The organism is Streptomyces sp. NPDC029139 (assembly GCF_055564335.1).
In genome coordinates, this window is the sequence record NZ_JBVHWN010000017.1 from 1 (window position 1) to 54,825 (window position 54,825).

Sequence of the window (54,825 nt, forward strand, 5' to 3'; positions counted from 1 at the left end):
CGGAGCCTCCCTCCCCCCCCCCCTCCCCCCCTCCCCCCCCCCCCCCTCCCCCCCCCCCCCCCCCCCCCCCCCCCCACCCCCCCCCCTCCCCCCCCCCCCCCCCCCCCCCCCCCCCCCCCCCCCCCCCCCCCCCCCCCCCCCCCCCCCCCGCCCCCTCTCCTCTTCACTCACTCGAACAAGGAGTACGCATCACCATGGCCCGTTTCGACGTCAACGCCGCTCGCGCCCAGCGCCAGGAGGCCCACGGCCGCGCCTGGTCCTTCGAGCTGGACGGCGAGTCCTACACCCTCCCCACCGAGCTCTCCCGCGCGACCGCGAAGGCTCTGCGCAAGCTCGACGACAACGACGTGGACGGGCTGCTCGCGCTCCTGATGGGTGAGGAGCAGTTCGCCCGCTTCGAGCAGCACGACATCACCATGCAGGACATCGCCGCCATCCTGGAGGCCTACGGCAAGGAGACGGGGCTCGGCCTGGGGGAAGACTGAGCCTCGTCGAGTTCGTCGAAGAACACGCCGAGGCCCTTGAGGCGGATCTCCTCCGCTACTACGGCACCGATCTCCTCGACTGGCACCGCGGCGAGCTCTCCAGCCGCCGCGTGCTGGTGATGATCAAGCACCTGCCACGGGACAGCGCGGTCCAGCGCGAGCTCCACGGCGAGGCAGCGGAGTGGTCGATCACCGACCATCTGCTCGCGGCGACGGTGGACCATCTGGCCGTCGCCAACTGGATGTTCCAGTGCGTCAACGCCTCGGAGGACGGCGACCAGCCGGAGCCTCCGGCACCGGTTCCCCGCCCCGGCGGCACGGACGAGGACGGAGAGGAACGGGACGAGAACTCCACGCCGGAGCAGACCGCCGAGGCGGTCTCCCCGGGAGCGCTCGCCCGGTTCTTCGGCTGACGCCCGCGCCCCGCACCCGCCTCGCCCCCTCCCCAGCCCCCGGTGCCCGTTCCCGTTTCAGGGAGCGGGCTCCGGGGGCGGTTCCTGTGCTCGGTCGACCAGTTCCTCCTCCAGAGCTCTGGCCCGCTCCGACAGCCGTCGTCCCCTGCGCCCGCGCGTCTCCGGTTCGCCGGGGTCGGGGGCACGGCGGTCGGCGGGGGGCCCGGACTGGCCGGGGACCTGGCCGAGCGGCGGTACGACGGGGCGCCCGCCCTTGCCGCGTACCACCTTCCGTACCGAATGGGCCGTCCTGCGGGTCCGCAGCTCCTGGGCGGTGAGCAGTACGTCCTGTTCCGGCTCCGGTTCCGGGGCCTCGGTGCGCGGGCGGGGCGGCTCGTCGTCGTCCCGGCCGGCGGTGGCGTGTTCGAGCTGGGCGTCGCGGCCGGACGTGGGCGCGGGATCCGGCGCGGACGCGCTGTCAGGCGTCCGGTCGGGCATCCGCTCGGACGACCGGTCAGGCGTCCGGTCGGGCGTCCGGTCGGGCTCGGGGTGCCGGCCTCGCTGGTCGAACTGTTCGCGTTCCCGACGGAGGCGCTCCTCGGCCTCGATCACGGCGGCGGGCGGTTCCAGGAGCCGGGCGAAGGGCAGCGGGATGACCCGCGCGCCGTCCTCGGCCTCGCCCGTGCGGCGCTGGGGGCGGCGGACTCCACGCGCGTCACGCTGGCCCTGCGCGTAGGCGTCGGCGACGCGCCTCTCGTACTCGCGGCGTATGCGGGGAAGTTCCTCCGAGACGGCCTCGGCCCAGCCGGCGGTGAAGGTGGCCGTCTCGCGGCGGTCCAGTTCGGCTCTGGCGATCACGACGAGGTCCTCGGGCGCGTACCCGTGGACGTGGACCAGTTCGGAGATCCATGCGAACAGATGGGGTAGGTCGGAGTTCGTCTCGAACCAGTCGACGACCCGTCCGCGGTGGCCATCGCCCCGCTCCCTGTCCATACGCCTGTATGCCTTCCGCCCCCTGGGGTCCCCTCGCGCCGCTCGCGCCCCTGACGCTCCGAGGTGGTCCGGTCTGGAACGCGTATCCAGCGTACCCGGTCGGTCTCAGCGAACGTTGCATCATCAACCGGTCATGTTCCGCCGGAAGCAGACACGCCGTCAGAGCATTCGGCTCGACAAATACCGAACAGGTGTTCCACACTCTGTTCGTACAGTAGTTCGAACATGTGGTGCCCCCGCCTCACTCCGCGGCGCCGCCACGCACGCACGGGCAAGCAACCGGAAGGCAGGCGTCCATGACTCAGCAGGCCGAGGCATCGCGACCGCACATCCCGCTCCAGGACCGCCTCCGCCAGCTCCTCGAAGGACCCGTCGCCCTCGACAAGAGAGCGCTGCTCGGCACGCTGTACGCCGAGGTCTCCCGCTACGAGACCCTCGCGTACGCGGCCGGCTGGAACGACGCCCTCGCGACGACCCGCCGCGGCTCCCGCCGGGACGAGGACGCCTAGCCGCAGCGCGCTGCCCCTACGAACGAGCCCCTGCCGGGATGCGGCAGGGGCTTTTCGGCGCTTGGCCCTCACCGGCCGGAAGCGGAGCAACCCATGCCAGAAGTAACGAACGCAGAGCTCAGTAAGCAGCTCAACGATCTCCACGAACGTCTCAGCAAGGGTGACGTCGAGGTCAAGGTCACGTATGCCAAAGACCCCATGGATCAGTTCGATGACGTCAAGGATCCGGAGGGGACGAAGAAGGAGAAGGAGGAGACCTTCAAGGTCTCCGAGTTCAAGGCCGCCCTCATCACCGGCCAGCCCAGAATCGTCCACGACGCGATGCTGCCGTACGACTTCGTCAAGCGGTTCGCGGAGATGTACGAGGAGCTCCAAAAGGAGCCGATGACAGAGTACCTGGAGTCCATGGGGCTGGAAGGTTTCGCCGCCTCGTACGAAAAGTTTCACGAGAGGAACGCGGACTGGAAGGAATGGCTCTACTCGGCCATCGTCGGCCTGGTAGTTCCCGCGATCCTCGCCGGCATCGGCCTCGTACTGCTGGCCAGGTTCACCGTCATACAGCGGGCCATCCAGGGCGTCCTTCTCAACGTGGCGTCGATAGTCAGCCGCGGCCTTATCCCGCGCAATCTCATCCTTGCCAAGAACGACAACGGTGACGGCTGGGGGTTCCAGCCCAAGGCCCATGTCGAGGCGCGCGAGAGGCTGGCCGCTGCCGGTGTCCCCATCGCCGATCTCCCGGACGAGCAGAAGCTGAAGAAGCTCCGGGACGCGATCGGCAGCGTCAACAGCAAGATCACGACCTTCAACACCGAGGTCCGCAAGCTCCCGAGCGCCCGCTCGCTCGAGAAGACCGCGAAAGCGGTCACGAAGGTCAACACGGCCATCACAGCCGCCGTCCCCACCAAGATGGCCTCCGTCGCCGACAAGCTCGTGAAGATCGCCGAGGGCGTGGAGAAGTACAACCAACACCAGTTGGACACCAAGGCGCTCGACAAGGCCAACAAGGCCGTAGGTAAGTCCAACCCCACCAAGATCGCGGAACTGGCCAAAGCCACCGGCAAACTCGCCGGCGCCCAGCGGCACTTCAATCCGGAGAACCTTCCGAACGCCAGCAACCTCTCGGCGGCCGCCCGGGCCGCCAACGACCTCGCGACGGCGGGCGGGAACCTGGCCCAGGCCTTCAACAACTTCAGGGCCTCGGTCCAGCGCGCCGACCAGACGCTCTGATCCCCACCCGCGAAAGGAGGTACACCCATGTCTCTCACCAACTCCCTGAAGAGGGCGTCCGACTCCCTGCGCACCATGAAGACGCAGGCATCCGGCGCCGGCACCTCGGTCAAGAAGGTCGGTGATGCCGGCCGGGCGGCCAACGGGCAGCTCAAGAACCTGAAGAGCAGCGCCCAGAGCTCCAGCACTCAGCTCAAGAACCTCAAGACCGCCTCGGACCAGGCCGAGCGCTCCATGAAGAAGGCCGGACAGACCGCCGAGTCCGCCGGCAAGAAGCTCGGCAAGTACGAGTCCGGCGCCGGCAAGGCGGCCAAGGGCCAGGACAAGCTCAACAAGTCCATGAAGGGCAACATCCTCGCCCGTCTGATCGAGCTGTTCATGCCGCTCATCGAGAAGATCGTCGACATGGCGGCCCGCTCGAAGACCATGCAGACGATCATGAAGAAGGCCTTCAGCGCGATCAAGACCGTCATCAGCTCGGTCATGAAGGCCATCGGCCCGATCATGAAGAAGGCCGGCCAGCTGATCAAGACGGTCTGGAACGGCATCAAGAAGGCCATCTCCACCGTCGTCAAGGCCGTCGCCACCGTCATCAAGACCTACGTGAAGATCTGGAAGACGGTCATCACCACGGTCATGAACGCGATCCGGACGGTCATCCGGACCGTCTGGAACGGCATCAAGGCCGTCATCACCCCGGTGGTGAACTGGATCAAGACCGCGATCCCGAAGGCCTTCAGCGCCGTCAAAGAGAAGATGTCCTCCATCTGGAACGGCCTCAAGGACATCGCGTCCCGGGCGTTCGAGGGCATCAAGAACGGCGTGAAGGGCCCAATCAACGCGGTCATCGGCCTGATCAACGGCATGATCGGCAGTCTGAACCGGGTCAAGGTCAGCGTCCCGGGCTGGGTCCCGCTCGTCGGCGGCAAGACCTTCGGGGTCAACATCCCCACCATTCCCATGCTCGCCACCGGTGGTGTCGTCATGCCCCGCCACGGCGGTGTCCCGGCGATCCTCGCCGAGGCCGGTGAGGCCGAGGCCGTCCTCCCGCTCTCCAAGCTGGACCGGCTGCTCGCCCAGACCGCCCGCCGCGCCCGTATGTCGGCCCAGGCGCAGGCCGGCGGCGGCGCGGGAGCCTCGCTGCACATCGAGCACTACCACGCGGCCCGCGGCACCGACCCGCAGTCGACGGCGAACGCGCTGATGTACCTGGCGAAGGCACGCGGATGAGTGCCGCCGCAGTCGCCATGCCGCGGTTCGCCATGCCACGGTTCGGCGCGGTCACTCCGGTGATGAACTCCCTGCGGCAGGGCGTCGGCCAGGCGGGCGACTCGCTCAAGCGGCTCAAGCAGGGTGTCCAGCAGGCGGCCGGCGGCATGTCCACGTTCGCCGCCGGCCTTCGCACCGCCGGCTCCTCCGTACGCACCCTGGGCACCAGCGCCTCCGGCGCGGTGACCGCCGTCCGCAAGATCCAGCAGTCCAAGGCGGCCACCGGGATCCGGAGGACGGGCACCGCCGCGGGCAAGGCGAGGACCGCCGCCGCCAAGATCGGCACCGGCATCGGTGGTCTGGTCGCGATCCTCGCTCCCCTGCTGCCCGTCACCGACGTCATCAGCAAGCTGATGGACACCTACGGCACCGTCATGACCGTCGCCTCCATCGCGATGACCGGCATCAACCTCGCCATGCGCGCCAACCCCATCGGCTTCCTCGTCGGCATCCTCGTGCCCGTCGCCGCCTACCTCATCGAGCTCGCGGTCAACTCCAAGACCGGCCAGAAGTTCCTCAAGCAAGCCTTCGACGCCGCCCTCAAGGTCTTCCGGGCGATCTGGACCTTCCTCTCACCGATCATGAAGGTGCTCGGCAAGGCCGTCGGGACCTACTTCAAGGCGTACCTGACCCTCTTCAAGGCCGCCCTGAAGGTCGTCGGGGCCGCGATCAACGGCATCTCCAAGATCCGTGGCGCCGTCACCTCCGCCTCCAACGCGCTGCGCGGGATCGCCTCGCGCACCCTCGGCGGGATCAAGAGCGCGGTCAAGCCGGTCGTGTCCTTCATCACGGACAAGATCCCCGGCTTCTTCCGTACCGCCAAGGACGCGGTCAGCAAGGCCCTGCGCGGCATCGGGGACCTCATCAAGGGCGCCCTGAGCGCCGTCGTCGGCGTCGTCAAGGGGCCGATCAACGGCCTCATCGCCTTCGCCAACTGGATCATCGACGGCCTGAACAAGCTGACCGTCTCGATCCCGCTCACGGACAAGAAGTTCGGCGTCGACCTCGACAAGATCCCGATGCTGGCCGACGGCGGTGTCGTCTTCCCCGGCGCCGCCGACGCCCCGCGCATCGACTCGCTCACCGTGCTCGAGAACCGCCGCGTCCCGGCCCTCGTCGAGCCGGCCCGACCGGCTCGCCGCATACGGGACTTCCACGAGCAGCCCGGCGCCGGACCCCGGTCGACCGCCGAGGACCTGCTGTTCCTCGCGACCGCCCGCCCCTGACACCCCATCAGAAGTGAGGTGACGGCCCCCATGGCCGAGACCACAACCGCATACGCCACCGGAAACGGTTACACCGCCGACGTCGCGCCCGGCTCGCTGATCACCCAGGACGGGCAGATGCAGTGGGCCGGGCTTCTCATCGGCCCCGGCACCCCCTTCGCCATCGACCGCTCCGGCCTCACCGGCTGGGAGGACCTGCCCGAGTACGACTCCTCCGACGCCGACCGGCCCACCTCGCACGGCGCCTGGTCCGGCTCCCGCTACGCCAAGCCGCGCAAGGTCGGCGGGACGATCGTCCTGATACCGGAGTACGGATCGGCCCCCGAGGCCATCCGCGCGCTGCGCCAGGCCCTCGCGCTGCTCGACGAGGAGCGCTGGCTCACCGTCCGGCTGCACGGCGAGATGCTCACCGTCCGTGCCCGGATCGCCCAGCGGGTGGTCCCGGCCGACCAGGGCTTCGCCACCCAGGGCAGCTCCAAGATGTCCGTCCAGTGGCTGGCCTCCGACCCGCGCCGCTACGCGGTCGGCGAGCAGACCGTCTCCACCGTCGCGCCGCAGCCCGAGGCCGGTCTCGACTGGCCGCTGACCTGGCCGCTCGACTGGGGCCAGGCCACGTCCACCGGCGACGTCGTCGCCGAGAACACCGGCTCGGCCGCCACCCACCCGGTCATCACCTTCCGCGGCCCGTGCTCGATGCCGACCGTCACCGAGCGGGTCAGCAAGCGCCGGCTGCGGTACGCGATCGACCTGGCCACCGGCGACGAGCTGGTCGTCGACACCGCCAACGGCACGGTGACCCTCAACGGCACCGCCTCCCGCCGGCACACCGCCATGGCGGACTCCAGCCCGGAAGAGCTCTTCCTGCTCGAACCGGGCCGCGCGGAGCTCTCCTTCCGGCCGGACGACAGCCCGGAGGCGCTGATGACGGTCCGCTGGCGCAACGCCGAGTGGTGACACCCGGCATCCCGCAACCGACGGAAAGGTGAACCATGACCGTTCGCGCCGCTTGGCTCCAGTCCACCGGACAGACCCGTGAGGACACCCGCCTCACCCTGGCCGCCCTGCTCACCCCCTCCGGCCAGACCTCGGAGGAGACCCCTCTGCGCTCTCGGCCGGGCATCCTGCCCGGCGGCTTCGTCCTGACCGGCGGAGCCCCCATGCAGTGCACGATCGGCACCGGCCGCGCGATCATCCAGGGCAAGGACACCCGTCAGGGCGCCTACCTGGTGAGCGCGATCTCGCCGGAGACGATCACCATCGAGGACGGCGACGCACAGTACGACCGGATCGATCTCATCGAACTGGCCGTCGTCGACAACGACTACGACAAAACCGGCGTCACCGAGGCCGTCGTCCGGCTGGTCAAGGGCACGCCCGCGGCCGCTCCGGTCGCCCCGGCGAGCGGCCCCGGCAGCACCCAGCCGCTCTACACCGTCAAGGTCCCCAAGGGCGTCTCGGCCGGTACCGGCGGCATCGCCTGGACCGGTGGCGCGGTGACGACCCAGCACTGGCCCGTGGTGGCCCTCGGCGGCATCAGCCCGACGAGCGGCTTCAAGGGCGCGTACGCCGGCCAGTACCGCGACGCCGGCGGCCTTCTCCAGCGCTGGGACGGCGCGACGTGGGTCTCGTACCCGAAGGCGATCGGCGGCATCGCGCCCGCCGGCGCGGTGGGGTCGTCCGGCAGCTACACCGGCCAGTACCGGGACAGCTCCGGGGTCCTGCAGCGCTGGGACGGCTCGGCCTGGCAGTACGCCCAGGGCACCGCGACCGTGCTGCTCAGCGTCTCCCAGCTGCTCTCGGCCAACCAGCAGACCATCTCCCCGGCGACGTGGACCCCGGTCAACATGCCGACGGTCGACGTCGACGACGCCGCCGGCTGGAACGGCACCACGACCTACGTCGTGCCCCGCACCGGCTGGTGGCGCGTCTCCGGCCACGTCGCCTGGGCCAACGACGCCCAGACCGGCATGCGCGGCGCCCGCCTCCTGGTCAACGGTGGCGGCGTGAGCCGTACCACCTGGCTCACCCCGGCCGGCAACGGCGCCATCACCGTCGGCGGCACCGGCCTGATCAAGCTCACCGCGGGCAACACCCTCCAGCTCGCCGCCTACCAGTCCCACACGGCGGCGGTGAAGACGCTCGGCGGATCGGGCTACTCCTGCAACCTCGCCGCCGAGTGGATCAAGTCCTGACCCCCGCACCCGCTCTCCTTCCTGATCGGAGAATTCCATGAACCTGCGCAGCAGCTGGGTCCTCGAGACCGGCCAGACCCGTGAGGACACCCGCCTCACCCAGATCGGCGCCACCAACGCGCTCAACCCCGTCCAGGTCCGCTCCGGCATCCTGCCCGGCTCCTACGACGGCAAGTACCGGCTGTCCGGCTTCTGGATGACGGGCGCCTCCGCCATGGCGGCCACCGTGTCCGAGGGCCGCGCCGTGATCCAGGGCGACATCTCCCAGGGCGTCTACCCGGTCGCCCTGCCGTTGTCCCAGCAGGTCGCCTTCGTCGAGGGCGACGCCCAGTACGGCCGGATCGACCTCGTCGTCCTGCGGATCCACGACAGCCTGTACGAGGGCACCCGCAACGAAGCCGCCGTCGAGGTCATCCAGGGCCAGGCCGGCCCGACTCCCAAGGCCCCGCTCGTCCCGCCGCGCAGCCTCCCGCTGTACGAGGTGACGGTCCCGGCCGGCGCCAGCGCCGGCAACGGCGGCATCCCGTGGAACACCGCCCTCAAGGACCTGCGGACCTCCGTCGTCTCCGCCGGCGGCATCCTGCCGGTCGAGGGTGCGGTCGCCCCGGGCGCCTACCCGGGCCAGTACCAGGACGTGGACCTGCCGAGCAGCCAGCTTCAGCGCTGGGACGGCGGCAAGTGGGTGGCGTACCCGCACGCCCTCGGCGGCATCGTCCCCACCTCCGTCAGCACCTCCACGCCGGGCACCTACAACGGCCAGTACCGCGCCACCCCTGCCGGCCCGCTCCAGCGCTGGACCGGTACGGCGTGGGTGTCCGCCTACCCCGGCCCGTACTTCAACGACTCGCTCGACGCGGGCTACACCGCCTCGACGACCTACGTGAACGCGCTGACCGAGCGCACCCCGAACCCGCTGTCGGTGACCTTCGTCGCGCCGGAGACCCGCCAGGTGATCCTCACCTTCGGCTCTCGCATCGAGCTGGTCCTGGCCACGGGCACCAACACCTCCTGCACGGGCTTCATGGGAGTCCGGGTCATGCAGGGCACCAACGTGCACCGCGAGGTGGAGGACGAGCTGAGCGTGGTGAACGCCCGTACCGCCACTCCGACGGACGGCGTCGCCGTCTCGACCACGCAGCGCCTGCACAGCCTGACGCCGGGCGCGGTCTACACCGTCACGGCGTACTACCGGACCTCGCACGCCAACATCCGGGCCTGGTTCGACAACACCTTCATCCTGGTCACGCCGCAGTACTGAGCCCGCGAGGCCGCCGCCCGACCGCCCCTTCCCTCAGGAGAGACCCATGCCCGTACGCTCCGGCTGGCTGTCGCCCACCGGGCAGACACGCCAGCACACCCGCATCACCAACATCGGCGCCACCACCCCCGTCAACCCGCTCGGCGTGCGGTCCGGCATCCTGCCGGGGACGTACGACGGCAAGTTCCGGGTCGGCGGCCTCTGGCTCAGCGGCACAGGCCCCATGACGGCCGCCGTCTACCACGGCAAGGCCGTCGTCCAGGGCGGCAACAACGACGGCGCCTACCCGGTCGCCCTCGACCAGGACCTGACCATCACCTTCGGTGACGGCGACCCGCTCAATCCGCGGCTCGACCTCGTCGTGCTGCGGGTGTACGACAACGACGCCGACTCCCTGGGCAAGTACGAGGCCGGCGTCGAGATCGTCCAGGGTCAGGCGAAGGCCACGCCGGTGGCGCCGCCCGCGCCCGAGCGTTCGCTGACGCTGTTCACCGTGCGGGTGCCGGCCGGCGCCTCCGCGGGCAACGGCGGCATCCCGTGGACCACCACGGGCACCCTCACCGACCTGCGCACCACGACCGTCGCGACCGGCGGCATCCTGCCGGTCTACAACAACGCCGGTGTGCCCGGGGCCTATCCGGGTCAGTACCAGGACAACGACAACTCCCACTTCCTGCAGCGCTGGGACGGCACCAACTGGGTCCCGTACCCCAAGGAGATCGGCGGCATCGCCCCCAGCGCGGCCCTGTCCACGGGAAGTTACGTGGGGCAGTTCCGCGAGGCCAACGGCGTCCTGCAGCGCTGGAGCGGCAGTGCATGGGTGAACTACCAACCGCCGGTGGAGGTGGAGAACCTGACGACCGGCGTGACCGCCCTGGCCAACTGGTCCGTGACGTACACATACGCCCGCCGGACCCGCGGCGTGGTCACGTTCAACGTCAACGTCACCCGTACCGGCGCCGACGTCACCGCCGGCAGCACGGGCAACGTCACCGACGAGCCGCTGTGCACCCTGCCCGTCGGATGGCGCCCGCCGATCAACCTCGAGGCGGTGGCCTCCGACGGCGTCGGCCACGGCGCCGCCGTCGTCCACAGCACCGGCGATATCACCCTGCGCACCTGGTCGCCCGGTGGGCTCCTGACCGCCAGCCGACCCATCCGCATCACCGCGACCTTCGTCCAGTGAGGGGCACCCGATGACACTTGACACGCCCTACCGGGCGATCTTCTGTGATCTGATCACCGACCAGACCCTCGACATCCTGCCGCTGCGCGACGTCTCCTTCGACGACTACATCGGCAAGGCCGGCTCCCTCTCCGGCACCATCCCCATCCCCAACAAGGACCTCGCCGACCGCGTCAAGAAGGTCCGGGAAGGCCGCACCGCGGTCTACCTGGAGCGCGGCGGCGACCTGTGGTGGGGCGGCATCGTCTGGACCACCACCCTGCAGTCCAGCGGCCGCGGTGTGCTGACCCTCGGCATCCAGGCCGCCACCTTCGACTCGTACGCGGGCCGCCGCCGCATCCGCACCGAGATCACGTACACGACGCCGACCGACCAGCTGGAGATCGCGCGCCGGCTGTGGAAGGAGCTCGACCTCCAGGAGGATCCCGCCGTCCCCCTGCCGGAGGGGAAGGAGCCCCGCCGTCTCGGGATCACCTTCGGCAAGGAGAAGTCCGAGGTCCTGCGGACGGCCTCCTGGCGCAAGGGTGACGAGACCGTCTATCTGGAGGCGCTCGACCAGCTGGCCGCCCTGGAGGGCGGCTTCGAGCACCAGATCCTGGTCTATCGCGACCCGACCGACGGCAAGCGGGTCCGGCAGCTCCGGCTCGGCTCGCCCAAGATCGTCAACGGTGCGACCGACCTGCTCTTCGACCGGCCCGGCGTCATCCTGTCGTACTCCTTCCCGTACGACGCGACCCGCGGCGGCACCACCTCCCTGGCGCGCGGCGCCTCCGTCAACGCCAACGCGGGCACCGAGTCCCGCCCGATCTACTCCACCCAGCAGATCGCGAGCGACCTGCTCGCGGACGGCTGGCCACTGATCGACCTGTCCTCGGACCACAACGAGGTCACCGACCAGACCACGCTCGACTCGCTCGCCAAGCGGGAACTCGACGAGGCCCGCGGCGCCGTCGTGATCCCGGCGATCAGCATCCACCTCGGCGGGATCGTTCCGCCCGCGCTCATCGGCCGCGTCGCCCGGGTCCGCATCACGGACGAGTGGCACCCCCAGGGCCTCGACGCCCGCTACCGCATCATCGGCGTCAAGGTCACTCCCCCGGAGCGCGGCCGTCCCGACACCGCCGAGCTCTACCTTGAGGAGGCCTGATGCCCCAGCTGCCCGAGGACATCATCGACCGGCTCAACCGGATGGAACGCCGGATCAAGGCCCTGTCCACGGCCGTCAACACCCGGCCGGCGGTCAGCGAGATCCGCCCGCCCGCCCAGACCGGAAGCGTCACCATCAACCGGCCGCTGTTCCGGATCTTCGACGGCTACGGCCACGAGATCTTCGCCGACGACATCATGACCGGCGGCCTCGCCCGGCCCTGGCTGCCGCTGCTGCCGCCGCTGCCGAGCGACGTGGCCAAGTGGCCGTCCACCACCAGCACCGTCTTCACCACCATCGCCCGCTGCTCCAACCCGATCTGGCAGCCCAAGATGCGGATCGTCCTCAGCACGGCGGCGTCGTCGGGCGCCACCGGCCAGGTCCGCGTCCTCGTCGACGGCACCCAGTTCGGGCCCACGGTCACCGCGGGCAGCACGTACGAGCACCTCGGGCTGCTGCCCGGCGACATGAAGACACGGTTCGGCCAGACCATGAACATCGAGGTCCAGGCTTTGGCCAGCGGCGGCACCGTCTACGCCCAGACCGTCCTCATCCACGGCGCCCAGACCTGATCCGTCCACCGAGACGTACGAGGAGTACGCCATGAACATCGACCCCAACGAGCCCTGGGGCGTGGCCATCGACTACGCGGGCCGCGCCACCGTCACCGACAGCGGCCACACCCTCAACGTCCGCGTCTACGACAACACGCTCGGCTACACCCTGGAACGCGACCCGGTCACCGGGCAGTACCCGTCGGTGTACGTCACCGCCGACCTGAACGAGCCGGGCCAGGGTGACTCCGTCCTGCGCGGCTCGGGAACGGTCGTCGTCCCCTCGCAGAACGGCGTCCCGGTCACGCCCGACCCGACCGCCGTCCAGCAGGCCGTGACCGCCGCCCTCGCCGACTTCGAGTCCCGCCGGTCGGCCTACGCCGCGCTCTGCACCGCCTGGGCCCCCGCTCCCCCGCCGGTCCCGGAACACCAGCCGGAACAGCCCGACCCCGTCGCCTGACCCCTGCGCCGGCCCCAGGCCGCCCCTACGCCGCTCCACTCGCCCCGTCCGAACCGGCCGGGGTTTTCTCATGCCCGGAGGACCCAGATGGCAGCCCCCCTCTCAGCGGACCGGCTCGTCGCCGCGCTCCGCGCCGAAGGCGTCACCGTCGTCGAACACGACGGCTGGCGCAGCCACCACCGCAACCAGGCCGGTGCCTGGGGCCCGGTGAACGGCGTGATGATCCACCACACCGTCTCCAGCGGCACCGCCTCGTCCGTCGAGCTCTGCTTCAACGGCTACGAGGGTCTGCCCGGCCCGCTGTGCCACGGCGTGATCGCCAAGGACGGCACGGTCCACCTCGTCGGCAACGGCCGCGCCAACCACGCGGGCGGCGGCGACCCGTCCGTCCTCCAGGCCGTGATCACCGAGGCGTACGGCGACCGGCCGCCGGCCCCGCGCGTCCACCAGGGCAGCCCCGGCGCCGTCGACGGCAACGCCCGCTTCTACGGCTTCGAGTGCGTCAACCTCGGCAACGGCACCGACCCCTGGCCGGCCGCCCAGCTCGACGCGATCGAGCGGGCGTCCGCCGCGCTCTGCCGCGCCCACGGCTGGGGCGCCAAGTCGGTCATCGGACACCTCGAATGGTCCGACTGGAAGAGCGACCCCAAGGGCTTCGCCATGCCGGGGATGCGGGACCGGGTCCAGAAGCGGCTCGCCGGGGCCCCCGCGGCCAGGCCCACCGCCCCCGCCAAGCCCGCCAAGCCCGCCGCGCCGCGCTACCAGCCGTTCCCCGGCACCTCGTTCTTCAAGGCCGACCCCAGCTCGCCCATCGTGACCGCGATGGGCCGCCGCCTGGTCGCCGAGGGCTGCTCCGCGTACAGCGTCGGCCCGTCCCCCCGCTGGGGCGAGGCGGACCGGCGCAGTTACGCCAAGTGGCAGCGCAAGCTCGGCTTCAGCGGCTCCGACGCCGACGGCTGGCCGGGCGCCATGTCCTGGAACGCACTCAAGGTCCCGTACACCGGATAAGGAACCACCCTCATGACCGAAGCCGCCAAGCGCACGGCCCGTACCGTCCTGCAGTCCGCCGTCGGCATCGCCGTCGTCCTCCCCGCGATCGTCGACGCCTCCGGCATCCCCGCGACCCTCCCCTGGGTCGCCGGCGCCCTGGCCGTGGCGGGCGGACTGACCCGCGTCATGGCCGTCACGGCCGTCCAGCAGCTGCTGCCGTCCTGGCTCCGCAGCTCCCCGGAAGGGGGCGCCGATGACCGAGTCTGATCAGCACGATCCGGTCACCGTCGCGCTGGAACTGGAACGGCTCCGCGGCACGCTGGAGGCCGGGTTCGCCCGGGCCGACGGCTCGCTCGCGCTGCTCGTGCAGCGCAGTGACCAGACCGACAAGCAGCTCGCCGACATGGAGTCCCGGCTGGACGCCCTGGAACGCGGCCGGTGGCCGCTCACCAGCATCGCCGCGCTGACGGCGAGTGCCGGCCTGATGCTCGCCGTCTGGGAGCTCGCGGGCCGGTAGACCGGCTGTTGCGAACATGCCGAAGGGCGGCCACCCCACGGGGTGACCGCCCTTCGGTTTCGATCTACTTACTGGTTGTACGGACCGTAGTCGTAGTCCTCCAGCGGAACGGCCTGGCCGGAGCCGGTGCCGAACGGCGAGTAGTCGATGTCGTCATAGCCGACGGCCGAGTACATCGCGGCCTTGGCCTCCTCGGTCGGCTCGACCCGGATGTTGCGGTAGCGGGACAGACCCGTACCGGCCGGGATGAGCTTACCGATGATGACGTTCTCCTTGAGGCCGATGAGGCTGTCGGACTTGGCGTTGATCGCCGCGTCCGTCAGAACTCGGGTCGTCTCCTGGAAGGAGGCGGCCGACAGCCAGGATTCCGTCGCCAGCGAGGCCTTGGTGATACCCATCAGCTGCGGACGGCCGGAGGCGGGGTGACCGCCCTCGGTGACCACACGACGGTTCTCGGTCTCGAACTTCGAGCGCTCGACGAGCTCGCCCGGCAGCAGCTCCGCGTCGCCGGACTCGATGATCGTCACACGGCGCAGCATCTGCCGGATGATGATCTCGATGTGCTTGTCGTGGATCGACACGCCCTGCGAGTTGTAGACCTTCTGGACTTCGCCGACCAGGTGGACCTGGACCGCGCGCTGACCGAGGATCCGCAGCACGTCGTGCGGGTTGGTGGCACCCACGGTGAGCTTCTGGCCCACCTCGACGTGGTCGCCCTCGCTCACGAGCAGACGGGCACGCTTCGAGATCGGGAACGCCGTCTCGTCGCTGCCGTCGTCCGGGGTGACGACGATCTTCTTGGTCTTCTCGGTCTCCTCGATACGGACGCGGCCGGCCGCCTCCGAGATCGGGGCGACACCCTTGGGCTGACGAGCCTCGAAGAGCTCGACGACACGGGGCAGACCCTGGGTGATGTCGTCACCGGCCACACCACCGGTGTGGAAGGTACGCATCGTCAGCTGGGTACCGGGCTCACCGATGGACTGGGCGGCGATGATGCCGACCGCCTCACCGATGTCGACCAGCTTGCCGGTGGCCAGCGAGCGTCCGTAGCAGAAGGCACAGGTGCCGACCGCGGACTCACAGGTCAGGACCGAACGGGTCTTGACCTCCTCGACACCCGCGTTGACCAGGGCGTCGATGAGCACGTCACCCAGGTCGACGTTGGCCGGCGCGATGACCTTGCCGTCCACGACGACGTCCTCGGCGAGCATCCGCGCGTACACGGAGGTCTCGACGTCGTCCGTCTTCCGCAGGATGCCGTCGGCACCCTTCTCCGCGATCTTCAGCTTCAGACCGCGCTCGGTGCCGCAGTCCTCCTCGCGGATGATCACGTCCTGCGAGACGTCCACCAGACGACGGGTCAGGTAACCCGAGTCGGCGGTACGCAGGGCGGTGTCGGCCAGACCCTTACGGGCACCGTGCGTCGAGATGAAGTACTCGAGGACGGAGAGACCCTCACGGAAGGACGCCTTGATGGGACGCGGAATCGTCTCGTTCTTGGCGTTCGACACCAGACCACGCATACCGGCGATCTGCCGCATCTGCATCATGTTTCCTCGGGCACCCGAGTCAACCATCATGAAGATGGGGTTCGTCTTGGGGAAGTTGGCGTTCATGGCCTCGGCGACCTCGTTGGTCGCGCGGGTCCAGATGCCGATGAGCTCGTGAGTGCGCTCTTCCTTGGTGATGAGACCGCGCTCGTACTGCTTCTGGACCTTCTCGTCCTGCTCCTCGTAGCCCTTGACGATGGCCTTCTTGGCCTCGGGCACGACGACGTCCGAGATGGCGACGGTGACGCCGGAGCGCGTCGCCCAGTAGAAGCCCGACGCCTTCAGGTTGTCGAGCGTCGCCGCCACGATGACCTTGGGGTACCGCTCGGCGAGGTCGTTGACGATCTCGGAGAGCTGCTTCTTGCCGACGGAGTAGTCGACGAACGGGTAGTCCTCGGGCAGCAGCTCGTTGAAGAGCGCGCGGCCCAGGGTCGTCCGCAGACGGAACGAGTCACCCTGCTGCCACTGCGGCTCGCCCTCCTCGGCGACCGGGGGGACCCAGCCGCGCGGGGGAACGGTGCCGATCGGGAAGCGGATGTCGATCGGGGACTGCAGCGCCAGCTCGCCGGCGTCGAACGCCATGATCGCCTCGGCCGTGGAGCCGAACGCGCGGCCCTCGCCCTTGGTGTCACGCAGCTCACCGTCGGTGGTCAGGAAGAACAGACCGAGGACCATGTCCTGGGTCGGCATCGTGACCGGACGGCCGTCGGCCGGCTTGAGGATGTTGTTCGAGGACAGCATCAGGATGCGGGCCTCGGCCTGCGCCTCCGCGGAGAGCGGCAGGTGCACGGCCATCTGGTCACCGTCGAAGTCCGCGTTGAACGCGGTGCAGACGAGCGGGTGGATCTGGATGGCCTTGCCCTCGACCAGCTGGGGCTCGAAGGCCTGGATGCCGAGGCGGTGCAGCGTGGGCGCACGGTTCAGCAGAACCGGGTGCTCGGCGATGACCTCTTCGAGGACGTCGTACACGACCGTGCGGCCGCGCTCGACCATCCGCTTGGCGCTCTTGATGTTCTGCGCGTGGTTCAGGTCGACAAGGCGCTTCATCACGAACGGCTTGAAGAGCTCCAGCGCCATGGCCTTCGGCAGACCGCACTGGTGCAGCTTCAGCTGCGGACCGACGACGATGACGGAACGCGCGGAGTAGTCCACACGCTTACCGAGCAGGTTCTGACGGAATCGACCCTGCTTGCCCTTCAGCATGTCGCTGAGGGACTTCAGCGGACGGTTGCCGGGGCCCGTGACCGGGCGACCACGACGGCCGTTGTCGAAGAGGGCGTCGACCGCCTCCTGGAGCATCCGCTTCTCGTTGTTCACGATGATCTCGGGGGCACCGAGGTCGAGCAGACGCTTCAGACGGTTGTTGCGGTTGATCACGCGGCGGTACAGGTCGTTCAGGTCGGAGGTCGCGAAGCGGCCACCGTCCAGCTGCACCATCGGACGCAGGTCCGGCGGGATCACCGGCACGCAGTCGAGAACCATGCCCTTGGGGCTGTTCGCGGTCTGCAGGAACGCGGAGACGACCTTGAGGCGCTTGAGCGCACGGGTCTTCTTCTGGCCCTTGCCGGTACGGATGATCTCGCGGAGGCGCTCGGCCTCCTCCTCGAGGTCGAAGGACTCCAGGCGCTTCTGCAGCGCCGCGGCACCCATCGAACCGTCGAAGTACGTGCCGAAGCGGTCACGCAGCTCGCGGTAGAGGAGCTCGTCGCCCTCCAGGTCCTGGACCTTGAGGTTCTTGAAGCGGTTCCAGACCTCGTCGAGACGGTCGATCTCGCGCTGCGCACGGTCGCGCAGCTGCTTCATCTCACGCTCGGCACCCTCGCGCACCTTGCGGCGCACGTCGGCCTTGGCACCCTCGGCCTCGAGCTCGGCCAGGTCGGTCTCGAGCTTCTTGGCGCGGGCCTCCAGGTCGGAGTCGCGACGGTTCTCGATCTGCTGACGCTCGACGGAGACGTGAGCCTCCAGCGACGGCAGGTCACGCGTGCGGCGCTCGTCGTCGACGAACGTGATCATGTACGCGGCGAAGTAGATGACCTTCTCGAGGTCCTTCGGCGCGAGGTCGAGCAGGTAGCCAAGGCGCGACGGGACGCCCTTGAAGTACCAGATGTGGGTGACGGGAGCGGCGAGCTCGATGTGGCCCATCCGCTCACGGCGCACCTTGGCGCGGGTGACTTCGACGCCACACCGCTCACAGATGATGCCCTTGAAGCGGACACGCTTGTACTTGCCGCAGTAGCACTCCCAGTCCCGGGTCGGACCGAAGATCTTCTCGCAGAAGAGTCCGTCCTTCTCGGGCTTGAGCGTGCGGTAGTTGATGGTCTCAGGCTTCTTGACCTCGCCGTGGCTCCACTGACGGATGTCGTCAGCGGTGGCCAGACCGATCCGGAGCTCATCGAAGAAGTTGACGTCGAGCACTATGCGTCAATCCCTCTCAGGGTTGTAAGTCTTAGGGGTCTGATACGGGGGTCCTGGGGCCGGCCGGGGGACCATTGCTGGTACCCCGGCCGGACTCCCGTCAGACCTCTTCGACGCTGCTCGGCTCGCGCCGGGACAGGTCGATACCGAGCTCCTCCGCTGCGCGGAAGACGTCCTCGTCGGTGTCGCGCATCTCGATGGACATGCCGTCCGAGGACAGCACCTCCACGTTGAGGCACAGGGACTGCATCTCCTTGATGAGCACCTTGAAGGACTCGGGGATGCCGGGCTCAGGGATGTTCTCGCCCTTGACGATGGCCTCGTAGACCTTCACGCGGCCGGTCACGTCGTCGGACTTGATCGTCAGCAGCTCCTGGAGGGCGTAAGCGGCGCCGTACGCCTCCAGCGCCCACACCTCCATCTCACCGAAGCGCTGGCCACCGAACTGGGCCTTACCACCCAGCGGCTGCTGGGTGATCATCGAGTACGGACCGGTCGACCGGGCGTGCAGCTTGTCGTCGACCAGGTGGTGGAGCTTGAGGATGTACATGTACCCGACCGAGATCGGGTCCGGGAACGGCTCGCCGGAGCGGCCGTCGAACAGACGCGCCTTGCCGGAGGGCAGCACCATGCGCTCGCCGTCGCGGTTCGGGATCGTGTGCTGGAGCAGACCCGCGAGCTCGTCCTCACGCGCACCGTCGAAGACGGGGGTGGCGACGTTGGTGCCCGGAGCGACCTGGTCGGCGCCGATCGCCTGGAGGCGCTCGGCCCACTCGTCCGCGAGGCCGGAGACGTCCCAGCCGCGGCTGGCGAGCCAGCCGAGGTGGATCTCCAGGACCTGTCCCGGGTTCATTCGGGACGGGACACCCAGCGGGTTGAGGATGATGTCGACCGGAGTTCCGTCCTCGAGGAACGGCATGTCCTCGATGGGCAGGATCTTGGAGATGACACCCTTGTTGCCGTGACGGCCGGCGAGCTTGTCACCGTCGGTGATCTTGCGCTTCTGGGCGACGTAGACGCGGACCAGCTGGTTCACGCCCGGGGGAAGCTCGTCGCCCTCCTCGCGGTCGAAGACGCGGACGCCGATGACCTTGCCGGTCTCGCCGTGCGGCACCTTCAGCGAGGTGTCACGGACCTCACGGGCCTTCTCGCCGAAGATCGCGCGGAGCAGGCGCTCCTCCGGGGTCAGCTCGGTCTCACCCTTGGGCGTGACCTTGCCGACGAGGATGTCGCCGGCGACGACCTCGGCACCGATACGGATGATGCCGCGCTCGTCGAGGTCGGCGAGGACCTCCTCGGAGACGTTCGGGATGTCCCGGGTGATCTCCTCCGGGCCGAGCTTGGTGTCACGGGCGTCGACCTCGTGCTCCTCGATGTGGATCGAGGAGAGGACGTCGTCCTGCACGAGGCGCTGCGACAGGATGATCGCGTCCTCGTAGTTGTGACCCTCCCACGGCATGAACGCGACCAGCAGGTTCTTGCCGAGCGCCATCTCACCGTTCTCGGTGGCCGGACCGTCGGCGAGGACCTGGCCCTCGATGACCCGGTCGCCCTCGGAGACGACGACCTTCTGGTTGACCGAGGTGCCCTGGTTCGAGCGGGAGAACTTGGCGATGCGGTACGTGGTGTACGTGCCGTCGTCGTTGGTGACGGTGACGTAGTCGGCCGAGACCTCCTGGATCACACCGTCCTTCTCCGCCTTGATGACGTCACCGGCGTCGGTGGCACAGCGGTACTCCATGCCCGTGCCGACGAGCGGGGCCTCCGACTTAATCAGCGGCACCGCCTGACGCATCATGTTCGCGCCCATGAGGGCACGGTTGGCGTCGTCGTGCTCGAGGAAGGGGATCATGGCCGTCGCGACCGACACCATCTGGCGCGGCGAGACGTCCATGTAGTCGACCTCGGTCGGCGGGACGTAGTCGACCTCGCCACCACGGCGGCGGACCAGAACGCGCGGCTCGGTGAAGCGGAGCTCGTCGTTCAGGGTCGCGTTCGCCTGGGCGATGACGAAGCGGTCCTCCTCGTCGGCCGTGATGTAGTCGACCTCGTCGGTGACCTGGCCGTCGACGACCTTGCGGTACGGCGTCTCGATGAAGCCGAACGCGTTGACGCGGCCGTACGAGGCGAGCGAACCGATCAGACCGATGTTCGGGCCTTCGGGGGTCTCGATCGGGCACATGCGTCCGTAGTGGGACGGGTGCACGTCGCGGACCTCGAAGCCGGCCCGCTCACGGGACAGACCACCGGGACCCAGCGCCGAGAGACGACGCTTGTGCGTCAGACCCGACAGCGGGTTGTTCTGGTCCATGAACTGCGACAGCTGGCTGGTGCCGAAGAACTCCTTGATGGAGGCGACGACCGGCCGGATGTTGATCAGGGTCTGCGGCGTGATCGCCTCGACGTCCTGGGTCGTCATGCGCTCACGCACGACGCGCTCCATACGAGCCAGACCCGTGCGGACCTGGTTCTGGATGAGCTCGCCGACGTTGCGCAGACGACGGTTGCCGAAGTGGTCGATGTCGTCGGTCTCGACGACGATCTCCCGGCCCGACTCGCCGATCGTCTCGGTCTCGCCCGCGTGGAGCTTCACGAGGTACTTGATCGTGGCGATGATGTCGTCGGTGGTCAGGACACCGGCGTCCAGCGGCTCATCGGCGCCGAGCTTCTTGTTCACCTTGTAGCGGCCGACCTTGGCGAGGTCGTAGCGCTTGGGGTTGAAGTAGAGGTTCTCGAGCAGCGTCTGAGCGGCCTCACGGGTCGGCGGCTCGCCCGGGCGCAGCTTGCGGTAGATGTCGAGCAGCGCGTCGTCCTGGCCCTGGGTGTGGTCCTTCTCCAGGGTGGCGCGCATGGACTCGTACTCGCCGAACTCCTGCAGGATCTGCTCGGTGGTCCAGCCGAGCGCCTTCAGGAGGACGGTCACGGACTGCTTGCGCTTGCGGTCGATGCGGACACCGACCATGTCGCGCTTGTCGATCTCCATCTCCAGCCAGGCACCCCGGGACGGGATGATCTTGGCCGAGAAGATGTCCTTGTCGGACGTCTTGTCGATCGAGGAGTCGAAGTAGACGCCCGGCGAACGGACGAGCTGCGAGACCACGACACGCTCGGTGCCGTTGATGACGAAGGTGCCCTTGTTCGTCATGAGCGGGAAGTCGCCCATGAAGACCGTCTGGGACTTGATCTCGCCGGTCTCGTTGTTGGTGAACTCGGCGGTGACGAAGAGCGGGGCGCCGTACGTGAAGTCACGGTCCTTGCACTCGTCGATCGAGTTCTTCGGGGGCTCGAAGCGGTGGTCGCGGAAGGTCAGCGACATCGACCCGGAGAAGTCCTCGATCGGAGAGATCTCCTCGAAGATCTCTTCCAGACCCGACTTCCTGGGGACGTCCTGTCCCGACTCGAGAGCTGCCTCGACGCGAGCCTTCCAGGCGGCGTTCCCGAGCAGCCAGTCAAAGCTCTCGGTCTGCAGCGCGAGGAGGTTCGGAACCTCGAGGGGCTCCTTGATCTTTGCAAAGGAGATGCGCAGCGGGGCGGTGCTGGCGCCGTTGTTCGTATTGGTCGAGGCGTTGCGCGAGGCGGCCAAGAGGGGGTCCTTCCGAGGGCTCGGACTCACTACGCGCGTACCGGTCCCCAGCGACGCAGAGGGACAGACGATTCCCGATATGGCCAAAAGTCCAGGTCAGGTCAGGTCTGCCGACAATGCTCTCGCGAGGGTATGCCCCAGGTGACGGGCAGGGGGCAGCTAACAGGCAGCGCAAAGGGTCAGTGTAGCCACTTGGCCCACTGATGTCCAGGGCGAGTAATTCGCAACCCTCGTTGTTCTCAACTCCGCGGTACCTCGCGCCGTGCGGCGCACCTCGATACTGCCCGTTCCGCCGTCGATCCATGCCTCGGATACGGATCGTTGTGACGACGCGTCCTGAGAATTGCGCGCTGCGTGCGGTTCGTCAAGGCCCCCCGGCCAGCGGGGCGCACGGCGAAGATCACCATACTCCGCTCCCAAGGGCCCGCACGACCCTCGCCACGCCCGGTCGGGGGTACGCCGAAGGGCGACCACCCGGATGGGTGATCGCCCTCGGAGAGGCGCCTGAGCGGCGCCTGAGCGAGTCAGGAGACTCGCAGGGACTTACTTGACCGTGACGGAGGCGCCGGCGGCCTTGAGGGACTCGGCAGCCTTCTCCGCGGCCTCCTTGGCGACCTTCTCGAGGACCGGCTTCGGGGTGCCGTCGACGAGGTCCTTGGCCTCCTTCAGGCCCAGGGAGGTCAGCTCACGCACGACCTTGATGACCTGGATCTTCTTCTCGCCGGCACCCTCGAGGATGACGTCGAACTCGTCCTGCTCGGCCTCGGGCTCGGCAGCGGCGCCACCCTGAGCCGGGCCGGCGACGGCGACGGCCGCGGCGGCGGTGACGTCGAACTTCTCCTCGAAGGCCTTCACGAACTCGGAGAGCTCGATGAGGGTCATCTCCTCGAACTGCGCGAGCAGGTCGTCCTGGGACAGCTTCGCCATGATGGCGTCCTTCCACTAATTCGGCAGGTGCCGGATGTACATGTAGGCGGGCGTACGTTCGGCCCGCTGCGACCGTCGCCCTAACGGGCGGCGATCATTGCGCGAGCCGAATTACTCGGCACCGCCCTGCTCGGCGAGCTTGACGCGAAGCGCCTCCGCGGTGCGGACGAACTTCGACGGCAGCGCCTGGAAGAGCGAGGCAGTCTGCGACTGCTTGCCCTTGAACGCGCCGGCCAGCTTGCTGAGCAGAACCTCGCGGGACTCGAGGTCCGCAAGCTTCTTGAACTCGTCGGCGGTCAGCGCCTTGCCGTCAAGGACACCGCCCTTGATGACGAGGTTCGGGTTCTCCTTGGCGAAGTCACGCAGAGCCTTCGCCGACTCCACCGGGTCACCGGTGACGAAGGCGGCCGCGGTCGAACCAGAAAGCTGGTCGTCCAGCGCGGCGATCCCGGCCTGGTTGGCCGCAATCTTGGTCAGCGTGTTCTTCACCACGGCGTACTGGGCGTTCTCACCGAGCGAACGACGCAGCGTCTTGAGCTGCGCCACGGTGAGCCCCGTGTACGAGGTCAGCACGACGGCGTTCGAGCTGCGGAACTTGTCCTCCAGCTCGGCTACCGCGGCAGCCTTGTCGGGCCTTGCCATAGAGCGTCGGCCTCCTTCCGGGTGATGAGGACCGCTCAGAAGGGGCTGAACAAAGAGAAACGCCCCGGCGCAAGCGCACGGGGCTCAGCTCGACCGCATCAAAAAGATCCGGGAACTCATCCACGAACACCTGCGCGGGTCGTTCGCATTTCAGCGAATCCTTCGGCCACCGCCCCCTCTCACGAGAGCACGGCAACGACCAGCGGTCTTTGGCTTCCTCGGAAGAGTACGCGACGGTGACGGCCAGGAGCAAATCCGCCCGTACGGCTCAGCCGGCCTCGCCCGCGGTGAACCCCTTCAGCATCTCCCCGAGGTCGTAGGTGTCCTTGGCCGGCGGGGCCTGGACGGTGGCCGCGGCGCCGTATCCGGTGTAGTCGGCCTTCAGGTGGACCGTGCCCATGTCCATGGTCATGCCGACGACCATGCGTACCGGGTAGCCGTCTCCGTCGACCCAGACCTCGGTGTCGTAGCCCTTCATGCCCATCTTCTCGACGTTGTCGACGAGGGCCTTGCGCTCCTTCGCGGAGAGCGGCCCGGACTGGGCCTTGTTGGCGTCCAGCATCTGCTCGAAGGTGAGCGTGCCCTTGTAGTGCTCGGTCGCGACGCCGTTGACCTTCTGGGCGCCCACGTGCTTGAGGTTCGGGGACTCCAGGAGCAGGGCGAGCTGCTGGGCCGGGTCCTGGTTCAGCTGCCCGAGGGCGCCGTCCGCCGACTGCGGGATCTTCACCCAGCGCTTGCCGTTCCTCTCGGCGGCCTGGGCGGCACCCATGTCCATGTACATGACGCCGTCGCGCACGATCATGCGGCTCTGCTCGGGGGCATCCGGGTCACCGGCCGTGAGCAGGGAGCCCTTCATGGTGATGTCCATGACCGCGGGGTTCCATCCCTGGACGCCGGTCATCTCCATGGTGCCGCCGCCGTCCATGGCGGCCGGCATCGTGATGCTCATCCGGACCTTCGCGGACTTGGCGTCCGACGTCTTCCGGTACGCGGCCTGGATGACCTTCGTGACGGCTTCCTGGGTCTGCGGCCGCGGCTTCGCGGGCGCCTCGGCGGCCTTCTTCGCCCCCTCGCCGTCCTGGCAGCCCGCCACGCCGCCGATAACGGCCACGGCCGTCAGCGAGACGGCCGCGCGCTTCCATGCGGTCATGCCCATGAGTCCCCACCCCTTGATCTTCAGTTCGTCGGTCAACTGAACGGTAACCGAGAGCACCGACGTCGTCGTACGAAAAAAACCGGCCCCCTGCCCCTCCGAGGAGGGGCAGGGGGCCGGTGACCACTCAGTGAGCCGATGAGGCTCAGACCGCGGCCGGGTCCTCCTCGACGAGGAGGTTCCTGGTGCGGTTGGAGTCCAGCGGGATGCCGGGGCCCATGGTCGTCGTCAGGGTCGCCTTCTTGATGTAGCGGCCCTTGGCGGCGGACGGCTTCAGACGGAGGATCTCCTCCAGAGCCGCGGCGTAGTTCTCGACCAGCTTCGTCTCGTCGAAGGAGACCTTGCCGATGATGAAGTGCAGGTTCGAGTGCTTGTCGACGCGGAACTCGATCTTGCCGCCCTTGATGTCGTTGACAGCCTTGGCGACATCGGGGGTGACGGTGCCGGTCTTCGGGTTCGGCATGAGACCACGCGGGCCGAGGACGCGGCCGAGGCGGCCGACCTTGCCCATGAGGTCCGGGGTGGCCACAACGGCGTCGAACTCGTTCAGGCGCTGGCCCTTGGAGATCTCGTCGATGAGCTCGTCGGAGCCGACGATGTCGGCGCCCGCGGCGATCGCGGCCTCGGCACGGTCACCGGTCGCGAAGACCAGGACCCGGGCGGTCTTACCGGTGCCGTGCGGAAGGTTCACGGTGCCACGGACCATCTGGTCGGCCTTGCGCGGGTCGACACCCAGGCGGAAGGCGACCTCGACGGTTCCGTCGAACTTGGTGGCGGCGGTGTCCTTGGCGAGACGGACGGCCTCGAGGGGGGCGTAGTTCCGCTCCCGGTCGATCTTGGCGTCCGCGGCGCGGAGTGCCTTGCTGCGCTTCACTGCTTCTCCTGTTTGTTCAGGTGTGGAGTCGTGGTGCGGACCAGCGCTGGTCCTACCACAGAGGTCACAAGGGGGCTGATCAGCCCTCGACCGTGATGCCCATGGAGCGGGCGGTGCCGGCGATGATCTTCGACGCGGCGTCCAGGTCGTTGGCGTTCAGGTCGGGCAGCTTGACCGTGGCGATCTCGCGGACCTGGGCAGCCGTGAGCTTGGCGACCTTGGTCTTGTGCGGCTCGCCGGAGCCCTTGTCCACACCTGCGGCCTTGAGGATCAGCTTGGCGGCCGGCGGAGTCTTGGTGATGAAGGTGAAGGAACGGTCCTCGTAGACCGTGATCTCCACCGGCACGACCATGCCACGCTGCGACTCCGTCGCGGCGTTGTAGGCCTTGCAGAACTCCATGATGTTGACGCCGTGCTGACCGAGCGCGGGGCCGACCGGCGGGGCCGGGTTGGCCGCACCGGCGTTGATCTGGAGCTTGATAAGCCCCGTGACCTTCTTCTTCTTGGGAGGCATTGCTCTCTCCGGGTCCTAGTGAGAGTGTTCAGCCCGCCATCCGGTCATCCGGATGGAGGCATACCGCACCACGATAACGGGTATAGACGTGCGGCTAAAAACCGAGCAGGTCAGAGCGGCTGTGAGAGCCACTCTGACCTGGTCGGAAACCTGTGAGGGTCGAGGTCAGTTCTTCTGGATCTGGTCGAAGCTGAGCTCGACCGGGGTCTCGCGACCGAAGATCTCGACGAGGCCCTTGACCTTCTTCGAGTCGGCGTTGATCTCGTTGATCGTCGCCTGCAGCGTCGCGAACGGGCCGTCGGTGACGGTGACCGAGTCGCCCACCTCGAAGTCCAGGACCTCGACGGTGACCTTGCGGGCCGGAGCCGGCTTGCCCTCGGCCTCGGCGGCCTCGCGGGCGGCCTTCTCCTCGGCCTCCGGGGCGAGCATCTTGACGATCTCGTCCAGGGTCAGCGGGTACGGGTCGTAGGCGTTGCCCACGAAGCCGGTGACGCCCGGGGTGTTGCGGACGACGCCCCAGGACTCGTTCGTCAGATCCATGCGGACGAGAACGTAACCGGGCAGCTTGTTCTGCCGGACGTTCTTGCGCTCGCCGTTCTTGATCTGGACGATCTCTTCCTCGGGCACCTCGGCCTGGTAGATGAACTCCTCGACGTTCAGCGAGACGGCACGCTGTTCGAGGTTGGCCTTCACGCGCTTCTCGTAGCCCGCGTAGGTGTGGATCACGTACCACTCGCCGGGCAGGCCGCGGAGCTCGTCACGGAGGGCCTGGATCGGGTCGACCGGAGCGGCGGGCTCCTCGTCGGCCTCCTCGGCCTCGTCCTCGACGCCGGCCTCAGCCTCGGCCTCGGTGTCCTCGTCGGACTCGTCCTCGGCCTCGGTGTCCTCGACGTCGGCGTCGGAGTCGTCCTCGACGTCGTCCTCGATCTGCAGGGCGGCCTCTTCGGCCGCCTCGCCCGCAGCGGCGTCAGCAGCCTCAGCCTGGTCCTCGTCGGCCGCCTCGAGGATGTCGAGCTCGTCCTCGGAAACGGACTCGTTCAGGTTCGGGTCAGACACGGTGGCTGCTTCTTCCTGGATACAGATGGGGTGGAACAAGAAATCAGCCGAAGACGTACTTGACTGCTTCCTGGAAGCCATAGTCAATCACGGTCACCAGACCGATCATGATGACAACGAAGACAATCACTACCGTGGTGTACGTCGTCAGCTGGCTGCGAGTGGGCCAGACGACCTTGCGAAGCTCCGCGACGATCTGGCGGTAGAAGAGCGCGAGACGGCCCAGAGGGCCCTTCTTTCCGCGCTTGCCGCCCTTACGGGCCTTCTTCTTCGAGTCCGGCGCCTCGTCCTCGGCATCAGGCATGTCGATGGAGCCCACGGCGTCCGTCACGCTTCTCACCTGATCCCGGGTCATGGCAGTGCCGTGCCGGGTGGATCCGCACGGCGGTGCATTGAAGTACGTACATGCGCACACATCCTGGCGGTGTGTGTAGCAGGGCCGGAGGGACTTGAACCCCCAACCGCTGGTTTTGGAGACCAGTGCTCTACCAATTGAGCTACGACCCTTTGTGGCTCCCCCAACCTACCGCATCGTGAGACGTGGTCGGTGAGGGCCAACGAGCAGTGAGTGTACGTGTTCATGAGCCCGACGTCGAACAGAAAGCACGTGGGAGCCCCGGCGGGCCGTCGTACGACCAGGAATGACCGTTCCTGTCCGCTCCCTGAAACCTGTGTGCCGGGCGCGAAGCGGGTCTGGGAGCATGGGCCGCATGAGCGCTGCTACCCCTCCGACCGAGCGCCGGGTCTCCGCCCGCGTCGGTGCGATCTCCGAGTCCGCGACCCTCGCCGTCGACGCCAAGGCCAAGGCCCTCAAGGCCGCCGGGCGCCCGGTGATCGGTTTCGGCGCGGGTGAGCCCGACTTCCCGACCCCGGACTACATCGTCGACGCCGCCGTGGAGGCGTGCAAGAACCCGAAGTACCACCGCTACACCCCGGCCGGCGGTCTGCCCGAGCTGAAGGCCGCGATCGCCGCCAAGACGCTGCGCGACTCCGGCTACGAGGTCGACGCCTCCCAGGTCCTGGTGACCAACGGCGGCAAGCAGGCGATCTACGAGGCGTTCGCGGCGATCCTCGACCCGGGCGACGAGGTCATCGTCCCGGCCCCGTACTGGACGACGTACCCCGAGTCGATCCGCCTCGCGGGCGGTGTCCCGGTCGATGTCGTCGCCGACGAGACCACCGGCTACCGCGTCTCGGTGGAGCAGCTGGAGGCGGCGCGCACGGAGCGGACCAAGGTCGTCCTCTTCGTCTCCCCCTCGAACCCGACCGGCGCCGTGTACAGCGAGGCCGAGACCGAGGCGATCGGCCGCTGGGCCGTCGAGCACGGTCTGTGGGTGCTGACGGACGAGATCTACGAGCACCTGGTCTACGGCGGCGCGTCCTCGGCCTCCCTGCCGGCGGTGCTGCCGGAGCTGCGGGACAAGTGCATCGTGGTCAACGGTGTCGCCAAGACGTACGCGATGACCGGCTGGCGCGTGGGCTGGATCATCGGCCCGAAGGACGTGGTCAAGGCCGCGACGAACCTGCAGTCGCACGCCACGTCCAACGTGAGCAACGTGGCGCAGGTGGCCGCGCTGGCCGCCGTCTCGGGGAACCTGGACGCGGTGGCGGAGATGGGGCGCGCCTTCGACCGGCGTCGCCAGACGATCGTCCGGATGCTCAACGAGATCGAGGGCGTCCTCTGCCCGACCCCGGAGGGCGCGTTCTACGTGTACCCGTCGGTGAAGGCGCTGCTCGGCAAGGAGATCCGCGGCAGGCGTCCGCAGACCTCGGTCGAGCTGGCCGCGCTGATCCTGGACGAGGCCGAGGTCGCGGTCGTCCCGGGCGAGGCCTTCGGCACGCCGGGCTACCTGCGGCTTTCGTACGCGCTGGGTGACGAGGACCTGATCGAGGGCGTCTCCCGGATGCAGAAGCTGCTCGCGGAGGCGCGCGACTGACCTCACCCACGGATCTCCGTAGGTGGTGCGGGCCCCCGGTTCCTCGGAACCGGGGGCCCGTTCTTGCGTTCTAGCAAGGTCCCGATCGGGGAAAGGGGCTGTATTCGTCCATTCGAGTGCGGCAAGATCCTTCAATGGAGCACGTTTCCGAGCACGTTTTCCGCGACATCCGCCTGCTGCCCAAAGCCCATCTGCATCTGCACTTCACGGGGTCGATGCGGCCCACGACGCTCATCGAGCTGGCCGACAAGTACGGCGTCCATCTCCCGGAGGCGCTGAGCGGTGGCACCCCGCCCAAGCTGCGGGCGACCGACGAGCGCGGCTGGTTCCGGTTCCAGCGGCTGTACGACATCGCCCGGTCCTGTCTGCGGGAGCCCGAGGACATCCAGCGTCTGGTCCGCGAGGCGGCCCAGGAGGACGTGCGGGACGGCTCGGGCTGGCTGGAGATCCAGGTCGATCCCACCTCGTACGCTCCGCTGCTCGGGGGTCTGATCCCGGCCATGGAGGTCATCCTCGACGCGGTGGACGCGGCCTCGCGCGAGACCGGGCTCGGGATGCGGGTCCTGGTGGCCGCGAACCGGATGAAGCACCCGCTGGAGGCCCGCACCCTGGCGCGGCTCGCGGTGCGGTACGCGGACCGGGGCGTCGTCGGGTTCGGGCTCTCCAACGACGAGCGCCGCGGTATGGCCCGTGACTTCGACCGGGCTTTCGCGATCGCCCGTGACGGCGGTCTGCTGGCGGCCCCGCACGGCGGGGAGCTGACCGGTCCGGCGTCCGTACGCGACTGCCTGGACGATCTCCGGGCGGCGCGGGTGGGCCACGGGGTACGGGCGGCGGAGGACCCGCGGGTGCTGCGCAAGCTCGCCGAGAGGGGCGTGACCTGCGAGGTCTGCCCGGCCTCCAATGTGGCGCTGGGGGTCTACGAGAAGCACGAGGACGTTCCGCTGCGCACGCTCTTCGAGGCGGGGGTGCCGATGGCGCTGGGCGCGGACGACCCGCTGCTCTTCGGCTCGCGTCTCGCCGCCCAGTACGAGATCGCCCGTCGCCACCACGGCTTCACGGACGTGGAGCTGGCGGAGCTGGCCCGTCAGTCGGTGCGCGGCTCGGCCGCCCCGGAGGACGTCAGGCGGAAGCTGCTGTCGGGGATCGACGACTGGCTGGCGAGCCCGGCCGTCTGAAGTGCGCGTAGGGCGGATACGCCTGGAAGCCGACGTCGAGTTCGGTCGCGCGCCATGCCCGCTCGGGCTCCAGATGGTGGGTGAGCGAGGTCATCAGGGCGTCGTGGCCCTGCGTCACCCGCTTGTGGCGCGGGCCGTTGCCGGCGGCGTACGCGAGTTCCGTCGAGGCGGCGGCGAAGACGTCGCGGCTGCCGAAGAGGAAGAGCGTGCCGGCGTGGGCGGCCGGGCGCAGCCGGTCGCGGGTGTCCCGGTGGTCGCGGCGCTCCGTCCAGCGGGTGGCGTGCGCGGTGGTTCTGGCTTCGTCGGTCCGGACGGTCCGTGGAGTCGCCCGGGTCAGCCTGCGGCGCAGTGCGGGCCAGGCGGAGGGGCGCAGGCCGAGGGAGTGGTGGACCAGGAGGAGGTCGACCGGTTCACCGGGCGCGTAGGCCCGGGGAAGGCTCTGGCGCAGCGGGAGGTGCACGATCGTGCGCCGGGAGAACGCGGCGAAGGAGAGGAACCCGGCGAGGCGCGAGAGGCCGTCGTGGTCGCCGACGAGATAGCCCCGGTCCGCGAGCGGATCGCTGAGGGTGGTGTGCCGCAGGGGGGACCAGGGCTGGACGACCCGGTGTTCGTACGGACCGGTGCGGGGCCTGAACTCGCGGACCTTGAGACGCATGGCGTCAGCGTGGCCGGGTGCCGGGCCGGGCCGCAACGTCATTTCGCCGGGCGATCCCGGCCACCAGGGTGCGGGCGATCGAGGCGGCGAAGGTGTCGAGGTCCTGGGGCGGTTCCTTGCCGACCTTCGCGTCGTAGGCGAAGGCGCGCTGGGAGCAGGCGCCGAGCAGCAGGGACGCCGCGGCGAAGGTGTCGGCGCCGGGGTCGACGCGGCCCGCCGCCTGTTCGGCGCGCAGGTAGGCGTCGAGGCTCTCCAGGGGGCGGTGGGGACCGGCGTCGAGCCGTCGCATCGACGCGTCGTGGCGGGCCTTGAGCCGGGTCTCGGCGTAGAGGGAGGCGGCGATCGGGAAGCTCTGGGCGTAGAAGAGGGCGGCTCGGCGGGCGATCTCGGTGAGGTTCTCCTCCACGGTGCGCCGCCCCGGTTCGGCGGTCAGCGACTCCAGGAGAGGCGCCAGTTCGGGGAGACGCTCGGTGAGGACGGCGACGAAGAGCTCCTCCTTGCCCGCGAAGTACTTGTAGAGCGCCGCCTCCGAGCAGCCGGCGCCCCGCGCGATCTCCTTGGTGGTCGTACGGGCGAGGCCCACGGTGGTCCACAGCTCGTGCGCCGCGTCGAGGATCCGTTCCCGCGTGCGCTTCGTCTCCATGGCGTCTCCAACCGGGTTGACGGAGGGGTGAGTACGCACTCACCATACGGGTGAGTGAACACTTACCCACCCCAGGAGGGTGCGACATGAAGCTCACCGTCTTCGGTGCCACCGGTGGCATCGGCCAGGAGATCGTCCGCCAGGGTCTGGCCGGGGGCCACGAGGTCACGGCGGTGGTGCGCGACCCGGCACGGTTCGCGCTCACCGGCGAGCGGCTCGAGGTCCGCCGGGCGGACCTCACCGACCCCGGGACCCTGCGCGGTGCCGTCGCCGGCAGGGACGCGGTGCTGTCCGGCCTGGGCGCGCGCAGCCGCGCGGACGCCGGCGTCGCCGCGAAGCTCACCCGCTCGGTCCTCGCCGCCATGGAGGCGGAGCGGGTCCGGCGGCTGCTGGTCGTGAGCGCCGCCCCGCTCGGGCCCGTCCCCGACGGGCAGACCGTCCTCGACCGGACGGTGCTCGCGGTCGTCAACTCCGTCCTGAAGGACATCTACGACGACCTGCGCGTGATGGAGAGCGACCTGGCGGCCAGCGCCACCGACTGGACGTCCGTACGCCCGCCCAAGCTGACGAACAGGCCGGTCACCGGCCGCTACCGCTCGGTCGTCGGCGGCAATCCGCCACGGGGGCGCTCCCTCGCCCGCGCGGATGTCGCCCACGCCATGCTGGCGATGATCGACGACCCGGCCACGGTCAGGCAGGGCGTGGGCGTGGCGTACTGAGACGTGCCGAGGGCGTACGAGGCGGTCGGCGGTCGTCTCCTCACGGAGATGTCAGAGGCTGACGCCGACCGTCACCGGCTCGTTGACGAGGGTGACCCCGAAGGCGTCCCGCACACCGGCGACGACCTCGCGGGCGAGCGCGAGGAGGTCCTCGGTGGTGGCCTCGCCGCGGTTGGTGAGGGCGAGGGTGTGCTTGGTGGAGATCCGGGCGGGCCCGGAGCCGTACCCCTTGGTGAAGCCCGCCTTGTCGATCAGCCAGGCGGCCGAGGTCTTGACCTGCCCGTCCTCGCCCGCCGGGTAGGCCGGCGGGGTCACGTCCGCGCCGAGCCGCTCGGCGGCCCGTGCGAGGAAGGTCTCGTACTCTCCCGGCGTCAGGATCGGGTTGGTGAAGAAGGAGCCGGCTGACCAGGTGTCGTGGTCGGCCGGGTCGAGGACCATGCCCTTCCCGGAGCGCAGCGTCAGGACGGTCTCGCGGGCCTGCGCGAGCGGGACGCGCTCGCCGACCTCGACGCCGAGGGCACGGGCGGTCTCGGCGTACCTGACCGGCGCGGAGAGGCCCGCCGCGTCCTCCAGCCCGAAGCGGACGCGCAGCACGACGTAGCGGTCGGGTTCGGCCTTGAAGCGGCTGTGGCGGTACGAGAAGGAGCAGTCGGCGTTGGGAAGGGTGACCGTCTCCTCGGCGCGGCGGTCGTAGGCGACGACCTCCGTGATGGTGGCGGAGACCTCCTGGCCGTACGCGCCGACGTTCTGGATCGGGGTCGCGCCGGCTGATCCCGGGATCCCGGCCAGGCACTCGATGCCCGCGAGCCCCGCGTCGACCGTCCGCGAGACGGCGTCGGTCCACACCTCACCGGCCGCCAGCTCCAGCGTCGTGCCGTCGAGGGCGTAGCTCTGGGTGGCGATGCGCAGGGCGGTGCCGTCGAAGCCCTTGTCCCCGATGACGAGGTTGGAGCCGCCACCGATGATCAGCAGCGGGGTGCCGGACGCGTCCGCCTCGCGGACCGCGGCGATCACCTCGTCGTCGGTGGTGGCCGTGACGAGCCGGTTCGCGGGGCCGCCGAGCCGGAAGGTGGTCAGGGGGGCGAGGGGGGCGTCGTGGAGTACCTGCACGGGCTCAAGAGTACGGGGGCGGCCCGGCCCGTCCGGGCAGGGCCGCCCCCGGCGCGACGGTGAGAGTGCCGTCACACGGCGGCCGGCTCGTTGGCCCCGGCCGGGTGCCCGGCCGCGCGCTCGGGCTCGTACTCGCCCGTGTGCCCGTGTCTGTGCTCGTCATTGTGCTTGGGGTCGTGCTGGGCGTCGTGCTTGTCATCGTGCTTGTCATCGGCGGACGGCCCCGCGGAACGGTGTCCGGGCACGAACAGCGCCGCCAGCGCTCCCAGGACGACGAACCCGGCTCCGACCCACAGAGCGGGCCGCAGCCCGTCCACGAACTCCTGACCGGAGCCGTAGCCTCCCTGGGCGGCGAAGATCGAGGCCATCACGGCGACGCCGAGGGCGCCGCCGACCTCGCGCAGGGCGTTGTTGGCGCCGGAGGCGATGCCCTGCTCGGAGGGGCGGACGCTCGACATGACCAGGCTGGCGGCGGGCGCGAAGAAGAGCGCCATGCCGATCCCGCTCACGATCAGGGCCGGCAGCTGGGCGGTGTACGCCATGTCGGGCGCCACGACGAGCGCGGACCAGCCGAGCCCGAGGGCCTGGAGCGCGAGACCGGCCGCGACGACCGGGCGGCCGCCGATCCGGTCCGAGAGGTAGCCGGCCAGCGGCGCCACGATCATGGGCATGCCCGTCCAGGGCAGCATCCGCAGTCCCGCCTCGGTCGGCGAGTAGCCGAGCACGCCCTGCATGTACTGGCTGAGCAGGAAGATCGAGCCGAACATGCCGAGGAACATCAGCAGGCTCGCCGCGTTGATCCCGCTGAAGGCACGGCTGCGGAAGAGACGCATGGGCAGCATCGGCGCCCTGCCGCGGATGCCGTGGCGGACGAAGCCGCCCAGGAGCGCGCCGCCCGCGATCAGGGCGGTGAGGACGATGCCGCTGGTCCAGCCGTCGATCGGGCCGCGGATCAGCCCGTACACGATCCCGAAGAGGCCGCCGCTGGCGAGGAGGGTGCCGACGATGTCGAGGCGGGCCCGGGAGCCGTACGACTCGGACAGCCGCAGCCGGGCGAGCGGCAGCAGGGCGACGCCGAGCGGGACGTTCAGCCAGAAGATCCACTGCCAGGAGACGTGCTCGGTGAGCGCGCCGCCGATGAGCGGCCCGGAGGCGACCGCGAGACCGTTGACGGCTCCCCATATGCCGTACGCCATGCCGCGCTTGGCGGCGGGTACGGCGGCGGTGAGCAGGGTGAGGGTGAGCGGCATCATGATGGCGGCGCCCGCGCCCTGGACGGCGCGGGCGGCGATCAGGGTGTCGATCCCAGGGGCGAGGGCAGCGCCCGCGGACGCCACGGTGAAGATCGCGAGCCCGACGGTGAAGAGCCGCCGGCGGCCGAAGCGGTCACCGAGGGCGGCGCCGAACATCAGCAGGACGGCGAAGGTGAGGGTGTACGCGCTCACCGTCCATTCGAGGTCGTGCAGCGCTCCCCCGAGGTCCTCGCGGATCGAGGGCAGTGCGGTGGTGACGACGAGGTTGTCGAGGGCCGCCATGAAGCCGGCGACGCTGGTGATGACGAGGGCCCAGGCGGCCCCGCTTCGCCGGTCGGTCACGTGCTCGTTCATCGTTGTCCCCTTCCGAGAACAAGGTTAGTTATCAATGACTAACTTTCCCGGCAGAAAAGAGCCCGGACCTTTGCCACAGAGAGGGCCGCACGCACCTGTCGGTCCTGCGCTTCGCGCCCTACGCCTCGAGCTTGCCCTTGACGCGGGCAGAGGGGTACAGCCCCTGCCAGACCCGGTGGTCAGGCGGAAAGCCCATGGCCACCATCGCGTTGATCAGCATGCCGTACGCCATGAACGTCGTCGTCTCGTCGACATCGGCACCGAGCGCCAGATGGACCCCGTCCCACAGCTCCATCCAGCCGGCCCGCACGACCTCGCCGAAGCCGTGCTCACCGGCCGCCTCGGCGGCGGCCACCGTCAGATAGACCTGCATCTGCATGAGCAGCCGCTCCGGCTCCTCGGCGATGGCCTGCGTGTAGGCGTTGGCCATCGCGTGAAGGGCCTCCTCGCCCTCCAGCCCTTCGGCCGCCTCCATGAACACGCGCCTGGAGTCCGCGAGGCAGCGCTCGGACGCCGCCAGGAAGATCGCCTTCTTGCTCGGGAAGAGGCGGAACAGGTACGGCTGCGAGACACCGACGCGCTTGGCGATCGCCTCGGTGGACGTTCCGTAGTACCCGCTGCGGCTGAACTCGCTCATCGCCGCGCGAATGACGCTCTCGCGCCGCTCCTCCGCGCTCATCCTGACCATGCGACTAAGTTAGTACTCAATCACTAACTTGGTCAAGAGGGGGGCCGGGCGGCCGCTTTTCCGCAGCCGCCCCCTCCGGGGCTCCGGGGCTCCGGGGCTCCGGGGCTCCCTGGGAGCCCGTTGGAGCCCTCCGGGACTCCCTACGCGAGCGTGACCACGGCCCGGGACATGCCCAGGACCTTCTGGCCCGCCGACGTCGCCGTCAGGTCCACCCGGACCTGGTTGCCGTCCAGCTTGGCCGCGACCTTGGCGCTGACCTCGATCAGGGCGCCCTTGTCGTCGTTCGGCACGATCACCGGCTTGGTGAAGCGCACGCCGTACTCGACGACGGCCGCCGGGTCGCCGGCCCAGTCGGTCACGACGCGGATCGCCTCGGCCATGGTGAACATGCCGTGCGCGATGACGTCCGGCAGGCCGACCTCCACCGCGAACTTCTCGTTCCAGTGGATCGGGTTGAAGTCCCCGGAGGCACCGGCGTACCGCACCAGGGTGGCGCGGGTCACGGGGAAGGACTGCGCCGGCAGCTCCGTGCCGACCTCGACCTCGTCGTAAGCGATCTTCGCGGTCATCCTCAGACCTCCTCGGGGGCGCGCGAGACGAGCTTGGTCCAGGCGGTCACGACGTGCTCACCGGTCTCGTCGTGGACCTCACCGCGGATGTCCAGGATGTCGTTGCCCGCCAGCGACTTGATCGCCTCGATGGTGGACGTGACCGACAGTCGGTCCCCCGCCCGCACCGGCCGGGTGTACGCGAATTTCTGGTCACCGTGCACGACGCGGCTGTAGTCCAGGCCTAGCTGCGGGTCCTCGACGACCTGCCCCGCGGCCTTGAACGTGATGGCGAACACAAAAGTCGGCGGAGCGATCACATCGGGGTGACCGAGCGCCTTCGCCGCTTCCTGGTCGAGATAGGCGGGATTCGCGTCGCCGACCGCCTCGGCGAACTCGCGGATCTTCTCGCGGCCGACCTCGTACGGCGGGGTGGGCGGATAGGTCCGGCCCACGAAGGACTGGTCGAGCGCCATGAACTCGATACCTCCTGGATTTGTTGCCGACAAACGACACGAGGCCGCCCCCTGGTGGGGACGGCCTCGTGTACGAGCCTGATTAACGCGTCTCGCGGTGCGCAGTGTGCGAGTTGCAGCGGGGGCAGTGCTTCTTCATCTCAAGACGGTCCGGGTTGTTACGCCGGTTCTTCTTGGTGATGTAGTTCCGCTCCTTGCACTCCACGCAGGCCAGCGTGATCTTCGGGCGGACGTCGGTGGCAGCCACGTGAGTGCTCCTTGACGGACGGATGGACGGATGAACGCATAGAAGAGTAGCCGATCGAAGGACCGACCCCACAATCGGCTACTGTGTGTAGCGGTGACCGGACTTGAACCGGTGACACAGCGATTATGAGCCGCTTGCTCTACCGACTGAGCTACACCGCTTTGATGATCTGGATCCCGCCCGAGGGCGGGCTCCTTCTCACCAGAGCCCCAATACGGAATCGAACCGTAGACCTTCTCCTTACCATGGAGACGCTCTACCGACTGAGCTATTGGGGCGAGCGATGAAGACATTACACGGTCCTCCGCCGATCGCCCAAATCCGTTTCCCGGTCCTCGCCCGCCTCTCCTGCTCGCGCGCCCCGTAGGCCACACGTGGCCTCATCAGTACGACTATTGCGCTCCTCCTCGAAGGGCGGCCGGAGCCCCCCTAGGCTCGGCCCCACGCTGCCCGAACTTGATCTTGAGCTGGACCTTTGAGCTGGACCTTTGAGCTGGAACTTGAGGAGCCGTGAGGAGCCCGATGTCAGCCGACAGCAAGCAGCCCCAGCCGCCCGACGACCGGGCAGCCGCCACCGCCGACTCCACCGCGCTCCTGCTCTCCAACGCCCGGCTCACGGACGGCCGGACGGTCGACGTCCGCCTCGGCGGCGGCCGGATCGAGGCCGTCGGCACGGCCGGCAGCCTCACCGCCGTCGGTGCCCGTGTCGACCTCGCCGGCTATCTGCTGCTCCCCGCCCCCGCGGAGCCGCACGCCCACGCCGACACCGCGCTCAGCGCCGACTCCCCCGGTCCGGTCTCGTACGCCCCCGAGGAGGTGCAGCGGCGGGCCACCGAGGCCGCGCTGCTGCAGCTCGGGCACGGCGCCACCGCGCTGCGGGCGCACGTGCGGATCGGCGACGTCCAGGGTCTCGGCCCGCTCGAAGCCGTGCTCCAGGCGCGGCGCTCGCTGCGCGGGCTGGCGGACCTCACGGCGGTCGCGGTGCCCCGCCTGCTGACGGGTGTGGCGGGCGCGGATGGGCTCGCGATGCTGCGGGACGCCGTGAAGATGGGCGCGGGCGTGGTGGGCGGCTGCCCGGACCTCGACCCCGACCCGGCCGGCTACGTGGAGGCGCTCCTGGAGGTGGCCGGGGAGCAGGGCTGCCCGGTCGACCTGCACACGGACGGTGACGATCCGGCGCGGCTCTCCCGGCTGGCGGCGATGGCGGGCGGGCTGCGGCCCGGGGTGACGATCGGTCCGTGCGCGGGCCTGGCCCGGCTGCCGGTGGATCAGGCGCGCCGGGCCGCCGACCAGCTGGCGGCGGCCGGGGTGACGGTGGTCTGCCTCCCCCAGGGCGGCTGCGGCGCGACCGAGCTGCGCGGCGCGGCGCCGGTCCGGCTGCTGCGGGCGGCGGGGGTACGGCTCGCGGCGGGCAGCGGGGCGCTGCGGGACGTCGCCAACCCGGTCGGGCGCGGGGACCCGTTGGAGTCCGCGTACCTGCTGGCCTCGCTGGGCGGGCTGCCGGCCGAGGACGCGTACGGGGCGGTGAGCACGGCGGCTCGTACGGCGATGGGGCTCGCCGAGGTACGGGTGGAGGCCGGGTTCCCGGCGGAGCTGCTCGCGGTGCGCGGGGAGCGCCTGTCGGGCGTGCTGTCCCTCGCGTACAGCCGGATCGTGGTGCACAGGGGCCGGGTGGTGGCACGCACCAGCGCGGTGCGGGAGTACTGCGACTCGGCGGCGGCGCTCGACCTGCCGCGCCAGGCACGCCCGGAACGTCCGGAGCCGGGAAGCCCTCCGGCCGGTCCCGTCGTACGGTCGTGAGTATGCGCATTGTCATCGCTGGAGGACACGGTCAGATCGCCCTGCGTCTGGAGCGGCTGCTCTCGGCGTCGGGGCACGAGGCGGCGGGGATCATCCGCGATCCGAAGCAGGCCGACGACCTGCGCGCGGCGGGGGCCGAACCCGTCGTGCTGGACCTGGAGTCGGCGTCGGTGGAGATGGTCGCGGCGGTCCTGCAGGGCGCCGACGCGGCGGTCTTCGCGGCCGGCGCGGGCCCGGGCAGCGGCACCGCCCGCAAGGACACGGTGGACCGCGCGGCGGCGGTCCTCTTCGCCGACGCGGCGGAACGGGCGGGCGTACGCCGCTACCTCGTCGTCTCGTCCATGGGCGCCGACGCCACCCGCCAGGGCGACGAGGTCTTCGACGCCTACCAGCGCGCCAAGGGCGCGGCGGACGACGACATCCGCGCCCGGGAGCGCCTGGACTGGACGATCCTGCGCCCCGGCATGCTGACGAACGACGCCGGCACGGCCCTGGTCCGCCTGGGGGCCTCGACGGGCCGCGGCCCGATCCCCCGCGACGACGTGGCGGCGGTCCTGGCGGAACTCCTGGAGACCCCGGCGACGGCCGGCCTGACCCTGGAGCTGATCAGCGGCTCGATCCCGGTCTCGGTGGCGGTGAAGGACGTGGCGGGCAACTGACCCGAGAGGGGCAGGCAAAGAAGAAGGTCCCCGGTGCGAGCACCGGGGACCTTCTCTATCGCGTGGCGGCGCCAGGATTCGAACCTGGGTAGGCTAAGCCGACGGATTTACAGTCCGCTCCCATTGGCCACTCGGGCACACCGCCATGGGATGTCGCTGCTCGGAGCCGCTTTTCGGCGGTGCTCCGTGGCAACGACGTAAACGATACCTGATCCCCAGGGGTGCTTCGCCACCGGATTGATCAGCGGTTCCGGGGTGATCGGATGACTAGGCTTGCCCCGTACGCCAACGCAACCGCAACGCATTCGACGCAAGGAGCCACACGTCATGGCCGACTCCAGTTTCGACATCGTCTCCAAGGTCGAGCGGCAGGAGGTCGACAACGCCCTCAACCAGGCCGCGAAGGAGATCTCGCAGCGCTACGACTTCAAGGGCACCGACGCCTCGATCTCCTGGTCGGGCGAGAAGATCCTGATGCAGGCCAACGGCGAGGAGCGCGTGAAGGCGATCCTCGACATCTTCCAGACCAAGCTGGTCAAGCGCGGGATCTCGCTGAAGTCGCTGGACGCCGGTGAGCCGCAGCTGTCCGGCAAGGAGTACAAGATCTTCGCGACGATCGAGGAGGGCATCTCCCAGGAGAACGCCAAGAAGGTCTCCAAGGTCATCCGCGACGAGGGCCCCAAGGGCGTCAAGGCGCAGGTCCAGGGTGACGAGCTGCGGGTCAGCTCGAAGAGCCGGGACGACCTGCAGGCCGTGCAGGCGCTGCTCAAGGGCAAGGACTTCGACTTCGCGATCCAGTTCGTGAACTACCGCTAGCCACGAGCTGCGTGTCCGAAAGCCGCCAGCCTCCGGGTGGCGGGCCTCGCACACTGGACGCGGAGTGAGCGCGAGGAGAGGAACCGCCATGACGGTGTACGCGTACGTCGAAGGGCCCCTGGGCGAGATGCTGCTCGTCGGGCGGGGAGCCGGCGAAGGCGGGCGGACCGCACTGGTGTCGCTGTCGCTGCCCGGGCAGAAGGGTGCCGCCGCCGTCGAGGACGGCTGGCGGCACGCGCCCGAGGCGTTCGAGGAGATCGCCGGGCAGCTGAGGGAGTACTTCGCGGGGCGGCGAGAACGCTTCGACGTCGTGTGCGCCGACAGCGGGACGGAGTTCCAGCGGCAGGTGTGGCGGGCCCTGGAGGAGATTCCGTACGGCTCCACCGTCTCGTACGGGGACATCGCCCGGCAGGTCGGTTCCGCCGGGGTCGGGGTGCGGGCCGTCGGCACCGCCATCGGGCGCAATCCGCTGCTGGTGGTGCGGCCCTGCCACCGGGTGATCGGCGCGGACGGGAGTCTGCGGGGGTACGCGGCGGGCCTGGAGCGCAAGGAGCGGCTGCTCGGCCTCGAAGGGGCCCTGGTGGCGTGATGGACGGGCTGTTCCCGCGCGAGCGGGCGGAGGTCGCTCCGGGCGCGGTGCACGTGCCCGGGTGGCTCTCCCCCGACCGGCAGCGGGAGGTGGTGGCCGCCTGCCGGGAGTGGGGGCGCGGGCCTGTGACGTACCGTCACACGGTGCTCCCCGGCGGCGGGGTGATGTCCGTGCGGTCGCTCTGCCTGGGGCGGCGCTGGGTTCCGTACCGTTATCTCGACACGGTCGATCTGGAACTGCCGGAGTGGTTGCGTGTGTCGGGGCAGGACGCCGTCCGCGAGGCGTACGGGGAGGAGCTCCCCTTCTCCCCCGACACCGCTCTGGTGAACTTCTACGACGCCGGCGCGACGATGGGCCTGCACCAGGACAAGGACGAGCGGTCCGGGGCGCCGGTGGTGTCGTTGAGCCTCGGGGATCGTTGCGTCTTCCGGTTCGGGAACACCGAAACCCGCGGGAGGCCGTACACGGACGTGGAGTTGGCGTCCGGGGATCTCTTCGTCTTCGGCGGGCCGTCACGCTTCGCGTACCACGGGGTGCCCAAGGTCCATGCCGGCACGGCCGCCCCCGCGCTGGGGCTTGTCGGGCGGCTGAACATCACGCTGCGCGAGACCGGGCTCTAGAGGGCGTCTTGGCCATCCGGCCTGAGCTGCACGGCACTCCTAGCGCGAGCGTGAGTGGCCGAAGAGGATCCGGTAGGCGATCAGCAGCACCAGCGAGCCGCCGATGGCCGAGAGCCAGGTGGCCGTGTCGTAGAAGCCGGTGGCGATCGGGCGGTCCAGGAACGTGGACGAGATCCAGCCGCCGATGAAGGCGCCGGCTATGCCGATGAGGGTCGTGCCGATGAGCCCGCCCGGGTCGCGGCCGGGGAGCAGGACCTTGGCGACGACGCCCGCGAGCAGGCCCAGGACGATCCAGCTGATGACGTTCATGCAGGAGAGGACGCGGGGGTGCCGGGCACGGTTGCGGAGCATCGTAATGTGCGGGGCATGACACAAGGACTCCGCCGCTCGCTCGGCGTCTTCGACGCCGTCGTCATCGGGCTCGGCTCCATGGTGGGCGCCGGAATTTTCGTCGCGCTCGGCCCGGCGGCCGGAGCGGCCGGTTCCGCGCTGCTCCCGGCGCTCGGGCTCGCCGCGCTCGTCGCGTACTGCAACGCGATGGCCTCCGCCCGGCTCGCCGCCCTGTACCCGGCCTCGGGCGGCACGTATGTGTACGGTCGCGAACGCCTCGGGCCCTTCTTCGGCTACCTGGCCGGCTGGGCGTTCGTCGTCGGCAAGACCGCGTCCTGCGCGGCGATGGCGCTGACCGTCGGGGCGTACGTCTGGCCGGATCAGGCGCACGCGGTGGCGGTCGCGGCCGTGGTGGCGCTGACGGCGGTGAACTACACCGGCGTCCAGAAGTCCGCGCTCCTCACCCGGGTCGTCGTGGCGCTGGTCCTCGCGGTCCTCGCCGCCCTGATCGTCACCGTCGCGACCTCGGGAGAGGGTGACTTCGGGCGGCTCGCCCTGGGCGGGGACGCGACGGCCGGTGGCGTGCTCCAGGCGGCGGGGCTGCTGTTCTTCGCGTTCGCGGGGTACGCGCGGATCGCCACGCTCGGCGAGGAGGTGCGCGATCCGGCCCGGACCATTCCCCGGGCCGTCCCCATGGCGCTCGGCATCGCGCTCGCGGTCTACGCGGCGGTGGCGGTGTGCGTGCTGGCCGTCCTCGGGCCGCAGGCCCTGGCGGCCTCCCCCGCGCCGCTCGTGGACGCGGCGCGGGCGGCCGGCGCCGGATGGCTGGTGCCCGTCGTCACGGTCGGCGCGGCCGTCGCCGCGCTGGGCTCGCTGCTCTCGCTGATCCTCGGGGTCTCCCGTACGACCCTGGCGATGGCCCGGGACGGTCATCTGCCGACCGGGCTCGCCGCCGTGCACCCCCGCTTCCAGGTGCCGCACCGGGCCGAGCTCGCGGTGGGCGCGGTGGTGGCCGTGGTGGCGGCCACGGTGGACGTACGGGGCGCGATCGGCTTCTCGTCCTTCGGCGTGCTGGTCTACTACGGCATCGCCAACGCCTCGGCGTGGACGCTGGGCCGCTCGCACCGGCCGCTCGCCGCGCTGGGACTTGCCGGGTGCGGGGCGCTGGCGTTCGCGCTGCCGCCGGCCTCCGTCCTGGCCGGGCTCGGGGTGCTGGCGGCGGGCACCGTCGCGTACGCCGTCAGCCGGGGACGGCGCGAACACCCACCGCGTCCCTGAGCCGGTCGGTCGCCGACCGGTCGTCGCCGTGAGCCGGTCGGTTCGGATCGGGTCCATGCCGTGAGCCGGTCGGTCCGGCGCCGGTCCATGCGATGAGCCGGTCGGTCCGGCGCCGGTCCATGCCGTGAGCCGGTCGGTCCCCGACCGGTCCTCGCCGTCGGCTCCTGTCCGCTCCCGCGTCAGTGGGTCGTGTACGGGTACGGCTGGTCCGTGGGGACGATCTCCTTGCCCAGCGGCAGCAGCGACACCGGGACGAGCTTGAAGTTCGCGAGGCCCAGCGGGATGCCGATGATCGTGACGCAGAGCACGATGCCCGTGGTGATGTGGCCGAGCGCCAGCCACCAGCCCGCGAGGATCAGCCACAGCACGTTGCCCACGACGGAGGGAGCGCCCGCGTCGCGCCGGTCCACGACCATGTGGCCGAAGGGCCACAGGGCGTAGACGCCGATGCGGAAGGCGGCCAGGCCGAAGGGGATCCCGATGATCGTGATGCACAGCAGGACACCGGCCAGCAGGTAGCCGAGGAACATCCAGAAGCCGCACAGGACGAGCCAAATGACATTGAGGATTGTCTTCATGGGCGGCGACCTGCCATCTGCTCGAGTCGGGCGATGCGCTCCGCCATCGGCGGGTGCGTCGAGAACATCTTCGAGAGCCCTCTGCCCGCTCCGAAGGGGTTCGCAATCATCATGTGGCTCGCGGTCTCGATCTTGGGCTCGGGCGGCAGGGGCAGCTGCTTCGTTCCCGCCTCGAGCTTGCGCAGGGCGCTCGCGAGGGCCAATGGGTCGCCCGTGAGCTGGGCGCCGGAGGCATCGGCCTCGTACTCCCGCGAGCGGGAGATGGCGAGCTGGATGACCGACGCGGCGACCGGACCGAGGATCATGATCATCAGCATGCCGAGCAGGCCGGGGCCGTCGTCGTCGCTGGAGCGGCCGACCGGGATCAGCCAGGCGAAGTTGACCAGGAACAGGATCACGGAGGCGAGCGCTCCGGCGACCGAGGAGATCAGGATGTCCCGGTTGTAGACGTGGCTGAGCTCGTGGCCGATGACGCCGCGCAGCTCGCGCTCGTCGAGGATCCGCAGGATGCCCTCGGTGCAGCACACGGCGGCGTTGCGGGGATTGCGGCCGGTGGCGAAGGCGTTGGGTGCCTGGGTCGGCGAGATGTAGAGCCGGGGCATCGGCTGGCGGGCCTGCGTGGAGAGCTCGCGCACCATCCGGTACAGCTCGGGTGCCTCGAATTCGCTGACGGGCCGGGCCCGCATGGCCCGCAGGGCCAGCTTGTCGCTGTTCCAGTAGGCGTACGCGTTGGTGCCGAGCGCCACGACGAGCGCGACGATCAGCCCCGTACGCCCGAAGAAGCTGCCGATGAGAATGATGAGGGCCGAGAGCCCTCCGAGGAGTACGGCGGTCCTCAGCCCGTTGTGCCGGCGGTGCACGGTACGCCCTCCAGGTGGTGCGGCAGGGGAACCCTTTGCTCGGTGGCGGTGTCCACTCGTCCAGTGGACCCTCCCGTACTGGTCAACGCCAGGCGGGAGGTACGGGTTCCCCGGGCCGTACCAGGGGCGGCGGGCGGGCGGTTGGGCCGAAGGGGTGAGCCGGGGGCAGCCGGTTGAGCCCTGGAGGCTGGGTCAGAAGAGGCTGGTCGCCGCGAAGCGCAACGCGAACTGCGGGTAACCCGACAGTACGACGCCGACGACGGCGGCCACCGCGATCGCCAGGGTCACCGCCGCGGGCACGCGCGCGAGGGCGGTCTTCTCCCCGGTCGGCGCCCGGAACAGCAGCGCCGTCCACCGCAGGTAGTAGTAGAGACCGATCACGACGTTGACACCCATGATCACGGCCAGCCAGCCGAGCCCCGCGTCGACCGCCGACGAGAAGACGGTGACCTTGGCGAAGAGGCCGATGATGCCGGGCGGCAGACCGGCCAGGTTCAGCAGGAAGAACCCCATGGTGAGGGCGACGACCGGCCGTTCGGCGTACAGGCCGCGGTAGTCGGCGATCCGGTTCTCGGGGTGCGTCCGGGCTACCAGCACGACCACCGCGAAGGCGCCGAGGTTCACGACGGCGTACATCAGGGCGTACGCGACGGTGGCGCCGATCTGGTCGTCGCTGGAGTACGCGGCGGCGGCGATCGGCACCAGGAGGTAGCCGGCCTGGGCGACGGAGGACCAGGCGAGCAGCCGGACCGCGCTCCACGCGCGCGTGGAGACCTGCCGCAGGGCGGCCACGTTGCCGACGGTCATGGTGAGCGCGGCGAGGACGGCGAGCGCCGGACCCCAGACGTCCGCGTACGAGGGGAACGCGACGACCGTGACCAGGATGAGGCCGGTGAAGCCGACGGCCTTGCCGACCACGGAGAGGTAGCCGGCGACGGGCAGGGGGGCGCCGACATAGGTGTCGGGGACCCAGAAGTGGAAGGGGACGGCCGCCGTCTTGAAGGCGAAGCCGACCAGGGTGAGGGCGACACCGGCCTGGGCGAGGGTCTCCAACTGCCCAGGGACGTCGTCGAGGCGCTGGGCGAGCTCGGTGAGGTGGAGGGTGCCGGTCACGCCGTACACGAAGCTGACGCCGAGCAGGGTCACGGCGGTCGCGGTGACGGAGGAGAGGAAGAACTTGAGCGCGGCCTCGCTGGACTGCCGGTCGCCCCGGCGCAGGCCGACGAGCGCGAAGGCGGGCAGCGAGGCCACCTCCAGGGCGACGACGAGGGTCGCGAGGTCGCGGGACGCGGGCAGCAGTGCCGCGCCGGCGGCCGAGGAGAGCAGCAGGAACCAGTACTCCCCCGCCGGCAGCTTCTCCTTGGTGTCGGAGAGCGACAGGAGGGCCGTGAGCAGCGCCCCGCCCAGCACCAGGAACTGCAGGACGAGGGTGAAGCGGTCGGCGGTGTAGCTGCACGCGGCGGTCGCCGCCGGTTCGGTGGTGAGGCAGAAGGTGGAGCGGTCGCCGGCGCGCAGCGGGATCAGCAGGGCGATCGAGGCGACGAGCCCGGCGATCACGGTCCAGCCGAGGAGCTGCTTGTGGCGTGCGGGGACGAAGAGGTCGGCCACGAGCACGGCCAGCGCGACCACGGCGGTGAGCGTGGGGGGCGCGATCGCGAGCCAGTCGACGGACTGGACGAGGTTCGTGGTCGTCACGAGTTCCCTCCCGCGAGGAGCTTCTGGACGGCCGGATCGGTGAGGCCGAGGAGGACCGCGGGCCACAGGCCGGCGAGGACGGTGAGGGCGACGAGCGGGGTCCAGGCGGCGAACTCGTATCCCTGGACGTCGGCGATCGCCGTCTCCCCGCTCGGGCGGGGGCCGCCCATGCAGACCCGGCGGACGACCACGAGCAGGTACGCGGCGGTGAGCAGGGTGCCGAAGGCGCCGATCGCCATGAAGGTGAGGAAGGCGGGGCGGCTGAGGCCCGCGGCCGGTTCGAAGGCGCCGAACAGGGCCAGCATCTCGCCCCAGAAGCCGGCGAGGCCGGGCAGTCCGAGGGAGGCGACGGCGGCGAAGGCGAGCAGTCCGCCCAGGCGGGGCGCGCGGCCGTAGAGCGCGGCGCCGGTGGCGCCGGCGAGGGTGTCGAGATCGGCGCTGCCGTACCGGTCCTTCACCGCGCCGACCAGGAAGAAGAGCAGGCCGGTGATGAGGCCGTGGGCGATGTTGGCGAAGAGCGCGCCGTTGACTCCGGTGGGGGTCATGGTCGCGATGCCGAGGAGCACGAAGCCCATGTGGCCGACGGACGAGTAGGCGATCAGGCGCTTGAGGTCGCCCTTGCTGCCGCGCCGCGCGAGGGCGAGGCAGGCGAGCGATCCGTAGATGATGCCGGCGACCGCGAAGGCGGCGAGGTACGGGGCGAAGATCCGCATGCCGTCGGGGGCGACGGGGAGGACGATCCGGACGAAACCGTACGTTCCCATCTTCAGCAGGACGCCCGCGAGGAGGACCGAGCCGACGGTCGGGGCGGCGGTGTGGGCGTCCGGGAGCCAGCTGTGCAGCGGCCACATCGGGGTCTTGACGGCGAGCCCGATCCCGATCGCGAGAACGGCGGTGACCTGCACGGATGTGGTCAGCCCACGGCCGTTGTCGGTGGCCAGTGCCACCATGTCGAACGTGCCCGCCTTCACGCCGATGAGGAGCAGGCCGAGCAGCATGACGACCGAGCCGAGCAGCGTGAAGAGGATGAACTTCCAGGCGGCGGCCTGCCTGCCCTCGCCGCCCCAGCGGGCGATGAGGAAGTACATCGGGATGAGGACCATCTCGAAGGCCAGGAAGAAGAGCACGAGGTCGAGGACGGCGAAGGTCGCGAGGGTGCCGGACTCGAGGACGAGGAGAAGTGCCACGAAGCCCTTGGGGGAAGGGTCGGCGGCCCGCGGCGTCTGCCGCTGATGTTGCTGCTTGAAGTAGCTGTGGAGCGCGCAGAGGAAGGTCAGCAGCGCGGTCATGACCAGGAGGGGGAGGGAAATGCCGTCGACACCGAGGTGGATCCGCACGTCGAGCGCGGGGATCCAGGTGATGTCCGTGCTCGCCTGCATCCTCGACGGCCGGTCGTGGTCGAAGCCGAGGGTGAGGACGATCGTGGCGACGAGGATCACGCCGGTGACGATCACGCCGTGGCGGAGCACGGCCTGGTCGGGTGACGTCCCCTTCAGCCCCGGCGGGGCCGGGAGGAGAGCGGCGGCGGCGCCGACGAGCGGGCCGGCGACGATCAACGCGAGAAGGAACTGCATCACGGATTCGCTGATATCGATCACGTCTCACGCTCCGGCGGCGACGAGTACGGCGGCGAGCGCCAGGACGACGGAGCCGGCGAGCAGGGCGCTGAGGTAAGTCTGCACGTTGCCGGTCTGGGCGCGGCGGACGAGCCAGCCGAGCCATCGGGTGCCGGTGCCCGCGCCGCTCACGTACGTGTCGACGACCTCGCGGTCCAGGAAGCGGACCAGGGAGGCCGCGGCCAGGACGGGGCGGACGAACGCGGCGGTGTAGAGGGCGTCCAGGTGGAAGCCGGTGGCGGCGTGGCGGTGCAGCGGCCCCAGCAGGACGCGGCCGGGGTCGGCCGGATCCTCCGCCGGGTGCGGCAGACGCAGCGCCTCGGCCTCCACCTCGCCCGCTTCGGCGTCGGGGTGGGCGACGGTCGCCGGCAGCGGGGTACGGGCGAGGGCCTTGGTCGCGAGCGCGCGCCAGACGGCGTACGTGACCACGGCGCCGGCGAGGGCCAGGCCCGTGCCCAGGACCGCGGTGGTCGCGGTCGGGAGGAGGGCGTGGCCGTCGAACCAGTCGTCGAGATACGTGGCGCTCAGACCGAAGCCGAGGGAGGGGATCGCCAGCACCCACAGGACGGTGGTCATGGCGAGCGGCTGACGGCCGTGGTCGGGGGCCTCGGCGCCCCGGCCCCGGAAGGCGAGCAGCCACAGCCGGGCCGCGTAGGCGGCGGTGAGGAGGGCGGTGAGCAGGCCGGCGACGAGGACGGTCCAGCCGGCTCCGGCGGGGGCGACGGCGCGGTCGCCGAGGGCGGTGTGCTCGGCGGCCACGAGCACGGCTTCCTTGGAGAAGAACCCGGCGAACGGCGGGATCGCGGCGAGGGCGAGAAGGGCGACGGTCATCGTCCAGTACGCGTCCGGGATCCGCTTGGTCAGGCCGCCCATGCGGGACATGGCCGAGAGCGAGTTCGTACCGGCGGCGTGGATCACCGCGCCGGCGGCGAGGAAGAGGAGGGCCTTGAACGCGCCGTGGGAGAGGAGGTGGAAGACGGCGGCGCCGCGGTCGCCGACGGCCAGGGCGCCCGCCATGTAGCCGAGCTGTCCGATGGTCGAGTAGGCGAGGACCCGCTTGATGTCGTCCTGGGCGAGCGCGGCGAGGGCCGAGCCGACCATGGTGATCGCGGCCATGATCGCGAGCACGGTGAGGGCGGCGGCGGAGGAGGCGAAGACGGGGAGGAGCCGGGCCACGAAGTAGATGCCGGCGGCGACCATCGTCGCCGCGTGGATGAGCGCGGAGACGGGGGTGGGGCCCGCCATGGCGTCGGGGAGCCAGGTGTGGAGCGGGAACTGGGCGGACTTGCCCGCCACACCGGCGAGCAGCAGCAGCGCGATGAGGGTGGGGTGGTCGAGACCGTCGCCCGCGACGGCGCCGAGGATCCCGTCGATCCGGAACGTGCCGGCGTCCGCGGCGAGCGCGAAGAGGCCGATCAGGAAGGGGACGTCGCCGAGCTTGGTGACCAGGAACGCCTTGAGGGAGGCGGCCCGCGCCTCGGGCGTCTCCCAGTAGTGGCCGACGAGGAAGTACGAGCAGATGCCCATGATCTCCCAGCCGACCAGGAGCACCATGAGGTCGCCGGAGTAGACGACGAGCAGCATCGCGGCCGTGAAGAGGGAGACGAGCGCCGCGTACGAGGGGTAGCGCGGGTCGTCGCGCAGGTACCCGGTCGAGTAGACCTGCACGCAGGTGGCGACCAGGCCGACCAGGACGGCGACGAGGGCGGCGAAGCCGTCGATGTGCAGGGCGAGGTCGATGGGGACCGAGCCGGTGGGGGTGAGCTGGGTGGCCGCCTCGATGGTCTTGCCGCCGCCCTGGCGGATGGCGACGAGGACGGCCAGGACGGCCGCCGCGAGCGTCGGCAGGATGGCGAGGGGGCGGACGAAGCCGGGCGCGGTGCGGCCCAGGAGCAGGCCGGCCGCGGAGCCGAGGAAGGGAAGGAGGGGGACGAGCGCGGCGAGGGTCGTCGTGGTCACGCGGCGGCCTCGGCCTTCTCGTCGTCGGTGGTCGCGTCGGTGGCTGCATCGCCGGAGGCCGGGGCGTCGGTGGTCGCTTCCGCCGTGTCGCGCAGCCGGTCGACGTCCGAGGTGCCGCGGTTGCGGTAGACCATCAGGACGATCGCGAGTCCGATGCCGATCTCCGCGGCGGCGATGGCGATGGTGAAGAGGGTGAGCGCCTGGCCTGCGTGGAGGGCGTCGCGGAGCCAGACGTCGAAGGCGACCAGGTTGAGGTTGACGGCGTTGAGCATCAGCTCGACGGACATCAGCACCAGGATCGCGTTGCGGCGGGCGAGGACGCCGTAGAGGCCGACGCAGAAGAGCAGGGCGGCGAGGACGGCGGGGTAGGCGAGATGCATCAGTCCCGGGCCTCCTTGGCGTTCTTGCGGGACAGGACGATCGCGCCGACCAGTGCGGCGAGGAGGAGGACGGAGAGCGCCTCGAAGGGCAGCACCCAGTGCCGGAAGAGGATCTCGCCGGACACCTTGGTGGAGCCCTGGGCCGGTCCGTCCAGGTCGATCCAGGTCGTACGGAACGCGTCGACGACCACCCAGACGAGGGCGGCGGCCGCGGCGAGCGCGACCGCGAGGGCGACGGGGCGGTTGCCCGAGTCGGCGTCCGGGGAGCGGCCGATGGGGGCCTTGGTGAGCATGAGGCCGAAGAGGAGGAGGACGACGACGGAGCCGACGTAGATCAGCACCTGGACCCAGGCGATGAACTCGGCCGTGAGGAGGAGGTACTCGACGGCGAGGCCGCCGAGCGCCACGACCAGCCAGAGCGCGGCGTGGACGAGCTGGCGGGTGGTGACGGTGACGACGGCCGCGCCGAGGGTGACGAGGCCGACGAGGAGGAAGGCGATCTCGACGCCGGAGGGCGAGAGGAAGCCGGGGCTGGTGGCGGCGGCGGTTGCGGTGGCGGCGAGGATCACGCGTCGCCCTCCTGGGCCTCGGCGGCGGCCGCCTGGGCCGCGGCCTTCTCCGCCGCCTTGCGGGCGGCGGCGATCTCCTTGGGTTCCTCGGCACGCGGGTCGAGCGCGGGCGGTTCGGGGACGGTCCACATCCACTCGCGGAGCTTGTCGCGCTCGTGGGTGAGCTCGTGGATGTCCGTCTCCGCGTACTCGAACTCGGGCGACCAGAACAGCGCGTCGAAGGGGCACACCTCGATGCAGATGCCGCAGTACATGCAGAGGGCGAAGTCGATGGCGAAGCGGTCGAGGACGTTGCGGCTGCGCTCGCGGCCGCCGGGCGCGGCGGCGGGCACCGTCTCCTTGTGGGAGTCGATGTAGATGCACCAGTCGGGGCACTCCCGGGCGCAGAGCATGCAGACCGTGCAGTTCTCCTCGAAGAGGCCGATGACGCCGCGGCTACGGGGCGGGAGCTCGGGCTGCTTGTCGGGGTACTGCGCGGTGACGGTCTTCTTCGTCATCGTGCGAAGGGTGACGGCGAGGCCCTTGGCCAGGCCGGAACCAGGAATGGGCATTACTGGATCGCCACCTTCACGATGCCGGTGAGCGCGATCTGCGCGAGGGCGAGCGGGACGAGGGTCGTCCAGGCGAGCTTCTGGAGCTGGTCCTCACGGAGCCGGGGGTAGCTCACCCGGAGCCAGATCACGATGAAGGCGAGGACGGCGGTCTTGAGGAGGGTCCACACCCAGCCGAGACCGTCGGCGCCGAAGGGACCGTGCCAGCCGCCGAGGAAGAGGACGGTGGTGAGCCCGCAGAGGACGACGATGCCGGCGTACTCGGCGAGCAGGAAGAGCGCGAAGCGCAGGCCGGTGTACTCGGTGTACGCGCCGAAGATGATCTCGGAGTCGGCGACGGGCATGTCGAACGGCGGGCGCTGGAGCTCGGCGAGACCGGCGACGAAGAAGACGAGCGCGCCGACGATCTGCCAGGGCAGCCACCACCACTCGAAGGCGTTGAGGATGCCGGGGAGGGAGACGGTGCCGGCGGCCATCGCGACGGAGGCGGCGGTGAGCAGCATCGGGAGCTCGTACGCGAGCAGCTGGGCGGCGGTGCGGAGGCCGCCGAGCAGCGAGAACTTGTTGGCGGAGGCCCAGCCGGCCATCAGGCTGCCGAGGACGCCGACCCCCATGACGGCGAGCACGAAGAAGATGCCGGCGTCGACGATCTGCCCGACGGCTCCTTCGCTCGGGCCGATGGGGATGGCGACGAGGACGAGGAGGTACGGGAGGAGGGCGACGGCGGGGGCGAGCTGGAAGACGCGGCGGTCGGCGTTGGCCGGGACCACGTCCTCCTTCTGCGCGAACTTGACCCCGTCGGCGACGAGCTGGGCCCACCCGTGGAACCCACCGGCGTACATGGGCCCGAGGCGGCCCTGCATGTGGGCCATGACTTTGTGCTCGGTCTGCCCGATGACGAGGGGCAGCACGAGGAAGACGGCGAAGACGACGAGCAGCCGGAGGGCGACGTCGAGTGCGTCGTTCACGCGGGTTCGCCTCCGGCGGGGTCGGTGGTCTCGGGGGTCTCGGTTGCGGGGGCGGGTTCCGGCTTGGGGCCGGGTTCCGCCTTGGGGGCGGGGGTCGCCTCGGGGGCGGGTTCCGCCTCGGTGGCGGGGGTCGCCTCGGGGGCGGGGGTCGCCTCGGGGGTCGGCTCGGCCGCCGGAGCCGGGGTCGGCTTCGCCTCGGGCGCGGTCTCCACGGCCGGTTCCGCCGTGGAGGCCGGGGCCGCTTCCCCGGTGCTCTGGGCCTCGGGGGTCGGCTCGGCCGCCGGAGCCGGGGTCGGCTTCGCCTCGGGGGCGGTCTCCACGGCGGGTTCCGCCTTCGGCGGCTCCGGGTCGAAGGTCGGGCGGGCGTGGTGCCAGGGGGCGTCCGGGCTTCGGGGTCCGGACGAGGAGGCGGGTCCGGTGGTGGCGTCGGTCTGGCTCGCCGAGCCGTCGGCGGCGCTCCGCGAGCGCCGCGGCGTTCGCGGCGGCGCGCCCTGGCTCTCGCCGGTGGCGGTGGGTGACGTCGGAGGGGCCTGGGCTGCCGAGCCCTCGCCGGGCGCGGGGGCCGGGGCGGCGGCGGGGGAGGTCTCGGCCGCCTGGCCGGCGGAGCCCTCCGCCGCTGTATGGGCGCGGCGGGGCGTGGTTTCGGGGGTGGCCTCCCCCGCCGTACGGGCGCGGCGGGGCGGGCGGTCCGCTGCGGCACCCGCACCCGCACCCGCCGCGGCGGCGCGGGGCGTGCGGGCGGGGCGGGCCGGCGCAGGGGGGAGCTGGCCCTTGAGGGGGCCCCAGTCGTTGGGGTCCGGGACGCCCGGGGGAAGCATCTGGCGGCGCTTCGGGCCGCCGTGCTCCGACTCCCCCGGCTCCTTCGCGCCCGGCCACGCCTTCACGACCCGCGCGGCCAGCACGAAGTCCTTGCGCAGCGGGTGGCCCTCGAAGTTCTCCGGGAGCAGCAGCGGGATCAGGTTCGGGTGGCCCGCGAACTCGACGCCGAACATCTCGTGCGTCTCGCGCTCGTGCCAGGCCGCGCCCGCGTAGACCTCGACCGCCGTCGGCAGCGAGGGAGCGGCGTGCGGAACCGTCGTACGGACCAGCAGGCGCCGCACGGCGCCCGCCTCCAGCGCCACCACGTGCGCGCAGACGCGGAAGCCCTCACCCGGCTCGTCGACCGCGCTCAGCCAGTCGAAGTACGTGCAGCCCAGCGTGTCCCGCGCGGTCTCGAGCGCCGCGATCCACGAGCCCACCGGCACGTCGACCGTCAGCAGGTCGTACGCCCGTTCCGCCATGGCCTCCTCGCCGAAGATCTCGGTGACGGCCTCGGGAAGGGTGTCGTAGGCGTTCACGCCGTGCCTCCCGGCGGAGGCGGGGTGACCAGTCCGCTGGTGAGCTGGCCGACCGAGGGGCCCGAGTACCGCGCGGCCAGGGACTCCCGCGCGATCTTCTCCTGCAGCTTCAGGATTCCTTGCAGCAGCGCCTCCGGGCGCGGCGGGCAGCCCGGCACGTACACGTCCACCGGGATGATCTGATCGACGCCCTTCGTCACCGAGTACGAGTCCCAGTAGGGCCCGCCGCAGTTGGAGCATGCGCCGAAGGAGATGACGTACTTGGGCTCGGGCATCTGCTCGTACAGCCGCTTCACCGCCGGCGCCATCTTGTCCGTCACCGTGCCGGAGACGATCATGAGGTCGGCCTGGCGCGGCCCCGGCGCGAAGGGGATCACGCCGAGACGGATGAAGTCGTGACGGGCCATCGACGCGGCGATGAACTCGATCGCGCAGCAGGCGAGTCCGAAGTTGAAGACCCAGAGGCTGTAGCGGCGGCCCCAGTTCAGGACCACCTTCATCGGCTCGGGGGCCAGACGGGCGAGCGCGCCCAGCTTCGGAGCCGGCAGCGGAAGCGGAGTCGGGGTCACGTCCATGTCAGGACGCCCTTCTTGTACGCGTAGAGCAGTCCCACGGCCAGGAAGCCGAGGAAGATGAACATCTCGACCAGCGTCGTCGCGCCGTAGCCGGGCGCGGCGAACACGGTCGCCCACGGGAAGAGGAAGATCGAGTCGACGGCGAAGATCACGTAGAGGAAGGCGTACACGTAGTAGCGGACCTGGGTGTGCGCCCAGCCCTCCCCCACCGGGTCGACGCCGCACTCGTACGTCAGCAGCTTCTCCGGCGTCGGCACCACGGGCCGCAGCAGTCGGCCCGCGCCGAACGCGACGGCGACGAAGAGCACACCGATGGCGGCGAGCAGTCCTACGACGGAGTACGACTGGAAGTAGTCCGCCGCGAGTCCGAGTCCCGCCCGTACGGTCGGATCCGGCACGTCCACCCTCGCTCCCTGCCCGTTTCGACGATCTGTACGCACGGGAGTCTAGGCCCTGTCAAAGAGCCGTAAGCGGTCGTGTCACGGAGTGGGCGCAGCGGCGGCACGGGGGATATCCCTACTGCCGCTCACCCACGTACCCCATGGCGCGCGCCGCCCGCCGACCGGCAGGCTGGGCGCATGAGCGTCGACACCGATACCCCTGACAGCGACCGGCTGCCACCGGCCCGCCTCGCCTACGGCCGGCACGTCTGGAAGGAGATCGCCTTCCAGCTGGCCAATCTCCCGATCGCGCTGGTCGGCTTCGTGTACGCCGT

General features: G+C 70.2%; 57 protein-coding genes and 4 tRNA genes (1 of these 61 only partly in view). 26 read left to right on the forward strand and 35 right to left on the reverse strand.

Annotated features, from left to right (window positions below; all coding sequences use genetic code 11):
* Positions 1-194 precede the first annotated feature (194 nt).
* Both ACZ4VW_RS28700 and ACZ4VW_RS28705 read left to right on the forward strand, forming a co-directional pair.
* Positions 195-485 carry a hypothetical protein gene (locus ACZ4VW_RS28700; protein WP_467967372.1) on the forward strand — a complete coding sequence of 97 codons (291 nt, stop codon included), beginning with the start codon at positions 195-197 and terminating at the stop codon, positions 483-485.
* A 119-nt stretch (positions 486-604) separates the two neighbouring features.
* Positions 605-898 (forward strand): hypothetical protein, encoded by a 294-nt coding sequence (locus tag ACZ4VW_RS28705; RefSeq protein ID WP_467967569.1) that lies wholly within the window; start codon positions 605-607, stop codon positions 896-898.
* Between the two features lie 57 nt (positions 899-955).
* Here ACZ4VW_RS28705 and ACZ4VW_RS28710 read toward each other — a convergent pair whose 3' ends face one another.
* Positions 956-1,870, reverse strand: a complete 915-nt coding sequence (locus ACZ4VW_RS28710; protein ID WP_467967373.1) for a hypothetical protein — start codon at positions 1,868-1,870, stop codon at positions 956-958.
* Between the two features lie 296 nt (positions 1,871-2,166).
* Here ACZ4VW_RS28710 and ACZ4VW_RS28715 point away from each other — a divergent pair, with 296 nt between their 5' ends.
* From ACZ4VW_RS28715 to ACZ4VW_RS28780, 14 genes are all read left to right on the forward strand, one after another.
* Positions 2,167-2,379 (forward strand): hypothetical protein, encoded by a 213-nt coding sequence (locus ACZ4VW_RS28715; RefSeq protein WP_467967375.1) that lies wholly within the window; start codon positions 2,167-2,169, stop codon positions 2,377-2,379.
* Positions 2,380-2,472: 93 nt separating this feature from the next.
* On the forward strand, positions 2,473-3,606 hold the full coding sequence (locus ACZ4VW_RS28720) for a hypothetical protein (protein ID WP_467967377.1): 1,134 nt from the start codon (positions 2,473-2,475) through the stop codon (positions 3,604-3,606).
* 27 nt (positions 3,607-3,633) lie between these two features.
* The gene (locus ACZ4VW_RS28725) at positions 3,634-4,836 is read left to right on the forward strand and encodes a phage tail protein (protein WP_467967379.1); all 1,203 of its coding nucleotides are present in this window, start codon (positions 3,634-3,636) and stop codon (positions 4,834-4,836) included.
* Positions 4,833-6,101: a tape-measure protein gene (locus ACZ4VW_RS28730; RefSeq protein ID WP_467967381.1), complete on the forward strand. Its 1,269-nt coding sequence runs from the start codon at positions 4,833-4,835 to the stop codon at positions 6,099-6,101. The genes ACZ4VW_RS28725 and ACZ4VW_RS28730 overlap by 4 nt, the downstream gene beginning before the upstream one ends.
* A gap of 30 nt (positions 6,102-6,131) precedes the next feature.
* Positions 6,132-7,055 (forward strand): phage distal tail protein, encoded by a 924-nt coding sequence (locus tag ACZ4VW_RS28735; RefSeq protein ID WP_467967383.1) that lies wholly within the window; start codon positions 6,132-6,134, stop codon positions 7,053-7,055.
* 35 nt (positions 7,056-7,090) lie between these two features.
* Positions 7,091-8,293, forward strand: a complete 1,203-nt coding sequence (locus ACZ4VW_RS28740; protein ID WP_467967385.1) for a hypothetical protein — start codon at positions 7,091-7,093, stop codon at positions 8,291-8,293.
* Between the two features lie 37 nt (positions 8,294-8,330).
* On the forward strand, positions 8,331-9,551 hold the full coding sequence (locus tag ACZ4VW_RS28745; protein ID WP_467967387.1) for a hypothetical protein: 1,221 nt from the start codon (positions 8,331-8,333) through the stop codon (positions 9,549-9,551).
* Between the two features lie 46 nt (positions 9,552-9,597).
* Complete coding sequence (locus ACZ4VW_RS28750) at positions 9,598-10,737, forward strand: hypothetical protein (protein WP_467967389.1); 1,140 nt, start codon at positions 9,598-9,600, stop codon at positions 10,735-10,737.
* 10 nt (positions 10,738-10,747) lie between these two features.
* On the forward strand, positions 10,748-11,884 hold the full coding sequence (locus tag ACZ4VW_RS28755) for a hypothetical protein (protein WP_467967390.1): 1,137 nt from the start codon (positions 10,748-10,750) through the stop codon (positions 11,882-11,884).
* Positions 11,884-12,456: a hypothetical protein gene (locus ACZ4VW_RS28760; protein WP_467967392.1), complete on the forward strand. Its 573-nt coding sequence runs from the start codon at positions 11,884-11,886 to the stop codon at positions 12,454-12,456. Before ACZ4VW_RS28755 ends, ACZ4VW_RS28760 begins: the two co-directional genes overlap by 1 nt.
* Before the next feature lie 31 nt (positions 12,457-12,487).
* The gene (locus ACZ4VW_RS28765; protein ID WP_467967394.1) at positions 12,488-12,898 is read left to right on the forward strand and encodes an ATP-binding protein; all 411 of its coding nucleotides are present in this window, start codon (positions 12,488-12,490) and stop codon (positions 12,896-12,898) included.
* Positions 12,899-12,985: 87 nt separating this feature from the next.
* Positions 12,986-13,906, forward strand: coding sequence for a peptidoglycan-binding protein (locus tag ACZ4VW_RS28770; protein ID WP_467967396.1), 921 nt, complete (start codon positions 12,986-12,988; stop codon positions 13,904-13,906).
* 12 nt (positions 13,907-13,918) lie between these two features.
* On the forward strand, positions 13,919-14,155 hold the full coding sequence (locus ACZ4VW_RS28775; RefSeq protein WP_467967398.1) for a hypothetical protein: 237 nt from the start codon (positions 13,919-13,921) through the stop codon (positions 14,153-14,155).
* Positions 14,142-14,405, forward strand: a complete 264-nt coding sequence (locus tag ACZ4VW_RS28780; RefSeq protein ID WP_355105045.1) for a hypothetical protein — start codon at positions 14,142-14,144, stop codon at positions 14,403-14,405. The genes ACZ4VW_RS28775 and ACZ4VW_RS28780 overlap by 14 nt, the downstream gene beginning before the upstream one ends.
* 68 nt (positions 14,406-14,473) lie before the next feature.
* On the opposite strand, the gene ACZ4VW_RS28785 is transcribed toward ACZ4VW_RS28780, so the two are convergent.
* The 10 genes from ACZ4VW_RS28785 to ACZ4VW_RS28830 form a co-directional block, all read right to left on the reverse strand.
* Positions 14,474-18,373: a DNA-directed RNA polymerase subunit beta' gene (locus ACZ4VW_RS28785; protein ID WP_467967400.1), complete on the reverse strand. Its 3,900-nt coding sequence runs from the start codon at positions 18,371-18,373 to the stop codon at positions 14,474-14,476.
* A 100-nt stretch (positions 18,374-18,473) separates the two neighbouring features.
* A complete protein-coding gene (rpoB, locus tag ACZ4VW_RS28790; protein WP_467967402.1) occupies positions 18,474-21,956 on the reverse strand; it encodes a DNA-directed RNA polymerase subunit beta in 3,483 nt (1,160 codons plus the stop codon).
* Between the two features lie 543 nt (positions 21,957-22,499).
* Positions 22,500-22,883, reverse strand: coding sequence for a 50S ribosomal protein L7/L12 (gene rplL, locus ACZ4VW_RS28795; protein ID WP_467967404.1), 384 nt, complete (start codon positions 22,881-22,883; stop codon positions 22,500-22,502).
* A gap of 111 nt (positions 22,884-22,994) precedes the next feature.
* A complete protein-coding gene (gene rplJ, locus ACZ4VW_RS28800) occupies positions 22,995-23,525 on the reverse strand; it encodes a 50S ribosomal protein L10 (protein ID WP_467967405.1) in 531 nt (176 codons plus the stop codon).
* A gap of 268 nt (positions 23,526-23,793) precedes the next feature.
* Positions 23,794-24,681 carry an SCO4651 family lipoprotein gene (locus ACZ4VW_RS28805; RefSeq protein WP_467967571.1) on the reverse strand — a complete coding sequence of 296 codons (888 nt, stop codon included), beginning with the start codon at positions 24,679-24,681 and terminating at the stop codon, positions 23,794-23,796.
* A gap of 142 nt (positions 24,682-24,823) precedes the next feature.
* Complete coding sequence (rplA, locus tag ACZ4VW_RS28810; protein ID WP_361445285.1) at positions 24,824-25,552, reverse strand: 50S ribosomal protein L1; 729 nt, start codon at positions 25,550-25,552, stop codon at positions 24,824-24,826.
* A 79-nt stretch (positions 25,553-25,631) separates the two neighbouring features.
* Complete coding sequence (rplK, locus tag ACZ4VW_RS28815) at positions 25,632-26,066, reverse strand: 50S ribosomal protein L11 (RefSeq protein WP_030318720.1); 435 nt, start codon at positions 26,064-26,066, stop codon at positions 25,632-25,634.
* Positions 26,067-26,231: 165 nt separating this feature from the next.
* A complete protein-coding gene (gene nusG, locus ACZ4VW_RS28820) occupies positions 26,232-27,122 on the reverse strand; it encodes a transcription termination/antitermination protein NusG (RefSeq protein ID WP_467967408.1) in 891 nt (296 codons plus the stop codon).
* A gap of 43 nt (positions 27,123-27,165) precedes the next feature.
* The gene (secE, locus tag ACZ4VW_RS28825; protein WP_137993978.1) at positions 27,166-27,453 is read right to left on the reverse strand and encodes a preprotein translocase subunit SecE; all 288 of its coding nucleotides are present in this window, start codon (positions 27,451-27,453) and stop codon (positions 27,166-27,168) included.
* Positions 27,454-27,556: 103 nt separating this feature from the next.
* Positions 27,557-27,629 (reverse strand) — tRNA-Trp (locus ACZ4VW_RS28830).
* A 203-nt stretch (positions 27,630-27,832) separates the two neighbouring features.
* On the opposite strand from ACZ4VW_RS28830, the gene ACZ4VW_RS28835 reads away from it, so the two are divergent.
* Entirely contained in the window at positions 27,833-29,059 is a 1,227-nt protein-coding gene (locus tag ACZ4VW_RS28835) for a pyridoxal phosphate-dependent aminotransferase (protein WP_467967410.1), read from the forward strand.
* A 134-nt stretch (positions 29,060-29,193) separates the two neighbouring features.
* Positions 29,194-30,237 carry an adenosine deaminase gene (locus tag ACZ4VW_RS28840; protein ID WP_467967412.1) on the forward strand — a complete coding sequence of 348 codons (1,044 nt, stop codon included), beginning with the start codon at positions 29,194-29,196 and terminating at the stop codon, positions 30,235-30,237.
* On the opposite strand, the gene ACZ4VW_RS28845 is transcribed toward ACZ4VW_RS28840, so the two are convergent.
* The gene (locus ACZ4VW_RS28845; RefSeq protein WP_467967414.1) at positions 30,182-30,892 is read right to left on the reverse strand and encodes a hypothetical protein; all 711 of its coding nucleotides are present in this window, start codon (positions 30,890-30,892) and stop codon (positions 30,182-30,184) included. The two genes, ACZ4VW_RS28840 and ACZ4VW_RS28845, sit on opposite strands and share 56 nt — an antisense overlap.
* Before the next feature lie 4 nt (positions 30,893-30,896).
* Complete coding sequence (locus tag ACZ4VW_RS28850; RefSeq protein WP_467967416.1) at positions 30,897-31,535, reverse strand: TetR/AcrR family transcriptional regulator; 639 nt, start codon at positions 31,533-31,535, stop codon at positions 30,897-30,899.
* An 86-nt stretch (positions 31,536-31,621) separates the two neighbouring features.
* Here ACZ4VW_RS28850 and ACZ4VW_RS28855 point away from each other — a divergent pair, with 86 nt between their 5' ends.
* Positions 31,622-32,254: an NAD(P)-dependent oxidoreductase gene (locus ACZ4VW_RS28855; protein WP_467967418.1), complete on the forward strand. Its 633-nt coding sequence runs from the start codon at positions 31,622-31,624 to the stop codon at positions 32,252-32,254.
* 51 nt (positions 32,255-32,305) lie between these two features.
* Here ACZ4VW_RS28855 and ACZ4VW_RS28860 read toward each other — a convergent pair whose 3' ends face one another.
* From ACZ4VW_RS28860 to ACZ4VW_RS28895, 8 genes are all read right to left on the reverse strand, one after another.
* Positions 32,306-33,364, reverse strand: a complete 1,059-nt coding sequence (locus tag ACZ4VW_RS28860) for a UDP-N-acetylmuramate dehydrogenase (protein ID WP_467967420.1) — start codon at positions 33,362-33,364, stop codon at positions 32,306-32,308.
* A gap of 71 nt (positions 33,365-33,435) precedes the next feature.
* Positions 33,436-34,971 carry an MFS transporter gene (locus ACZ4VW_RS28865; protein ID WP_467967421.1) on the reverse strand — a complete coding sequence of 512 codons (1,536 nt, stop codon included), beginning with the start codon at positions 34,969-34,971 and terminating at the stop codon, positions 33,436-33,438.
* Between the two features lie 118 nt (positions 34,972-35,089).
* Positions 35,090-35,659, reverse strand: a complete 570-nt coding sequence (locus tag ACZ4VW_RS28870; protein ID WP_467967423.1) for a TetR/AcrR family transcriptional regulator — start codon at positions 35,657-35,659, stop codon at positions 35,090-35,092.
* A gap of 140 nt (positions 35,660-35,799) precedes the next feature.
* Positions 35,800-36,228 (reverse strand): MaoC family dehydratase, encoded by a 429-nt coding sequence (locus ACZ4VW_RS28875; protein WP_467967425.1) that lies wholly within the window; start codon positions 36,226-36,228, stop codon positions 35,800-35,802.
* A 2-nt stretch (positions 36,229-36,230) separates the two neighbouring features.
* On the reverse strand, positions 36,231-36,683 hold the full coding sequence (locus ACZ4VW_RS28880) for an FAS1-like dehydratase domain-containing protein (RefSeq protein ID WP_467967427.1): 453 nt from the start codon (positions 36,681-36,683) through the stop codon (positions 36,231-36,233).
* An 82-nt stretch (positions 36,684-36,765) separates the two neighbouring features.
* Entirely contained in the window at positions 36,766-36,930 is a 165-nt protein-coding gene (rpmG, locus tag ACZ4VW_RS28885; RefSeq protein WP_003956487.1) for a 50S ribosomal protein L33, read from the reverse strand.
* Between the two features lie 88 nt (positions 36,931-37,018).
* Positions 37,019-37,091: transfer RNA gene (locus ACZ4VW_RS28890), tRNA-Met, on the reverse strand.
* A gap of 44 nt (positions 37,092-37,135) precedes the next feature.
* Positions 37,136-37,208 (reverse strand) — tRNA-Thr (locus tag ACZ4VW_RS28895).
* A 244-nt stretch (positions 37,209-37,452) separates the two neighbouring features.
* Here ACZ4VW_RS28895 and ACZ4VW_RS28900 point away from each other — a divergent pair.
* Positions 37,453-38,730 (forward strand): amidohydrolase family protein, encoded by a 1,278-nt coding sequence (locus ACZ4VW_RS28900; protein WP_467967429.1) that lies wholly within the window; start codon positions 37,453-37,455, stop codon positions 38,728-38,730.
* A 2-nt stretch (positions 38,731-38,732) separates the two neighbouring features.
* Positions 38,733-39,389, forward strand: a complete 657-nt coding sequence (locus ACZ4VW_RS28905) for an NAD(P)H-binding protein (RefSeq protein ID WP_467967431.1) — start codon at positions 38,733-38,735, stop codon at positions 39,387-39,389.
* 63 nt (positions 39,390-39,452) lie between these two features.
* Here the strand turns inward: ACZ4VW_RS28905 and ACZ4VW_RS28910 are convergent.
* Positions 39,453-39,534, reverse strand: a tRNA-Tyr gene (locus ACZ4VW_RS28910).
* A 182-nt stretch (positions 39,535-39,716) separates the two neighbouring features.
* On the opposite strand from ACZ4VW_RS28910, the gene ACZ4VW_RS28915 reads away from it, so the two are divergent.
* The 3 genes from ACZ4VW_RS28915 (at position 39,717) to ACZ4VW_RS28925 (ending at position 41,414) form a co-directional block, all read left to right on the forward strand.
* Positions 39,717-40,205, forward strand: a complete 489-nt coding sequence (locus ACZ4VW_RS28915) for a YajQ family cyclic di-GMP-binding protein (protein ID WP_467967433.1) — start codon at positions 39,717-39,719, stop codon at positions 40,203-40,205.
* 88 nt (positions 40,206-40,293) lie between these two features.
* Positions 40,294-40,794 carry a methylated-DNA--[protein]-cysteine S-methyltransferase gene (locus ACZ4VW_RS28920; RefSeq protein ID WP_467967435.1) on the forward strand — a complete coding sequence of 167 codons (501 nt, stop codon included), beginning with the start codon at positions 40,294-40,296 and terminating at the stop codon, positions 40,792-40,794.
* Positions 40,794-41,414 (forward strand): alpha-ketoglutarate-dependent dioxygenase AlkB family protein, encoded by a 621-nt coding sequence (locus ACZ4VW_RS28925; protein ID WP_467967573.1) that lies wholly within the window; start codon positions 40,794-40,796, stop codon positions 41,412-41,414. Before ACZ4VW_RS28920 ends, ACZ4VW_RS28925 begins: the two co-directional genes overlap by 1 nt.
* Before the next feature lie 39 nt (positions 41,415-41,453).
* Here ACZ4VW_RS28925 and ACZ4VW_RS28930 read toward each other — a convergent pair whose 3' ends face one another.
* A complete protein-coding gene (locus tag ACZ4VW_RS28930) occupies positions 41,454-41,723 on the reverse strand; it encodes a GlsB/YeaQ/YmgE family stress response membrane protein (protein WP_361861038.1) in 270 nt (89 codons plus the stop codon).
* A gap of 57 nt (positions 41,724-41,780) precedes the next feature.
* On the opposite strand from ACZ4VW_RS28930, the gene ACZ4VW_RS28935 reads away from it, so the two are divergent.
* Positions 41,781-43,022: an APC family permease gene (locus tag ACZ4VW_RS28935; RefSeq protein ID WP_467967437.1), complete on the forward strand. Its 1,242-nt coding sequence runs from the start codon at positions 41,781-41,783 to the stop codon at positions 43,020-43,022.
* Between the two features lie 179 nt (positions 43,023-43,201).
* Here the strand turns inward: ACZ4VW_RS28935 and ACZ4VW_RS28940 are convergent, their stop codons facing one another.
* The 12 genes from ACZ4VW_RS28940 to ACZ4VW_RS28995 form a co-directional block, all read right to left on the reverse strand.
* On the reverse strand, positions 43,202-43,600 hold the full coding sequence (locus ACZ4VW_RS28940) for a YccF domain-containing protein (protein WP_467967439.1): 399 nt from the start codon (positions 43,598-43,600) through the stop codon (positions 43,202-43,204).
* Positions 43,597-44,460, reverse strand: coding sequence for a zinc metalloprotease HtpX (gene htpX, locus ACZ4VW_RS28945; RefSeq protein WP_467967441.1), 864 nt, complete (start codon positions 44,458-44,460; stop codon positions 43,597-43,599). Before htpX ends, ACZ4VW_RS28940 begins: the two co-directional genes overlap by 4 nt.
* 192 nt (positions 44,461-44,652) lie before the next feature.
* On the reverse strand, positions 44,653-46,155 hold the full coding sequence (locus tag ACZ4VW_RS28950; RefSeq protein ID WP_467967443.1) for an NADH-quinone oxidoreductase subunit N: 1,503 nt from the start codon (positions 46,153-46,155) through the stop codon (positions 44,653-44,655).
* On the reverse strand, positions 46,152-47,729 hold the full coding sequence (locus ACZ4VW_RS28955; RefSeq protein WP_467967575.1) for a complex I subunit 4 family protein: 1,578 nt from the start codon (positions 47,727-47,729) through the stop codon (positions 46,152-46,154). Before ACZ4VW_RS28955 ends, ACZ4VW_RS28950 begins: the two co-directional genes overlap by 4 nt.
* A gap of 27 nt (positions 47,730-47,756) precedes the next feature.
* Positions 47,757-49,730: an NADH-quinone oxidoreductase subunit 5 family protein gene (locus ACZ4VW_RS28960; RefSeq protein ID WP_467967445.1), complete on the reverse strand. Its 1,974-nt coding sequence runs from the start codon at positions 49,728-49,730 to the stop codon at positions 47,757-47,759.
* Positions 49,727-50,110 (reverse strand): NADH-quinone oxidoreductase subunit NuoK, encoded by a 384-nt coding sequence (gene nuoK / locus ACZ4VW_RS28965; protein WP_467967446.1) that lies wholly within the window; start codon positions 50,108-50,110, stop codon positions 49,727-49,729. Before nuoK ends, ACZ4VW_RS28960 begins: the two co-directional genes overlap by 4 nt.
* The gene (locus ACZ4VW_RS28970) at positions 50,110-50,679 is read right to left on the reverse strand and encodes an NADH-quinone oxidoreductase subunit J family protein (RefSeq protein WP_467967447.1); all 570 of its coding nucleotides are present in this window, start codon (positions 50,677-50,679) and stop codon (positions 50,110-50,112) included. The genes nuoK and ACZ4VW_RS28970 overlap by 1 nt, the downstream gene beginning before the upstream one ends.
* Complete coding sequence (locus ACZ4VW_RS28975) at positions 50,676-51,230, reverse strand: NuoI/complex I 23 kDa subunit family protein (protein WP_467967449.1); 555 nt, start codon at positions 51,228-51,230, stop codon at positions 50,676-50,678. The genes ACZ4VW_RS28970 and ACZ4VW_RS28975 overlap by 4 nt, the downstream gene beginning before the upstream one ends.
* Complete coding sequence (locus tag ACZ4VW_RS28980; protein WP_467967451.1) at positions 51,230-52,198, reverse strand: complex I subunit 1/NuoH family protein; 969 nt, start codon at positions 52,196-52,198, stop codon at positions 51,230-51,232. The genes ACZ4VW_RS28975 and ACZ4VW_RS28980 overlap by 1 nt, the downstream gene beginning before the upstream one ends.
* Positions 52,195-53,535 (reverse strand): NADH-quinone oxidoreductase subunit C, encoded by a 1,341-nt coding sequence (locus ACZ4VW_RS28985; RefSeq protein WP_467967453.1) that lies wholly within the window; start codon positions 53,533-53,535, stop codon positions 52,195-52,197. The genes ACZ4VW_RS28980 and ACZ4VW_RS28985 overlap by 4 nt, the downstream gene beginning before the upstream one ends.
* Positions 53,532-54,110 (reverse strand): NADH-quinone oxidoreductase subunit B, encoded by a 579-nt coding sequence (locus ACZ4VW_RS28990; RefSeq protein WP_467967455.1) that lies wholly within the window; start codon positions 54,108-54,110, stop codon positions 53,532-53,534. Before ACZ4VW_RS28990 ends, ACZ4VW_RS28985 begins: the two co-directional genes overlap by 4 nt.
* Complete coding sequence (locus tag ACZ4VW_RS28995) at positions 54,101-54,508, reverse strand: NADH-quinone oxidoreductase subunit A (protein WP_467967457.1); 408 nt, start codon at positions 54,506-54,508, stop codon at positions 54,101-54,103. Before ACZ4VW_RS28995 ends, ACZ4VW_RS28990 begins: the two co-directional genes overlap by 10 nt.
* Before the next feature lie 180 nt (positions 54,509-54,688).
* On the opposite strand from ACZ4VW_RS28995, the gene ACZ4VW_RS29000 reads away from it, so the two are divergent.
* Positions 54,689-54,825: the start of a sensor histidine kinase gene (locus ACZ4VW_RS29000; protein WP_467967459.1), read on the forward strand. The gene runs 1,039 nt beyond the window's last position; only the first 137 of its 1,176 coding nucleotides appear in the window; the start codon lies at positions 54,689-54,691; the stop codon falls past the right edge of the window.

What these genes read in the sequence shown, in the direction of transcription:
- ACZ4VW_RS28900 (WP_467967429.1), top strand. Translation starts at nt 37,453, where the DNA reads ATGTCAGCCGACAGCAAGCAGCCCCAGCCGCCCGACGACCGGGCAGCC.
- ACZ4VW_RS28850 (WP_467967416.1), bottom strand. Translation starts at nt 31,535, where the DNA reads ATGGAGACGAAGCGCACGCGGGAACGGATCCTCGACGCGGCGCACGAG.
- rplK (WP_030318720.1), bottom strand. Translation starts at nt 26,066, where the DNA reads ATGCCTCCCAAGAAGAAGAAGGTCACGGGGCTTATCAAGCTCCAGATC.
- ACZ4VW_RS28840 (WP_467967412.1), top strand. Translation starts at nt 29,194, where the DNA reads ATGGAGCACGTTTCCGAGCACGTTTTCCGCGACATCCGCCTGCTGCCC.
- ACZ4VW_RS28870 (WP_467967423.1), bottom strand. Translation starts at nt 35,659, where the DNA reads ATGGTCAGGATGAGCGCGGAGGAGCGGCGCGAGAGCGTCATTCGCGCG.
- ACZ4VW_RS28940 (WP_467967439.1), bottom strand. Translation starts at nt 43,600, where the DNA reads ATGAAGACAATCCTCAATGTCATTTGGCTCGTCCTGTGCGGCTTCTGG.
- ACZ4VW_RS28755 (WP_467967390.1), top strand. Translation starts at nt 10,748, where the DNA reads ATGACACTTGACACGCCCTACCGGGCGATCTTCTGTGATCTGATCACC.
- ACZ4VW_RS28710 (WP_467967373.1), bottom strand. Translation starts at nt 1,870, where the DNA reads ATGGACAGGGAGCGGGGCGATGGCCACCGCGGACGGGTCGTCGACTGG.
- ACZ4VW_RS28725 (WP_467967379.1), top strand. Translation starts at nt 3,634, where the DNA reads ATGTCTCTCACCAACTCCCTGAAGAGGGCGTCCGACTCCCTGCGCACC.
- ACZ4VW_RS28915 (WP_467967433.1), top strand. Translation starts at nt 39,717, where the DNA reads ATGGCCGACTCCAGTTTCGACATCGTCTCCAAGGTCGAGCGGCAGGAG.
- ACZ4VW_RS28875 (WP_467967425.1), bottom strand. Translation starts at nt 36,228, where the DNA reads ATGACCGCGAAGATCGCTTACGACGAGGTCGAGGTCGGCACGGAGCTG.
- ACZ4VW_RS28805 (WP_467967571.1), bottom strand. Translation starts at nt 24,681, where the DNA reads ATGGGCATGACCGCATGGAAGCGCGCGGCCGTCTCGCTGACGGCCGTG.
- ACZ4VW_RS28920 (WP_467967435.1), top strand. Translation starts at nt 40,294, where the DNA reads ATGACGGTGTACGCGTACGTCGAAGGGCCCCTGGGCGAGATGCTGCTC.
- ACZ4VW_RS28740 (WP_467967385.1), top strand. Translation starts at nt 7,091, where the DNA reads ATGACCGTTCGCGCCGCTTGGCTCCAGTCCACCGGACAGACCCGTGAG.
- nuoK (WP_467967446.1), bottom strand. Translation starts at nt 50,110, where the DNA reads ATGCATCTCGCCTACCCCGCCGTCCTCGCCGCCCTGCTCTTCTGCGTC.
- ACZ4VW_RS28845 (WP_467967414.1), bottom strand. Translation starts at nt 30,892, where the DNA reads ATGCGTCTCAAGGTCCGCGAGTTCAGGCCCCGCACCGGTCCGTACGAA.
- ACZ4VW_RS28770 (WP_467967396.1), top strand. Translation starts at nt 12,986, where the DNA reads ATGGCAGCCCCCCTCTCAGCGGACCGGCTCGTCGCCGCGCTCCGCGCC.
- ACZ4VW_RS28935 (WP_467967437.1), top strand. Translation starts at nt 41,781, where the DNA reads ATGACACAAGGACTCCGCCGCTCGCTCGGCGTCTTCGACGCCGTCGTC.
- ACZ4VW_RS28880 (WP_467967427.1), bottom strand. Translation starts at nt 36,683, where the DNA reads ATGGCGCTCGACCAGTCCTTCGTGGGCCGGACCTATCCGCCCACCCCG.
- rplL (WP_467967404.1), bottom strand. Translation starts at nt 22,883, where the DNA reads ATGGCGAAGCTGTCCCAGGACGACCTGCTCGCGCAGTTCGAGGAGATG.
- ACZ4VW_RS28775 (WP_467967398.1), top strand. Translation starts at nt 13,919, where the DNA reads ATGACCGAAGCCGCCAAGCGCACGGCCCGTACCGTCCTGCAGTCCGCC.
- ACZ4VW_RS28715 (WP_467967375.1), top strand. Translation starts at nt 2,167, where the DNA reads ATGACTCAGCAGGCCGAGGCATCGCGACCGCACATCCCGCTCCAGGAC.
- ACZ4VW_RS28705 (WP_467967569.1), top strand. Translation starts at nt 605, where the DNA reads ATGATCAAGCACCTGCCACGGGACAGCGCGGTCCAGCGCGAGCTCCAC.
- ACZ4VW_RS28720 (WP_467967377.1), top strand. Translation starts at nt 2,473, where the DNA reads ATGCCAGAAGTAACGAACGCAGAGCTCAGTAAGCAGCTCAACGATCTC.
- rplJ (WP_467967405.1), bottom strand. Translation starts at nt 23,525, where the DNA reads ATGGCAAGGCCCGACAAGGCTGCCGCGGTAGCCGAGCTGGAGGACAAG.
- ACZ4VW_RS28745 (WP_467967387.1), top strand. Translation starts at nt 8,331, where the DNA reads ATGAACCTGCGCAGCAGCTGGGTCCTCGAGACCGGCCAGACCCGTGAG.
- ACZ4VW_RS28700 (WP_467967372.1), top strand. Translation starts at nt 195, where the DNA reads ATGGCCCGTTTCGACGTCAACGCCGCTCGCGCCCAGCGCCAGGAGGCC.
- ACZ4VW_RS28750 (WP_467967389.1), top strand. Translation starts at nt 9,598, where the DNA reads ATGCCCGTACGCTCCGGCTGGCTGTCGCCCACCGGGCAGACACGCCAG.
- ACZ4VW_RS28765 (WP_467967394.1), top strand. Translation starts at nt 12,488, where the DNA reads ATGAACATCGACCCCAACGAGCCCTGGGGCGTGGCCATCGACTACGCG.
- ACZ4VW_RS28990 (WP_467967455.1), bottom strand. Translation starts at nt 54,110, where the DNA reads ATGGACGTGACCCCGACTCCGCTTCCGCTGCCGGCTCCGAAGCTGGGC.
- ACZ4VW_RS28905 (WP_467967431.1), top strand. Translation starts at nt 38,733, where the DNA reads ATGCGCATTGTCATCGCTGGAGGACACGGTCAGATCGCCCTGCGTCTG.
- ACZ4VW_RS28780 (WP_355105045.1), top strand. Translation starts at nt 14,142, where the DNA reads ATGACCGAGTCTGATCAGCACGATCCGGTCACCGTCGCGCTGGAACTG.
- ACZ4VW_RS28975 (WP_467967449.1), bottom strand. Translation starts at nt 51,230, where the DNA reads ATGCCCATTCCTGGTTCCGGCCTGGCCAAGGGCCTCGCCGTCACCCTT.
- ACZ4VW_RS28955 (WP_467967575.1), bottom strand. Translation starts at nt 47,729, where the DNA reads ATGCAGTTCCTTCTCGCGTTGATCGTCGCCGGCCCGCTCGTCGGCGCC.
- ACZ4VW_RS28735 (WP_467967383.1), top strand. Translation starts at nt 6,132, where the DNA reads ATGGCCGAGACCACAACCGCATACGCCACCGGAAACGGTTACACCGCC.
- ACZ4VW_RS28855 (WP_467967418.1), top strand. Translation starts at nt 31,622, where the DNA reads ATGAAGCTCACCGTCTTCGGTGCCACCGGTGGCATCGGCCAGGAGATC.
- ACZ4VW_RS28730 (WP_467967381.1), top strand. Translation starts at nt 4,833, where the DNA reads ATGAGTGCCGCCGCAGTCGCCATGCCGCGGTTCGCCATGCCACGGTTC.
- ACZ4VW_RS28865 (WP_467967421.1), bottom strand. Translation starts at nt 34,971, where the DNA reads ATGAACGAGCACGTGACCGACCGGCGAAGCGGGGCCGCCTGGGCCCTC.
- ACZ4VW_RS28835 (WP_467967410.1), top strand. Translation starts at nt 27,833, where the DNA reads ATGAGCGCTGCTACCCCTCCGACCGAGCGCCGGGTCTCCGCCCGCGTC.
- ACZ4VW_RS28925 (WP_467967573.1), top strand. Translation starts at nt 40,794, where the DNA reads ATGGACGGGCTGTTCCCGCGCGAGCGGGCGGAGGTCGCTCCGGGCGCG.
- ACZ4VW_RS28930 (WP_361861038.1), bottom strand. Translation starts at nt 41,723, where the DNA reads ATGAACGTCATCAGCTGGATCGTCCTGGGCCTGCTCGCGGGCGTCGTC.
- ACZ4VW_RS28760 (WP_467967392.1), top strand. Translation starts at nt 11,884, where the DNA reads ATGCCCCAGCTGCCCGAGGACATCATCGACCGGCTCAACCGGATGGAA.